This window comes from Dokdonia sinensis (assembly GCF_003688895.1).
In the GTDB taxonomy this organism is placed as follows: Bacteria; Bacteroidota; Bacteroidia; order Flavobacteriales; family Flavobacteriaceae; genus Dokdonia; species Dokdonia sinensis.
Genome location: NZ_REFV01000014.1, coordinates 1 through 57,671, shown reverse-complemented (window position 1 = coordinate 57,671; position 57,671 = coordinate 1). Strand labels below are relative to the sequence as shown.

At 39.6% G+C, this 57,671-nt stretch carries 42 protein-coding genes (1 of these 42 running past the window's edge); 25 read left to right on the top strand and 17 right to left on the bottom strand.

The window, feature by feature from the left end; translation table 11 throughout:
- The 3 genes in view from EAX61_RS13245 to EAX61_RS13235 are tightly spaced (at most 9 nt apart) and all read left to right on the top strand, a layout consistent with a single transcriptional unit that may run on beyond the window.
- Positions 1-1,918, top strand: the 3' portion of a protein-coding gene (locus EAX61_RS13245) for a carboxy terminal-processing peptidase (protein WP_121918217.1). Its footprint begins 251 nt before the window's first position; the window shows 1,918 of its 2,169 coding nt (coding positions 252-2,169); the start codon falls outside the window, past its left edge; it ends in the stop codon at positions 1,916-1,918.
- Between the two features lie 3 nt (positions 1,919-1,921).
- Positions 1,922-3,022 (top strand): ABC transporter permease, encoded by a 1,101-nt coding sequence (locus tag EAX61_RS13240; protein WP_121918183.1) that lies wholly within the window; start codon positions 1,922-1,924, stop codon positions 3,020-3,022.
- 9 nt (positions 3,023-3,031) lie between these two features.
- Complete coding sequence (locus tag EAX61_RS13235) at positions 3,032-3,841, top strand: DNA/RNA non-specific endonuclease (RefSeq protein ID WP_121918182.1); 810 nt, start codon at positions 3,032-3,034, stop codon at positions 3,839-3,841.
- 122 nt (positions 3,842-3,963) lie between these two features.
- Here the strand turns inward: EAX61_RS13235 and EAX61_RS13230 are convergent, their stop codons facing one another.
- On the bottom strand, positions 3,964-5,220 hold the full coding sequence (locus EAX61_RS13230) for an ABC transporter permease (protein WP_121918181.1): 1,257 nt from the start codon (positions 5,218-5,220) through the stop codon (positions 3,964-3,966).
- Positions 5,221-5,379: 159 nt separating this feature from the next.
- On the opposite strand from EAX61_RS13230, the gene purH reads away from it, so the two are divergent.
- From purH to EAX61_RS13140, 18 genes are all read left to right on the top strand, one after another.
- Complete coding sequence (purH, locus tag EAX61_RS13225) at positions 5,380-6,912, top strand: bifunctional phosphoribosylaminoimidazolecarboxamide formyltransferase/IMP cyclohydrolase (protein ID WP_121918180.1); 1,533 nt, start codon at positions 5,380-5,382, stop codon at positions 6,910-6,912.
- Positions 6,913-7,062: 150 nt separating this feature from the next.
- On the top strand, positions 7,063-8,091 hold the full coding sequence (locus tag EAX61_RS13220) for a rod shape-determining protein (protein WP_121918179.1): 1,029 nt from the start codon (positions 7,063-7,065) through the stop codon (positions 8,089-8,091).
- A 21-nt stretch (positions 8,092-8,112) separates the two neighbouring features.
- Positions 8,113-8,961, top strand: coding sequence for a rod shape-determining protein MreC (gene mreC / locus EAX61_RS13215; protein ID WP_121918178.1), 849 nt, complete (start codon positions 8,113-8,115; stop codon positions 8,959-8,961).
- Entirely contained in the window at positions 8,951-9,457 is a 507-nt protein-coding gene (locus tag EAX61_RS13210; RefSeq protein ID WP_121918177.1) for a rod shape-determining protein MreD, read from the top strand. The genes mreC and EAX61_RS13210 overlap by 11 nt, the downstream gene beginning before the upstream one ends.
- Positions 9,454-11,382 (top strand): penicillin-binding protein 2, encoded by a 1,929-nt coding sequence (mrdA, locus tag EAX61_RS13205; RefSeq protein WP_121918176.1) that lies wholly within the window; start codon positions 9,454-9,456, stop codon positions 11,380-11,382. The genes EAX61_RS13210 and mrdA overlap by 4 nt, the downstream gene beginning before the upstream one ends.
- The gene (rodA, locus tag EAX61_RS13200) at positions 11,382-12,641 is read left to right on the top strand and encodes a rod shape-determining protein RodA (protein WP_121918175.1); all 1,260 of its coding nucleotides are present in this window, start codon (positions 11,382-11,384) and stop codon (positions 12,639-12,641) included. The genes mrdA and rodA overlap by 1 nt, the downstream gene beginning before the upstream one ends.
- 300 nt (positions 12,642-12,941) lie before the next feature.
- A complete protein-coding gene (locus EAX61_RS13195) occupies positions 12,942-14,417 on the top strand; it encodes an MFS transporter (RefSeq protein ID WP_121918174.1) in 1,476 nt (491 codons plus the stop codon).
- Positions 14,418-14,814: 397 nt separating this feature from the next.
- Positions 14,815-16,050 (top strand): MFS transporter, encoded by a 1,236-nt coding sequence (locus EAX61_RS13190; protein ID WP_121918173.1) that lies wholly within the window; start codon positions 14,815-14,817, stop codon positions 16,048-16,050.
- A complete protein-coding gene (locus tag EAX61_RS13185) occupies positions 16,034-17,914 on the top strand; it encodes an alpha,alpha-trehalase (RefSeq protein WP_121918172.1) in 1,881 nt (626 codons plus the stop codon). Before EAX61_RS13190 ends, EAX61_RS13185 begins: the two co-directional genes overlap by 17 nt.
- Before the next feature lie 14 nt (positions 17,915-17,928).
- Positions 17,929-18,873, top strand: a complete 945-nt coding sequence (locus tag EAX61_RS13180; protein WP_236642046.1) for a carbohydrate kinase family protein — start codon at positions 17,929-17,931, stop codon at positions 18,871-18,873.
- A gap of 72 nt (positions 18,874-18,945) precedes the next feature.
- The gene (locus EAX61_RS13175; RefSeq protein ID WP_121918171.1) at positions 18,946-21,225 is read left to right on the top strand and encodes an NADP-dependent malic enzyme; all 2,280 of its coding nucleotides are present in this window, start codon (positions 18,946-18,948) and stop codon (positions 21,223-21,225) included.
- Between the two features lie 231 nt (positions 21,226-21,456).
- Positions 21,457-22,038, top strand: coding sequence for a Holliday junction branch migration protein RuvA (gene ruvA / locus EAX61_RS13170; RefSeq protein ID WP_121918170.1), 582 nt, complete (start codon positions 21,457-21,459; stop codon positions 22,036-22,038).
- Positions 22,039-22,096: 58 nt separating this feature from the next.
- Complete coding sequence (gene sov, locus EAX61_RS13165) at positions 22,097-29,557, top strand: T9SS outer membrane translocon Sov/SprA (RefSeq protein ID WP_236642048.1); 7,461 nt, start codon at positions 22,097-22,099, stop codon at positions 29,555-29,557.
- 68 nt (positions 29,558-29,625) lie between these two features.
- Entirely contained in the window at positions 29,626-30,006 is a 381-nt protein-coding gene (gcvH, locus tag EAX61_RS13160) for a glycine cleavage system protein GcvH (protein ID WP_121918169.1), read from the top strand.
- Positions 29,984-30,406 (top strand): VanZ family protein, encoded by a 423-nt coding sequence (locus EAX61_RS13155; protein WP_161555236.1) that lies wholly within the window; start codon positions 29,984-29,986, stop codon positions 30,404-30,406. The genes gcvH and EAX61_RS13155 overlap by 23 nt, the downstream gene beginning before the upstream one ends.
- Before the next feature lie 54 nt (positions 30,407-30,460).
- Positions 30,461-31,189: an energy transducer TonB gene (locus tag EAX61_RS13150; RefSeq protein ID WP_121918167.1), complete on the top strand. Its 729-nt coding sequence runs from the start codon at positions 30,461-30,463 to the stop codon at positions 31,187-31,189.
- Positions 31,190-31,302: 113 nt separating this feature from the next.
- The gene (locus EAX61_RS13145) at positions 31,303-32,094 is read left to right on the top strand and encodes an energy transducer TonB (protein ID WP_236642045.1); all 792 of its coding nucleotides are present in this window, start codon (positions 31,303-31,305) and stop codon (positions 32,092-32,094) included.
- 146 nt (positions 32,095-32,240) lie between these two features.
- Entirely contained in the window at positions 32,241-34,397 is a 2,157-nt protein-coding gene (locus EAX61_RS13140) for a gliding motility protein RemB (RefSeq protein WP_347337927.1), read from the top strand.
- On the opposite strand, the gene EAX61_RS13135 is transcribed toward EAX61_RS13140, so the two are convergent.
- From EAX61_RS13135 to lysS, 3 genes are all read right to left on the bottom strand, one after another.
- Positions 34,394-34,777 carry a thiol-disulfide oxidoreductase DCC family protein gene (locus EAX61_RS13135; RefSeq protein WP_121918166.1) on the bottom strand — a complete coding sequence of 128 codons (384 nt, stop codon included), beginning with the start codon at positions 34,775-34,777 and terminating at the stop codon, positions 34,394-34,396. The genes EAX61_RS13140 and EAX61_RS13135 overlap by 4 nt on opposite strands.
- Positions 34,778-35,060: 283 nt before the next feature.
- Positions 35,061-37,307 (bottom strand): CRTAC1 family protein, encoded by a 2,247-nt coding sequence (locus EAX61_RS13130; protein ID WP_161555235.1) that lies wholly within the window; start codon positions 37,305-37,307, stop codon positions 35,061-35,063.
- Between the two features lie 160 nt (positions 37,308-37,467).
- Complete coding sequence (lysS, locus tag EAX61_RS13125) at positions 37,468-39,162, bottom strand: lysine--tRNA ligase (RefSeq protein ID WP_121918164.1); 1,695 nt, start codon at positions 39,160-39,162, stop codon at positions 37,468-37,470.
- 140 nt (positions 39,163-39,302) lie between these two features.
- Here lysS and EAX61_RS13120 point away from each other — a divergent pair, with 140 nt between their 5' ends.
- The 3 genes from EAX61_RS13120 (at position 39,303) to lipB (ending at position 41,132) form a co-directional block, all read left to right on the top strand.
- Positions 39,303-39,461 carry a YqaE/Pmp3 family membrane protein gene (locus EAX61_RS13120; protein ID WP_121918163.1) on the top strand — a complete coding sequence of 53 codons (159 nt, stop codon included), beginning with the start codon at positions 39,303-39,305 and terminating at the stop codon, positions 39,459-39,461.
- Positions 39,462-39,474: 13 nt separating this feature from the next.
- Positions 39,475-40,317 (top strand): hypothetical protein, encoded by an 843-nt coding sequence (locus tag EAX61_RS13115; protein WP_121918162.1) that lies wholly within the window; start codon positions 39,475-39,477, stop codon positions 40,315-40,317.
- Positions 40,318-40,418: 101 nt separating this feature from the next.
- A complete protein-coding gene (gene lipB, locus EAX61_RS13110; protein ID WP_121918161.1) occupies positions 40,419-41,132 on the top strand; it encodes a lipoyl(octanoyl) transferase LipB in 714 nt (237 codons plus the stop codon).
- Positions 41,133-41,203: 71 nt separating this feature from the next.
- On the opposite strand, the gene EAX61_RS13105 is transcribed toward lipB, so the two are convergent.
- The 13 genes from EAX61_RS13105 to rnhB all read right to left on the bottom strand — a co-directional run bounded on the left by EAX61_RS13105 (position 41,204) and on the right by rnhB (position 55,500).
- Complete coding sequence (locus EAX61_RS13105; protein WP_121918160.1) at positions 41,204-41,896, bottom strand: TapB family protein; 693 nt, start codon at positions 41,894-41,896, stop codon at positions 41,204-41,206.
- 129 nt (positions 41,897-42,025) lie between these two features.
- The gene (locus EAX61_RS13100; RefSeq protein WP_121918159.1) at positions 42,026-42,607 is read right to left on the bottom strand and encodes a hypothetical protein; all 582 of its coding nucleotides are present in this window, start codon (positions 42,605-42,607) and stop codon (positions 42,026-42,028) included.
- A gap of 42 nt (positions 42,608-42,649) precedes the next feature.
- Complete coding sequence (locus tag EAX61_RS13095; protein WP_121918158.1) at positions 42,650-43,159, bottom strand: hypothetical protein; 510 nt, start codon at positions 43,157-43,159, stop codon at positions 42,650-42,652.
- A gap of 173 nt (positions 43,160-43,332) precedes the next feature.
- On the bottom strand, positions 43,333-43,932 hold the full coding sequence (locus EAX61_RS13090; protein WP_161555234.1) for an outer membrane beta-barrel protein: 600 nt from the start codon (positions 43,930-43,932) through the stop codon (positions 43,333-43,335).
- Positions 43,933-44,109: 177 nt separating this feature from the next.
- The gene (locus EAX61_RS13085; protein WP_121918156.1) at positions 44,110-44,775 is read right to left on the bottom strand and encodes a TapB family protein; all 666 of its coding nucleotides are present in this window, start codon (positions 44,773-44,775) and stop codon (positions 44,110-44,112) included.
- A 10-nt stretch (positions 44,776-44,785) separates the two neighbouring features.
- Positions 44,786-45,850: a hypothetical protein gene (locus EAX61_RS13080; RefSeq protein ID WP_121918155.1), complete on the bottom strand. Its 1,065-nt coding sequence runs from the start codon at positions 45,848-45,850 to the stop codon at positions 44,786-44,788.
- A gap of 139 nt (positions 45,851-45,989) precedes the next feature.
- Entirely contained in the window at positions 45,990-47,279 is a 1,290-nt protein-coding gene (locus tag EAX61_RS13075; RefSeq protein ID WP_121918154.1) for an OmpA family protein, read from the bottom strand.
- A 180-nt stretch (positions 47,280-47,459) separates the two neighbouring features.
- Positions 47,460-47,855, bottom strand: coding sequence for a hypothetical protein (locus EAX61_RS13070; protein WP_121918153.1), 396 nt, complete (start codon positions 47,853-47,855; stop codon positions 47,460-47,462).
- A gap of 21 nt (positions 47,856-47,876) precedes the next feature.
- A complete protein-coding gene (locus tag EAX61_RS13065; RefSeq protein ID WP_121918152.1) occupies positions 47,877-48,908 on the bottom strand; it encodes a Kelch repeat-containing protein in 1,032 nt (343 codons plus the stop codon).
- A gap of 2 nt (positions 48,909-48,910) precedes the next feature.
- Positions 48,911-49,063, bottom strand: coding sequence for a hypothetical protein (locus EAX61_RS16575; RefSeq protein ID WP_201739460.1), 153 nt, complete (start codon positions 49,061-49,063; stop codon positions 48,911-48,913).
- A 349-nt stretch (positions 49,064-49,412) separates the two neighbouring features.
- Positions 49,413-52,217 carry a hybrid sensor histidine kinase/response regulator transcription factor gene (locus tag EAX61_RS13060; RefSeq protein WP_121918151.1) on the bottom strand — a complete coding sequence of 935 codons (2,805 nt, stop codon included), beginning with the start codon at positions 52,215-52,217 and terminating at the stop codon, positions 49,413-49,415.
- A gap of 96 nt (positions 52,218-52,313) precedes the next feature.
- Positions 52,314-54,770, bottom strand: coding sequence for a hypothetical protein (locus EAX61_RS13055; protein ID WP_121918150.1), 2,457 nt, complete (start codon positions 54,768-54,770; stop codon positions 52,314-52,316).
- A gap of 97 nt (positions 54,771-54,867) precedes the next feature.
- Complete coding sequence (gene rnhB / locus EAX61_RS13050; protein WP_121918149.1) at positions 54,868-55,500, bottom strand: ribonuclease HII; 633 nt, start codon at positions 55,498-55,500, stop codon at positions 54,868-54,870.
- A 67-nt stretch (positions 55,501-55,567) separates the two neighbouring features.
- Here rnhB and EAX61_RS13045 point away from each other — a divergent pair, with 67 nt between their 5' ends.
- On the top strand, positions 55,568-57,535 hold the full coding sequence (locus EAX61_RS13045; protein WP_121918148.1) for a putative porin: 1,968 nt from the start codon (positions 55,568-55,570) through the stop codon (positions 57,533-57,535).
- Positions 57,536-57,671 lie beyond the last annotated feature (136 nt).

The window sequence follows — 57,671 nt, the reverse complement described above, 5'->3', positions numbered from 1 at the left end:
TGCGGCTTACCGCACAGAGTTAGATGATATGATTAGGGAAAAGGATCTTACTTTTTTTAATCTAACTTTTGAGCGTTACTCAGAACGCCTCAAAGAGGCAGAGGCTATTAAAGATGAAGTCTTAAAAAAGCCATTTGATTTTACCGTCGAGGAGTCTATGAATACAGACTACGAAAAAATGGAGTTTGTAAAAAATAAAAGAGAGCTTAAAGATCGTTGGAGAAAGCAATTAAAATTAAATGCCCTAGGAAGCTATTTTGACCGGAAAGATTCTCAAGAGAATCCTCCTAAGCCAAGTGAGGATGACGACGAAACAGATAGTGAAGATTCAGAACCCTTAGAAGTCCTATCGGATAATGAGATTGAAGAGAAGGTGCGCATAGAAATTCAGGAAACCATGGCAGATTTTTTTGAATTCTCTTATGAGCAAGAGCGAGAAGACTACTTTGCTACATTTTTAAATGCGGTCGTAGAGGAATATGATCCGCATACCTATTATTTTGCACCGGTAGATAAGGAGCGTTTTGACCAACAAATGAGTGGTCAATTTCAGGGAATAGGTGCCCGTCTCCAAAAGAAGAGCAGCGAAGTTAGAGTTACAGAAATTATTTCTGGAGGTCCAGCTTGGAGACAAGAAGAACTACAAGAAGGGGATATCATTTTAAAGGTAAAGCAAGAAGGTGAAAAGGAAGCAACTAGTATTGTAGGTATGCGCCTTGAGGATGCCATAAAATTAATTAAGGGACCAAAAGGAACAAAGGTAACCCTTAATGTAAAAAAGAAAATTGATGGTAGTACTAAGAATATTATCATAGAGCGAGACATTGTGGAGCTCGAAGAAGTATATGCGCGGTCAGCCTTTGTAGATAAGGAAGACAGGCGTTATGGAATTATAAATTTACCTAAGTTCTACTTTGATATGGAGAACTATAAAGAACGTAATGCTGCTACAGACGTGCGTGACGAGATAGAGCGCCTTAAAGAAAAAGGTGTAGAAGGCCTAGTGATAGATTTACGAGGTAATGGTGGAGGATCACTTAAAACTGTAGTCGATATTGCGGGTCTGTTTATAAAAGAAGGTCCCATAGTTCAAGTAAAGTCAAGTGATGATGAACCAGAAATTTTAGAAGATAAAGATCCAGGTGTTGTTTGGGACGGACCGCTTGTTATTCTTGTTAATGAAATTTCTGCTTCAGCAAGTGAGATTCTTGCTGCTGCGATGCAAGATTACAAACGTGCGATTATTATAGGAAGTAAACAAACCTATGGTAAAGGTACCGTGCAGAATGTGGTAGACCTTAACAGATGGTTGCGTAAAAACGATTACGGTGATATGGGAGCACTTAAAGTAACTACCCAGAAGTTTTATCGTGTTAATGGTGGTTCTACACAATTAGAAGGGGTAAAGAGTGATGTTGTTGTTCCAGATCGCTTCAGCTACATTGACATAGGAGAAAAAGATCAGAAAAATCCGCTTCCTTGGGATGCAATACGCCCGGCAGATTATAAAGTGTGGGATGGTTTTACAAACTTTGACGAGACCATAGGAGAGAGTAAAGAACGTATGTCTAAAAACGAGCAACTTAAACTTATAGACGATTATGCAAAATGGATTAGTGAACGTCGTAATGATAATGACTGGTCACTTTCTTATGAAAACTATAAAGCTCGGGTTAAGGATAATGAGGAGAAAACAAAGCGTTTTGACGCACTAGATGATTACGATAGTAAATTGTCTTACAAGTCTCTTCCTTATGAAGAAACATTGTTTGATTCAGATACAATTCTAAAGGAAAAGCGCGAGCGCTGGCATAAGAGTCTTGCAAAAGATGTGTATGTAGAAGAGGCAATTAATGTTCTCAATGACTTAAAGCTCAATAATATTAGAAGAAGTAAAGTGGCATCCATAAAAGATTAATTTATGGCGCAAACGCCCAATTCATTAACTCAACTAGCGCTCCAAAAGTTTAAAAAGAATTTTTGGGGCGTTTTGAGTTTGAGCTTTATTGTAATTTGTGGGTTAGTGGCACTATTTGCCTATGCAATTGCCCCTGATGATAGTCAGAATGCTAATCAGATGCATCTATCTATCCATTCTCAACCACCAGGCTTTCAAGTGCAGATGCTTACCATTCCCGCACCTGATGTTGTAGATCAGTCAGCCTTTTCGGCACTATTTTTTGGGAAGAAAAACGGGGATACAGAAATTCCCATCGCCAGCTATAGGTTTGATGATATTTTCTTAGAGTATGTTCCGTACACTGGAGCAGACGCTTTAGGAATGCCTAAACGTCTGGAGTTAGATGGTGTGGATGATTATAACGCTTTCGCGAAAGCGTATTTAAAAACAAAAAAGTTCCATCTAGGAACAGATAAATATGGTCGTGACCTATTGAGCAGAATGCTTGTAGGAGCTCGAATATCCTTCGTTATAGGATTTGTGGCCGTTTTTATATCACTACTTATAGGAGTTTTGTTAGGTGCATTTGCAGGTTATTTTGGCGGTAAGGTAGATGCTGCGATTATGTGGCTTATTAATGTCACTTGGTCTATTCCTACTTTATTACTGGTCATTGCGATTACGCTTGCTTTAGGGAAAGGCTTTTGGCAAGTATTTATAGCCGTAGGACTTACAATGTGGGTGGAGGTCGCTCGCGTGGTAAGAGGGCAGGTGCTGGGGGTAAAACAGATGCAATATGTAACTGCTGCAAGGGCTTTAGGTTACACAGATTTTAGAATTATAAGAAGACATATTTTGCCTAATGTAATGGCACCGCTCATTGTAATCTCAGCCGCAAACTTTGCTGGTGCAATCCTAATTGAGAGTGGGCTAAGCTTTCTCGGGATTGGGGCACAACCGCCTATGCCCAGCTGGGGTGCAATGATTAAGGATCACTACAGTTATATTATTTTAGGTAAGCCGTATCTCGCCGTGATTCCAGGGCTGGCGATTATGTTGCTGGTAATGGCATTTATGCTTGTAGGGAATGCGCTTAGGGATGCGCTGGATGTAAAAGCTTAAATTTACAATATGCAAAGAAAATACCTCTACCCACTTCTCGTGATCTTACTCACGCTAGGTTATCTCTTCTTCGAGAAATATGCTAATGAAAAACTAGATCAGCCCATTGTTGAGGCTGGAATGGAAGTAAAAGAGCATACAAATGACTATTTCTTACCTACTTCAACTACAGGTCAAATAGTGCATCATAATTACTACTCATTAAGTTACAGCGAACCCGACGAGCAAGCAGAATGGGTGGCCTATGAACTCAAGAAAAGCCAACTCAAAAACAGCGATTTTGAACGCCCATATTTTGAAGTAGACCCTGCTGTAAAAACTAAAAGTGCGCACTGGCGCAATTATAAAAAGTCTGGATACGACCGTGGTCATTTATGTCCCGCTGGTGATCGTGAGTTTAGCAAGCAGGCTTATGAAGAAACATTTCTTACCAGCAATATTACTCCGCAACGTCACGATTTTAATGCTGGTGTCTGGAATAGGCTCGAGCAAAAAGTGCGTTACTGGGCATCACAGTATGATGGAGTTTTTGTTGTAACTGGCGGGATCCTTAAAGATAAAATAGGGACGATAGGAGATGAGAAAGTCACAGTTCCAGAGTCCTTCTACAAGATAGTATACGACCGTTCTGGAGACAATATAAAAATGTTGGCATTCTTAATGAATCACGTAGAGTCTAAGAAACCACTTTACAGCTTTGTTACTTCTGTAGATCAAATAGAAAAACTTACGGGTATTGATTTCTTTCCGCAGTTAGAGGACGGTCTTGAAGATAAACTTGAGGCTTCTATGGATTATAAGGAGTGGAGTTTTAGATAAGGCTATGAACTTGAAATTAATTCAGGGTGAAACCTGAAACAAGTCTGGTTTCAATTTTGCGAAAGCAAAAACATACTTTTTCAAATTCGGCTAACGGCTAACGGCTAACCTCTAACTTCGTATTACATTCCCGTACGAATCGCCTCCACAGGATCTAGTCTTGAAGCTCCAATTGCTGGTATAATACCTGCAATGATTCCTATAATGAAGGTTACTGAAAGTCCTAGCATTATATTGAAGAAAGACAGTACAAATTCAAAATCATCCATTGCATTGGTCAACACTAAGGTTATTAGCCATACTAGAACGAGCCCAATGATACCTCCAAAAACGGATAGTAAAATAGACTCAAATAAGAATTGAAAGAGAATAAACCTACGTTTTGCGCCTAGTGCTTTTTGAATTCCAATTAAGTTAGTACGTTCTTTAACAGAGACAAACATAATATTTGCAATCCCGAAGCCTCCCACTAAGAGCGAGAAACCGCCTATTCCCCAACCTATTAGTTTGAGAACGCCTATTACTTCTCCTATGGCTGCTGCAAACCCTTTTAGCTGATTGATAAAAAAGGTACTCACTTCATCTGGTTTAAGACCTCGTTTCTGACGTAGTTTTTGTTCGGCTTGGGCTAGGAAACCATCATAATCTGCATCTTCTTCGGGAAGCATTGTTATAATGGGGAAAACTGACCTATTGTTGCCTCCATAAATACGCATTACAATAGTCGCCGGAATAATCGCTATCTCATCCTTGCTAGGCCCGAATACTCCAGCACCTTCTTTTTTCATGACACCTATAACGGTAAACTTGCGACTGTAAAGGCGTATTTTTTTTCCTACTGCGCTTCCATTTTGTCCAAAAAGTTTATTTCGGATTTCATCACCTATTACAACAACAGGATTTCCATTTACAGACTCTTGCTCACTAAAAAATCGACCTTCTTGAAATTCTATAGATTCAATGTCATAGTAACCTTCTGTCGTAGAACCTATTTGTACATTCTCTAGTGTCTCGTCATTGTACTTAATAGTTTGTGGAGCAACATTTAATCCATAAGAGATAGCTTTTAAATCAGGTAGGGAACGTTGTAAATATTGATATTCTTCGTATGTCACCACAGGAAATTGCTCTCTTTTCCATCTGGGAACTTCAGTGGGGCCAAAGGAGACGTGCGTAAGTAACATCGTGCTCTGATCTAATGAAGAAAGACTTCCTCGTATCTCTTTGTCCAACGAATCTACCGCTGCTAACACACCTATGATAGAAAAAATACCAACCGTCACTCCTAGCAAGGAAAGAAAGGTGCGTAGGATGTTGTTTTTCATCGCATTTACTGCAAATCTAAAGCTCTCTTGTAATGCGCTCAGTCCTTTGAACATAGGTTGGTTTTATGAAAATTTAAAGATAAGACGCTTGCATCTGTTTAATGTTACAAATCCAGTATAATTTGTCTTCTGTACGCCATATATTATAGTGTTAAATTCCTATTTTTGCGAGAATTCAAAGAAAGGCTTTGAAAACCTTTATAAATCGCAACAATGAGCAACATTAAAAAAGCAGGATCCGCTTTAATTTCAGTATTTCATAAAGATGGTCTCGCACCATTAGTTCAGAAGTTTAACGAACTCGGAATTACAATTTATTCTACCGGCGGGACTGAGAAATTTATTAAAGATCTAGGTATTCCTGTTGTTCCTGTGGAGGATGTGACCTCATATCCATCTATTCTGGGCGGTCGTGTAAAAACATTGCACCCTAAGGTTTTTGGAGGAATTCTAAACCGTCAGGATCACGACGGAGATATTAAGGAAATGGCCGAATATGAAATCCCGCAACTGGATATTGTCATTGTGGATTTGTATCCGTTTGAAAAAACGGTCGCCTCTGGAGCATCTGAGCAAGACATCATCGAGAAAATAGATATTGGTGGTATTTCTTTGATCAGGGCGGCAGCCAAAAATTTTAAAGATACCTTATGCGTATCCTCTATGGATGATTATGCTGAGGTGCTAGATATAATTACTAAAGGAAACGGAAGCACAACGCTTGAAGATCGCAAGCGTTTTGCGGCCAAATCATTTGCCGTTTCTTCTCATTACGACAGCGCAATTTTTAATTATTTTAACGCAGACCACTCGATTGCTGCTTTAAAGATTAGCGAGAATAAAGGAAAAGTATTGCGCTACGGAGAAAATCCACACCAGAAAGGATTTTTCTTTGGAGATTTTGACGCGATTTTTGATAAACTACACGGTAAAGAGCTTTCATATAATAACTTACTGGATGTGGATGCTGCTGTAAACTTAATGAGTGAGTTTAAAGGCGAGTCACCCACGTTTGCCGTATTAAAGCATAACAATGCTTGTGGTCTTGCACAACGCGATACAATGCACCAGGCTTATGTAGATGCGCTGGCGGGAGATCCTGTATCGGCTTTTGGCGGGGTTTTAATCGCAAATGGAGAGATAGACCAAGAGACCGCAACAGAAATTCATAAACTATTTTGTGAAGTGGTGATTGCTCCGTCCTACACCAAAGAAGCATTGGAAACCTTAAAAGGAAAGAAAAACCGAGTAATTCTTGCTCAAAAAGATTTTGAATTTCCAGCCACAAACGTTCGTACCTGCCTTAACGGAGTCCTTGTGCAAGACCGTAATGCAAAGACAGATACAATTGCAGATTTAACACACGCGACTCACAATAAACCATCAGACCGTGAGTTAGAAGATCTAATGTTTGCTTCAAAAATTTGTAAGCATACGAAGTCTAATACCATTGTTCTTGTAAAGAACAAGCAGTTATGTGCTAGTGGTACTGGACAAACCTCACGTGTGGATGCGCTCAGGCAAGCAATAGACAAAGCACAATCGTTCAAGTTTGACCTAGAAGGGTCTGTAATGGCTAGTGATGCCTTTTTTCCTTTTCCAGATTGTGTTGAGATTGCAGATAATGCAGGAATCACAGCAGTAATCCAGCCAGGAGGATCCATTAAGGACCAACTGACTATAGATTATTGTAATGATAATGAGGTAGCGATGGTAATGACAGGGACGCGTCATTTTAAGCATTAAGAGTTTTAGATTAGAAGTATTTTGGATTTTAGTACGCTTTCGCGAAAGCGTAAAAACATACCTTCAATAAAGCCTTAACTAACAAAATATTAGTAGTACATTTAAGAGATATATTACTTCCGAAAATAATTTTAATACCCCTAGTAGATTATGGGATTTTTTGACTTCCTAACCGAAGAGATTGCAATAGACTTAGGAACAGCAAACACGCTGATTATCCACAATGGAAAAGTAGTTGTGGATAGCCCATCCATCGTGGCGCGTGACCGCGTGACTGGTAAGATTACCCACGTAGGAAAGGAGGCGGCCCTAATGCAAGGGAAAACCCACGAGAACATAAAGACCATACGCCCGCTCAAGGATGGTGTAATTGCAGATTTCCAGGCAAGTGAACAAATGATCTCTATGTTTATTAAAGAGATTCCAGCACTTAAAAAACGTTTGTTTCAACCCGCATTGCGTATGGTAATTTGTATTCCTTCGGGAATTACGGAGGTAGAAATGCGTGCGGTAAAAGAAAGTGCGGAGAAGGTAAATGGTAAAGAAGTGTACCTGATACACGAGCCTATGGCTGCCGCCATCGGAATCGGTGTAGATATTATGCAGCCTAAGGGAAATATGATAGTAGACATAGGTGGAGGGACAACTGAAATCGCGGTAATTGCACTTGGAGGAATAGTCTGTGATAAATCTGTCAAAATTGCAGGAGATGTATTTACAAATGATATTATCTACTACATGCGCACACAGCATAACCTATACGTAGGGGAGCGTAGTGCCGAAAAAATTAAAATCCAAATCGGTGCCGCAACAGAAGACCTTGAAGTCCCACCAGAAGAAATGAGCGTCCAGGGACGTGATCTTCTTACCGGAAAGCCTAAGCAGGTTCAGATATCCTATCGTGAGATTGCAAAAGCGCTGGACAAATCAATCCTTCGTATTGAAGATGCAGTTATGGAAACACTTTCTCAAACCCCACCAGAACTCGCTGCCGATATTTATAATACAGGAATCTACCTTGCAGGCGGAGGATCTATGTTGAGAGGCTTGGATAAGCGTCTCTCCCAAAAAACAGATCTTCCTGTATATATAGCAGAAGATCCCCTTAGAGCTGTAGTACGCGGTACAGGAATCACACTTAAAAATCTTGCTAAATATAAGAGCGTTCTTATAAAATAACACTCCTAACTCTAAGCAGTAATGCAGCAGATTATCAATTTCCTGATTCGTTACAAGAATGCTCTGCTGTTTTTGTTCTTATTATTGATTTCGCTCGTTTTTACAGTACAATCTCATTCTTACCATCGTAGTAAGTTTATAAATTCAGCTAATTTTCTGTCTGGAGGAGTGTACGAATCTGTGGGTGGTGTTCAAGATTATTTTAAGCTCAAAACATATAATGAGCAGTTGTTAGAAGAAAATGCCCGCTTACGCGAAAGAATACAACGAGCAAAAACAACAGTTCCATCAAGTGAAGATTCTTTGTCTATGCTTTCTAATATTTACAAAGACAGTATATCGCAATTTGAATTTATCCCCGCAAAAGTCATTAATAACTCGTACGCAAAAGTAGATAACTTTTTAACCATCAAAGGAGGTCGTAGAGAAGGTATTCAAAAAGATATGGGCGTGATTACCAGTAAGGGAATTGTGGGTGTGATAGATAAGGTTTCAGGTAAATACAGCACTGTGCTTTCTGTGCTCAATACAAATTTTACAACAAATGCTCAGCTTCAAGACACAGACCATTATGGACAACTACAATGGGATGGAAGAAATCCTAATCTAGCACAACTTATCGATATGCAGCAGCAAGCACCAGTAGCGGTAGGGGATACTATCGAGACTAGCGGTAGATCTGCAATATTTCCTAAAGGTATACCTATAGGAACGGTACAAGATTTTAAATTAGATCAGAGTAAGAATTTCTTTTTGATTACTGTAAAGTTAATTAACGATATGACTAATCTTGGTCACGTATATGTTATAGAAAATAACGATCTAGAAGAAATCAAAGCCATAGAAGCAGCAAGTATCAATGAGCAATAATATAGTTCTGAATATTCTCCGCTTTCTAGGACTTATTATTGTCCAGCTCTATGTATTCAATAATATGAATATTTTTGGATACATAAATCCTTTGCCTTATGTGCTGTTTGTAATCGTATTCCCGTTTTCGGCAAATAGATCTTTGTATTTATTTTTGGCGTTCTTAACGGGGCTTACACTCGATATGTTTGGCAATAGTGGAGGCATACACGCAGCGGCTTGTTTGTTTGTAGCTTTTTCTAGACCAGTAGTTACTCGTTTTGTTTATGGTGTGAGCTATGAATATAATGCTGTAAAATTATCTAAAGGTACATTTTATGAAAGGGTCTTATTTATTCTGATCCTTGTTGTTATACATCATTTGGTATTCTTCAGTCTTGAGGTTTTTAACATTGCGAGTATACTTTATATCTTAAAAAAGGCGTTGATTACTAGTGTAGGTACTGCATTGTTTTGCGTCCTTTTCAGTATTCTATTTAGTGGTCGTTCAGAATGAGAAAATTATTACTTCTTTCTATTGTATTGTTTACAGGTGTAGTCTTCGTGGGGAGATTATTTTACTTGCAAGTATATGATACGTCTGCTGCTGTACAGTCTGAGAATAATGCGATAAAGGTGGTGTATGATTATCCGCAGCGTGGTCATATTTATGACCGTAACAATAAGCTTATTGTTTCTAATCAGCCATCTTATGACCTTATGGCAATTCCTCGAGAAATAAAGCCCTTTGATACGCTGGAATTTTGTAAACTATTAAATATTGACAAGGAGAAGCTCGTAAAAGAGCTTAATCGAGCTCGCGTGTACTCACCAAGGTTACCATCTGTAATTGTTCCTACGATGTCCAAGAAGGAATATGCATATCTAGGAGAGCAAATGCGTAAATATGAGGGATTCTATATCCAGAAACGTTCATTAAGAGACTATCAGATAGATTTTGGCGCAAACTTCTTAGGCTATATCCAAGAAGTAAACCAGAGCATTATAGATGCTAACCCTTATTACCAATCTGGTGACTTAATAGGTCGCCAGGGCGTGGAGCAACAATATGAAGATATTCTTAGAGGGGTTAAAGGTGTTAAGCGTTTTCAAAAAGATAGATTTAACCGTATCATAGGTTCATATAAAAATGGAATTCTTGATACAATGCCTGTAGCAGGTAATGACCTCCAACTCACTATAGATGCAGAACTGCAAAAGTATGGAGAAGAATTAATGACAAATAAGCGTGGTGGTATCATTGCTTTAGATCCCAGTACCGGAGAAATTTTAGCACTTGTTTCTGCGCCTAACTATGATCCCGCATTACTTGTAGGTAGAGAACGGTCAAAGAATTTTACAAAGATGTACTACGACTCTATTTCCGAGCCCTTAGTAGACCGAGTACTTTTAGGTCAATATCCTCCTGGATCTCCTTTTAAAGCACTAACTGCGCTCATAGGACTGCAAGAGAATGTTATCGATACCTCAGAACGTATATCATGTCACGGTGGTTATAACTATGGAGGTTCTAAACCACTAGGATGTCACCACCACGCTTCGCCACTTGCGATGGAGGGTGGAATCGCAAATTCTTGTAACGCTTATTTTGCAACGGTGTACAGAAGGTCTATAGAGAAATTTAAAACGCCACAGGAAGGAATAGACAATTGGAAAGCACATTTAAAGAGTTTTGGTCTAGGAGATTTTTTGGGATATGACCTTCCTATTGGAAGACCAGGTTTTATTCCCAATTCAGAATTTTACAATAGGAGCTATCAATATCCTAAATATCGCTGGTACGCTACTGCCACAATTTCTAATGCCATTGGACAAGGTGAAGTGTCTATGACGCCTATCCAAATGGCAAACTTCACAGCAGCCATAGCAAACAGAGGTCACTACTATAAACCTCACATCATAAAAAAAATTAAAGGAGTAGATACCATCCCCACAGCATATCAACAAAAACAACAAACCACTATTGATCCCAAATATTTTGAACCGGTAGTAGAAGGTATGCACGGCGTTTATAATTACGGAACAGCATCCACACTAAAAATCCCAGGAATAGAAATTTGTGGAAAAACAGGTACTGCAGAAAACTATACGCGTATCGACGGGAAGCGCGTACAACTTACAGATCACTCCACCTTTGTTGCCTTTGCTCCAAAAGATAATCCCAAAATAGCTATTGCCGTTTTTGTAGAGAACGGTTATTGGGGTTCACGTTTTGGGGGCAGAATAGCATCTGTAATGATAGAAAAATATCTTAAAGGAAATGTTACTCGAAAGGATTTGGAGCAATGGGTAATGACGCATAGTCTTGAAGATGAATATGCAAAGCCGCAAAGCGGTAAACCTTTTTCGATAAATGATGGTAAAAAGGTAGTGGCTAAATTTCTTTTAGAAAAAGAAGAGGATAAAGTACATAAAAAATAATGATAGGTAGTTCCCGTAATGTTAGAAGTTTTGATTGGGTTATTATACTATTATACCTTTTGCTCGTGGGCAGCGGGTGGATTAACATATACTCTGCATCTTACGATACGGACGCACTTGCTTTCTTTAGTACGGACAACTTATTTATAAAGCAACTCCTGTTTATTATATTCGGAATAGGACTTATCATCTTTGTTCTTTTTCTGGATGCAAAGTTCTTTGAGCGTTTTTCAAGTATTATTTATATAGTATCGCTTCTTTCTCTACTCGGTCTTTTTGTTTTTGGAAATACTATTTCTGGAGCTACGAGTTGGTATAAATTTGGATCATTAGGTTTGCAGCCTAGTGAGTTTGCTAAGGCCGCCACTGCCCTCGCTCTAGCTAAGTATCTGAGTGATATTCAGACCAATATAAAATCTATCAAGGATCAAATAAAGGCTTTTGTGATAATTGCACTTCCTGCACTCATTATCATACCACAACCTGATCCTGGTAGTGCGCTTGTTTATGCGGCATTCTTCTTTCCGTTGTATAGGGAAGGACTCGCTGCAGCCTATCTCATTCTAGGATTTTCTGTTGTACTCTTATTTGTGCTTACGCTGTTATTTGGGCCTATTTATGTAGGAGCTGGAGCTTTAGTAATAGGTATATTTTTATTTGTCAAAAATAGAAAACGAAGGCCTTCTAAGAGATTGTATCTAGGGATTGTCGCAGCCTGTGCTCTATTTGCTTTTTCGGTAAATTATATTTTTGAAAACGTATTTGAGCAACGTCACCGTGACCGCTTTAATATAGTATTAGGTAAAGAGGTAGATGCAAAAAGTATAGGATACAATACTGCCCAAAGCGAAATTGCCATAGGAAACGGAGGTTGGCTAGGGCGAGGATTTTTACAAGGGACTCAGACTAAAGGGAAGTTTGTTCCTGAACAGCATACCGATTACATCTTCAGTACTGTGGGAGAAGAGTGGGGATTCTTAGGAAGCACATTTGTTGTCCTTCTTTTTATTGGACTTATCTTGAGAATTATTCAATTATCTGAAAAACAAAAAAATGACTTCAGCCGGATCTATGGCTACGGCGTTGCAGGAATTTTATTTGTACATTTTGTAGTAAATGTTGGGATGGTACTCGGTCTATTGCCCACCGTAGGAATCCCACTACCATTTTTTAGTTACGGAGGTTCTGGGCTTTGGGGCTTTACCATATTGCTGTTTATTTTTGTAAAGCTTGATGGGAACAGAATAAATGAGTGGTAAATTTTTTTTCGCTTTCGCGAAAGCGAACTCAGAAATCTTTTTTAAATATAGGAATAGCCACAAGAAAGCTACTAACCATTCCTTAAAACCGATTTTTTACGAAATCGTTTGCGTAATTTTAAAAGCTTCCTCTCCCTAACATTTTCCTAAAATATAGATGGCATTATTGTATATTCACAACACACAATCCTGTATTTTGATATATTTCAATAAGAAAATGCAGGTCTTTTTGTGAATAAGATAATGGTAAGTGCTTGACAATGTTTGTAAAGTGTAATTGTTTTTCTAAAGCTTGAGAAAATGAGTAGCATAAGAGAATTTATAAAAAAACCAAACCTCTCCTTCTGGCAAATCTGGAATATGAACGTGGGATTCTTTGGGATTCAGTTCAGTTTTGGATTACAGCAGACGGCAATAAACCCAATATTCTCATTTCTAGGCGCAGATCACGCAGAGTTACCCCTGCTCAATCTGGCAGGTCCTGTTACAGGACTTTTGATACAACCTATCATAGGAGCTATAAGTGATAAAACGTGGTTGCCCAAATGGGGTGGAAGGCGTAAGCCATTTTTCCTCATAGGAGCTATATTAGGAAGTTTGTGTCTCTTTGCATTTCCCTTCAGTCCTAGTTTATGGTTTGCAGTAGGACTACTTTGGATCCTTGATGCGGCAAACAATACAGCAATGGAGCCTTATAGAGCTTTTGTAGGGGACAAGTTAAATGATGATCAGCTGACTTTTGGGTATCAGATGCAAGCACTCTTTGTGGGTGCGGGGATTACAATTGCAAACTTCTCGTTATTTCTCTTTCAAGATTGGTTTGGAGTTCCGGCAGAAGAAGGAGCTGCATTATGTTCTACTGCTACTGAGACCATTTCTGCTATTCCTAAGTGGGTGTATTATTCTTTTTTCCTAGGCGCGATAGCTTCCGTAGGAACAATTGCTTGGTCAGTATGGAAAACACCAGAAATACCGCCTAGCGACGAAGAACTAGCACAATTGCAAAAAGAGCACAGAGAAAGTTCCTTTATCCAAAGAATAAAAGAGCCTTTTGCTGAAATTACAGGTGCCATAGGTAGTATGCCGCGTATGATGTGGAAACTTGCAGCTGTTTATTTCTTCCAATGGTATGCATTATTTGTGTATTGGCAATTTGTAACCCCTATGCTCAGAGCGACTATGTTCGGTATTTCAAATGACGACAATACAAGATTTGAAGGGATAATGGAGGCCTGCCGTTCTGGAGGTATAGTAGGAACAGGTGATACTGCTTTTGCTCAAAACATACAATTAGTTTCTGAGCAAGCGCTCGCTCAAACCGGTCTTATGAATGGAACCTACAACTTTGTCACGATGATTGTTGCCTTAATGCTTGTGCCGTTTGCAAAAAAGTATGGATCTCGTAATGTATATGTTGCGTCCTTAGTGTTTTCAGGAATAGCAATGCTTAGTATGCCATATATTCAAAATGAATATGCATTGCTTATCCCGATGGTACTCTTTGGGATAGGTTGGGCTGCAATGATGGGAATCCCCTATGCAATGGTTTCTAAAGTAATTCCTGAGGAGAAACGAGGTGTATACATGGGAATAGTAAATATGATGATCGTAATCCCAATGTTAATACAAACAGTAACCTTTGGACCAATTATTAAAAATTTATTGGGCAATGATGCCGTAAATGCTATTTTATTTGGTGGAGTATTCTTCATCATTGCAGCTTTACTAGCGCTACGTCTTAAGAGAAGTGTGTCGGCAGCAGTACAGATGAAGTAATTTGTTTGACTGTATTTTGAAAAGGGAATAAATGGGAGTTTTCTTTTTTTTTGTAAGAAAAATCAGAGTCTCTCGATAAAATTATTTGTTCAAAGGGTCTATTGTGTAGGAAAATATGTTGGCAGAAATTTAAATTGTAGCAATAACAATGACTAATTTTAGAACTAGTTTTGTAATTAGATTTAGTGATGACCACCAGCTAATCATTTATAAAGGTATTGCTTGTACGACCGGAAATGTTAATTGCAACACTTTAGTCCAAGATTTACAGAACTTTGAATGTAGTGACTCTTCCTTAAACAGTCGCAACACTCGCCGAGTTCTGATAAGTGGTTAATACCCAACGAAAGAGCACCGACATACGTTGGTGCTTTTTTAATTTTAAAACGTTTTAAAAATGAAACATTTAGGTGTAAAACTCTCCCTTTATCTCAATTATTTTGTTTTTGCCATTCTTTTGAATAGTGTGGGAACTGTTATTCTTCAAGTACAGCGCAACTATGACATAACAAAAGATGTCGCAAGTATATTAGAGGGATTTAAAGATATTCCCATAGCAATCGTATCATTTTTTCTTGCTTCTCAACTCCCTAAATTCGGATTGAAGAGGTCAATGCAATTGGGTTTACTTTTAGTTGGTACGATGTGTTTGGTTATGCCTTTTACAAATGATTTCTGGTACTTCAAGTTGTTATTTCTTACCGTTGGAGTTTCCTTTGCTTTGATAAAGGTCACAGTTTTTGCGACCATCGGACTGATTACTGATGATACTCAAGAACATTCTAGTTTTATGTCCTCTTTAGAGGGTGTATTTATGATAGGAGTACTTCTGGGAAATGTGGTATTTAGTCTCTTTATTGACGATGCAGATCCTAAGTCTACATTTTGGTTAAGCTTTTATTATGTTTTGTCTGCATTATCATTAATTGCTTTTTTGATTTTGACCTTTACAAGTTTGGATGAAAGCCCTTCTAAAATTGAGTCTCGTTCTCCGAGACAGGATTTTATTGCAATGCTTAAATTGATAGCACTACCTCTTGTGATTGTCTTTATTGTAAGTGTCTTTTTGTTTGTTCTCATAGAGCAGAGTTTCCAAACTTGGACACCTACGTTCTATAAGGATTTAATTGCTGCACCTGCTCGTATGAGCGTTCAAGCGGGAGCGGTTCTTGCAGGCGCATTTGCTATAGGTCGATTTGCTGCAGGGGCGGCTTTGAAATATGTCCATTGGTTTACGCTTGTGGTTATTTGTATACTCGGTTCGGCTTCTTTGGTTTTAATTTCGTTGCCCTTGGCTCAAGGGGTTAATTTAGGAGAAAACGTAACGTGGCTCAATGCCCCAATAGTAGCATATATATTTCCGCTTATGGGAGTTTTTCTTGCGCCCATTTATCCGACTATTAACTCAGTTGTCCTAAGCTCTTTGCCTAAGCACTCACACAGCAGTATGTCCGGTCTCATTGTTGTTTTCTCGGCTCTAGGTGGTACACTAGGCTCAGTTATCACGGGCAACGTCTTTGAGTTTTTTGACGGTTCGACCGCATTTTACGCATCACTTGTGCCTATGACTCTATTATTAGGTGCAGTAATATTATTTAATAGATTAAAAAAGAAAAATGCAGTTCAAGGGTAACATAGAAACCACACTCCAGCAACTACTGGCGCAGGAGGATACAGATGGAGACAAGAAAATCACGATAGACGATACGGGTCCCAAAGCTTTTGAGATTACGGTTTATGATAACGCTTTAACCAAAGCAGAAAAACACATCATAAAAGGCACCCACCATTTATCCAATTTCTTACAGGAACTCGCGCTGGAAAAAGCACTGGGTAAAACAGAAGCAGTCATTCCCCTGTCAAAAATAGAGGAAAGCCCTACTAATCGGATATCTCGGATGATTAAGGATTATTTTTGGGACGACCTCACCCGCACCATAGATAAAAAAGGAATAGAAAAAATACTGACGGATTCAAAGGCGCAGGATACCGTACAACGACTTTACGTACCCGCTACAGATGAGCAGGGAATTTCTTATTACAAGAGTCTCACAACCACATTTCCCAATCTCGAAGTCGTGGTGCTTCCCGAAAATATCACCCCAGAATACGTAAAATCCATAAACGACAAGCCCGGAATCCTCGCGCTTGCCCTTGAAAATGAGAGTGGAGTGCCCTTTGTCGTACCCGGCGGGAGGTTTAACGAGATGTACGGCTGGGACAGCTACTTTGAAGGTGTGGGACTGTTACTGGACGGTCGCGTGGACCTCGCCAAAGCAATGATAGATAATTTTTGTTATCAAATTCAACATTACGGTAAAATCCTAAATGCAAACCGAAGCTATTACCTCACGCGCACCCAGCCACCGTTCTTGACTTCATTTATAAGAGAAGTCTATAGTACGCACCCAGAGATAGGTAAAGTATGGCTCTCCCAAGTTTTGGCCATTGCGATAAAAGAATACGAGACAGTCTGGATGGAGCGGGGAGTTCGGCTTACGCAAAATGGACTCAATCGGTATTATGCCCAAGGCATCGGTATCCCTCCAGAGACAGAGGAAGGTCATTTTGATGAGGTGTTGGCCGCTTTCGCGAAAGCGTACTCAAAAAAACAAAACATTCACCAACCCTTCACAATACGGACCTTTGCCGAAGCTTATCAAAACGGAACCATCTCCGTTCCCGAACTGGACGCCTATTTTACCCACGACCGAAGTTTACGTGAGAGTGGTCACGACACCTCGTGGCGACTGGATGATGTATGTGCAGACCTTAATGTAGTAGATTTGAACAGCCTGCTCTATAAATATGAAGTGGATTTTGCGTATCTCGTGGACACCTATTTTAACGGGGCATTTCAGGGGAGGTCAAGCGATTTTTTTATGAGCAAGGCTTCTGAGCGCAAAAAAAGGATGAATACGCTGATGTGGAATGAGGAGCAGGGACAATACTTTGACTATAATTTTAAGAAGCAGGAGCAGACTCATTTTGAAAGTGCTTCCAATTATTTCCCGCTCTGGGCTGGACTGTGCACTCAAGATCAGGCCTCGGCAATGAAAGATACTTTGATGGCACAGCTCAAAGAAAAAGGGGGCATCGCAGGAACGTCCAGAAAAATGAATGACGAGTTTGCGTACAAAGGACCCCAACGACAATGGGATTATCCTAACGGCTGGGCACCGCATCAAATGATGGTCTGGCGCGGTTTGCTACAATTTGGATTTGAAAAAGAAACACAGGAACTCGTCTATCGCTGGCTCTGGATGATTACCAGAAATGCTGTAGATTATAACGGAGTCATCCCAGAGAAATACGATGTGGTAGCCACCACCCACAAGGTGTTTGCAGAGTATGGAAACGTAGGAACCGAGTTTGACTACATTACCACCAGCGGTTTTGGCTGGATGAACGCTAGTTATCAGTACGGGCTTACGTTGCTATCTCCAGACTTGAGAAAGAAGCTGGAGGCGCTGTTATCTCCCGATGAATTGTTTTAAAAAATAAAAAGAAAGTGAGCAAAGAAAGACAAATAGACATCCTTTGTATAGGAGAAACCTTAATAGACTTTATAGGTCACGAGGTAGACGCGCGCATCGATCAAACGCGGGATTACCACCGATATTTGGGTGGAAGCCCTACTAACGTTGCGATGAATATGGCACGATTGGGAATGAATGTGAGATTAGCAAGTACTGTGGGAAAAGATGGTTTTGGTGATTATGTAAAGGAAAAACTTAAAGAAAACAACGTCGATATATCACTAGTCCGTTTTGACCAGAGGCCTACAAGTATCATTATGGTTTCTAAAACAACGGGTACCCCAGACTTTATTCCTTATCGAGAGGCAGACGTTCATATTGTGCCGTCTCAAATCCCAAAAGAAATTTTAGAGCGTACAAAACTATTTCATACGACTGCTTTTGCAATGAGCAAGAATCCAGCACGCGCAACGATACTGGCAAAAGCTAAGGAAGCCTCAAAAGCAGGATGTACCCTAAGTATTGACCTTAATTATTCCCCCCGTATTTGGCCTGACCGAGATCAGGCGCTTCAGTCTTTTAAAGAATATTGCTCTTACAATCCCCTTGTAAAAGTAAGTGAGGATGATATGGAGCGCTTGTTTGGCAAGAGGAAGAGCCATCAGGAAATTTTTGACTTTTTCCATAATGAGATGAATGTGGATATAGTCTGTTTAACGTTAGGGAAGGATGGGGTTACGCTTTCGCGAAAGCGTGAAGAAAACATTTCGCTACCCGCCGCAAGAGTTGATAAAATCTTAGACGCAACGGGAGCAGGAGATGCCTTCTGGAGCGGATTCTTATTTGCATATTCTAAAGATTTTGAGCTGGAACGATGTCTGAAAATTGCATTATCCCTAGCGGCAATAAAGCTTCAAAACGTGGGCAGATTGCCTCAAAATGTAGATCTACTCACTCAATTATTGGATATTAATTAAACTTTAAAAGATGGTAAGGCATCTTGAAAACCGTATTTTTGTCCACTCGTTTTTTACAATCCAATAACCACTATGAACAGAAATAGTAAACGCAGAGAAGCACTTGTTTATCACGCAAAACCAAGACCAGGAAAGATTGAAGTTGTCCCTACTAAAAAGTATAGTAGCCAGCGTGATCTTGCCCTGGCCTATTCTCCGGGTGTTGCAGAGCCTTGCTTAGAAATTGCTAAAGACGTAAATAACGTTTATAAATATACTGCAAAAGGTAATCTAGTTGCCGTGATCTCTAACGGAACGGCAGTTTTGGGGCTAGGAGACATTGGGCCAGATGCTTCAAAACCCGTAATGGAAGGAAAGGGACTTCTATTTAAAATTTTTGCTGGTATTGATGTTTTTGATATCGAGGTAGATACAAAAAACGTAGATGAATTTGTAAAAACAGTAAAGAATATCGCCCCTACCTTTGGCGGTATAAATCTAGAAGACATAGCTGCCCCTGAAGCTTTTGAAATCGAAAGGAGATTAAAAGAAGAGCTGGATATTCCAGTTATGCATGATGACCAACATGGTACAGCAATCATAAGTGCTGCCGCATTGCTCAATGCATTAGAACTCGCAGAAAAACAAATAGAGCATGTACGTATTGTATGCTCCGGTGCGGGAAGTGCGGCAATCTCTTGTATGCGTTTGTACAATAGACTCGGTGTAGATTTGAATAATGTGGTAATGTTCGACAGTGAAGGGCTTTTAGGAGCACATCGCAACGACCTTTCTCCAGAACAACAAGAGTTTAGAACGGCAAAGGAATATCCAAATTTAGCCGCTGCCATGAAGGGTGCAGACGTGTTTTTAGGACTATCTGTAGGGAATATAGTGACGGGGGAGATGATAAAATCTATGGCAAATGACCCTATTGTATTTGCCATGGCAAACCCTACACCAGAGATCGATTATAACGTCGCTATTGCATCGAGGCCTGATATTATCATGGCAACAGGACGTTCTGACCACCCTAATCAGGTAAATAATGTTTTAGGATTTCCATTTATCTTTCGTGGTGCGCTAGACGTAAGATCGACTGCGATAAATGAGGAGATGAAAATGGCTGCTGTCCAAGCGCTTGCAGGACTAGCTAAAGAGCCGGTACCGGAGCAGGTAAATATTGCTTACGGTGAGACACGCTTTACCTTTGGTAGGGATTATATCATCCCAAAACCATTTGACCCTAGATTGATAACGACGATTCCACCAGCTGTTGCAAAAGCTGCTATGGATAGTGGTGTCGCGCTTCAGCCCATATTAAATTGGCAACAATATGAAGATGAACTCCTAGACAGATTAGGGGACGATAATAAGATAGTAAGACTCCTCCTAGATCGTGCAAAGTCTAATCCTAAGCGCATTGTTTTTGCAGAGTCAGACCAGCTTGATGTTTTAAAAGCAGCACAGATCGTATATGAAGAGGGTGTCGCAATTCCAGTATTATTAGGAAATCGTGAGGTAATTTTAGAGCTTAAAGAGTCTATAGAGTTTGATGCAGATGTGGAGATTATTGATCCCAAATCGGAAGAGCAAAAAAACCACGTAAACCGCTATGCAGAAATTTACTGGAAAATGCGCAAGCGCAAAGGGATAACACTTTTTGAAGCTCAAAAAACAATGCGCCAGCGTGATTACTTTGCTGCAATGATGGTAAGTGAAGGTGATGCAGATGGTATGCTTTCTGGTCACAGCAGGAGTTATCCGTCAGTCGTAAAGCCAGTTTTAGAAGTAATAGGACGCGCAAAAGGGGTGCAAAAAGTAGCTGCTTGTAACCTGATGATAACCTCTCGAGGTCCTCTCTTTCTAGCAGATACATCTATTAATATAGATCCAACGGCAAAGGAGCTTGCAAAAATTGCGCAAATGACTGCAGCTGCAGTGAAAATGTTTGGGATGGAGCCTGTTGTGGCAATGACGAGTTATGCAAACTTTGGTTCTTCTACAAATGAGAAGGCAACAAAGGTAGGAGAAGCGGTAGCTTATCTTCATCGTTATTACCCAGACCTTATTGTAGATGGAGAAGTTCAGGCAGATTTTGCCCTAAATAGAGATATGCTACAGAGCAAATTTCCGTTTTCAAAACTTGCTGGAAAGAAAGTAAATACACTTGTATTCTCAAATATAGATAGCGCAAATATCACATATAAAATGATAAAGGAGCTGGAAAAGGCAGACAACATTGGGCCTATTATGTTGGGTATGCGCAAGCCTGTTCACGTTTTGCAGCTAGGTGCGAGTGTAGATGAGATGGTAAGTATGGCAGCGATTGCAGTAATAGATGCTCAGAAAAAGGAAAAGCACGGCATGTAAACTTTAACATCCGTTACTTACTTAGAAAATAGATAGAAGACGCTTTTGGATTAAGGCGTCTTTTTCTTTTAAGAATTGTTTTAACAGGGGTTTCGCTTTCGCGAAAGCGAAAAAATCAACACTTAAATCGCATAAAATAATGCATTGTAATGATGGCTGGAAATGCCCTTATTTTCCTTATCGTATGCAGATAATTTTCTTACATTTACCGCCTTAACTTTTTCTTAGCAAATGATTACCCACATAAGCGGAAGACTTATTGAAAAAAACCCTACGAGCGTCGTTATAGATTGCAGCGGTGTAGGGTATCTTATTCATATTTCCTTGCATACATTTTCTCTTTTACCAGCTGATGAGGCACTCACGCTTTACACGCACTTACAGGTAAAGGAGGACAGCCATACGCTTTTTGGTTTTGTAGAAAAAATGGAGCGTGAGATTTTTCGTTTACTGATTTCAGTTTCAGGCATAGGTGCTAGTACGGCAAGAACGATGCTCTCTAGTCTTCATCCAGAACAAATCAAGCAAGCCATTGCGACAAATGATGTGGCGACTATACAAAGTATTAAGGGAATAGGCGCAAAAACTGCGCAAAGAGTCATTCTAGATTTGAAAGATAAGATTTTAAAAGTATTTGATGTAGATGTCAATTCTGCTGTTGCGAGCAATACCAGCAAGGAAGAAGCGTTATCTGCTTTAGAGACTTTAGGCTTTGCCCGCAAGCAGGCCGAAAATGTATGTAGCGACATACTGAAAAATGAACCTAATGCCACGGTGGAAACGCTGATTAAACAGGCATTGAAAAAACTGTAATAACATTTTGGGGACAAATTATTACTCGACTTTACGTAGGATTTTAAATTGTGCAGGTATACTTCTTTTTTTAAGCAGTACTGCCGCAATAGCACAAGATGAAGAAAACAATACAGCACAAGACAGTACTAAAACTGGATTTTCGATGGGGCGACTGGAGCTCCCTGATCCCAGCAGTATACAATCTGTTTATACTTATGACCCCTTGCTAGATCGTTATATCTACACGCAAAAGCTGGGAAGTTTCAATATAGATTATCCGCTTATTCTTACTCCCGCTGAGTTTGAACGTCGTGTACGTGAGGAACAAATGAAGAAGTATTTTAAAGATAAAATTGCTGCTTTAGATGGAAGAACAGACGAAGGACAGGATGGGCAGAAAAATTTACTTCCTAATTTTTATGTAAAAAGCGAGTTGTTTCAATCCATTTTTGGAGGAGATAAGATCGAGTTGATCCCACAGGGATCTGTTGAGATGGATCTTGGATTATTGTATACGAAACAAGATAACCCATCTTTTTCTCCTAGAAATAGGGAAAGAATTTCATTCGATTTTGACCAAAGAATTAGTCTAAGTTTACTTGGGAAGGTAGGAGAGCGTTTACAGATAACGGCAAACTATGATACGGAGTCGACTTTTGATTTCCAAAATCAAATAAAATTAGAATACACGCCTACAGAAGATGATATCATTCAGAAAATTGAGGTGGGTAATATTAGTATGCCTCTCAATAGTGCCCTCATTCAAGGTTCGCAGAGTCTCTTTGGTGTTAAGACAGAACTTCAGTTCGGTAAGACAAGAGTTACTGCAGCTTTTTCAGAAAGCAGGTCACAACCCAGAACGGTAACTGCAGAAGGTGGTGCTACAGTTCAGGATTTCGAAGTATTTGCCCTAGATTATGACGAAGACCGCCACTTCTTCTTGTCGCATTACTTTAGAGATACTTATGATCGTACACTTGCAAATTATCCGTTTGAAAACTCAAACGTACAGGTTACAAGGGTTGAGGTTTGGGTAACTAATCGTCAGAATTTAACTGACAATGCGCGTAATATTGTGGCGATTCAGGACATAGGAGAATCTAATCCTTCAAACATTGGTCTAGATGTAATTCCATCAGGATTTATTAATGTAAATGATCCTAATGCCTTTCCTGATAATGCAAATAATGATTTTAACCCCTTCGGTATTGATAATGGGTCTATACAGTCAGTTCTCACAAATGACATAAGGGATATCGCCAGTTTAGAACAAGGGTTTGGTTCAGTACAGGTTAATGATGGTGTTGATTATGCACTCTTGGAAAACGCAAGGAAACTACAGCCTAATCAATATGATTTAAATCCACGTTTAGGTTATATCTCGCTCAATCAGAGATTAAATAATGATGAAATTCTCGGAGTTGCCTTCCAGTATACCGTTAATGGAAAAGTTTTTCAAGTAGGAGAATTTGCAAATGATGGTATCGAAGCAACCACAGGAGCTCGTGCAGATGTAAATAATAATGGAGTGCCAGATGAGGTAGATGTTGAATTTGTGGGAGGTGCGGATGTAGATAATGATAATATTACGGACAGCGCAGATGCTAGTATAAATGGAGTTGTTCAAGGACAGGATAGAGACGGCAACGGAATTCTAGATACGGTGATTCCGGCAGGACAAATAGGAAGTCCTCAGAACTTAGTTGTTAAAATGTTAAAGTCTAACCTTATTAATGTAAATGAGCCTATTTGGGACCTTATGATGAAAAACATATACCCTATTGGTGCATTTAATCTAGAGCAAGAAGGTTTTAGGATGAATATTGTTTACGCAGATCCTGCCCCGCTTAATTACATTCAACAGGTCGGACCAGATGAGTTGCCTGATGATGTTTCTGGCACCTCACTCTTAAGGGTTTTCAACTTAGATAGATTAACCACTTTTGGAGATCCACAAACTGGAGGTGACGGGTTTTTTGATTTTGTTCCAGGAACTACTGTAAAGGTTGAAAATGGAAGTATCATCTTTACTTCGGTAGAACCGTTTGGGGAATACCTTTTTGACAAGCTCAGAACGAGTCCCACCGAAGATTATGATGATAATATGGATGGGATGGATAGCGAGCTTGCTACTTATAATTCCAACCAGCGAGAATATGTTTACAAAACGTTATATACCTCTACAAAAACGATCGCTAGAGACAATGCCGAAAAAAATAAATTTGCCTTAAAGGGTAGATTTAAAACTACGGCAGAGCAAGGAATACCATTAGGGGCATTTAATGTGCCTCAAGGTTCTGTTGTTGTAACAGCCGGAGGAAGACAACTTGTAGAAGGGCTGGATTATACTGTTAATTACCAGTTGGGGAGAGTGATTCTTCTTGATAAGTCTCTTGAAGCTTCAGGAATTCCAATTACAGCGAGAGTTGAAAACAATGCAACCTTTGGGCAGCAGAACAAACGTTTTACAGGAATTAATATCGAGCATACTTTTAACGAGAATTTCATAGTCGGAGGTACTTTCTTGAACTTAAACGAAAGACCGCTTACACAAAAGGCGACGTATAGCTTTGAACCTATAAATAATACTATCGTAGGTCTACAAGCACAATATTCAACCGAGGTTCCATTCTTAACCCGTCTTGCAAATAAGCTTCCTAATATAGATACCGATGCTCCATCAAATTTTTCTGTGAGAGGAGAAATCGCATATTTATTGCCAGGACAGCCTAAGGGAACAGATTTTCAAGGGGAGGCAACGTCTTATGTAGATGACTTTGAAGGATCGCAAACAAGTATCGATGTGAGCGCACCTTTACAATGGTTTTTATCATCTGCGCCCATTGGATTTGGCGGAGAGTTGTCTAACACAGATATCGCTTCTGGTTTTAGAAGATCAAAATTAGCTTGGTATACGATAGACCCAATTTTTTATAATAGCCAGAGACCTGATGATATTTCGGATGCAGATTTATCCAGCTTTGCCACTCGTAGGGTGTTTAGAGATGAGATTTTTCCTCAACAAGATATTGTTGCTGGACAGACACAAGCTTTGTTTACTCTGGATTTAGCCTATTATCCTACGGAGCGTGGTGCATACAACTATAGTACAGATGCTCAAGATGGAATAATTACAACTCCAGGTCAAAATTTTGGTGGGATAATGAGACAGCTTACCTCTACAGATTTTGAGCAGTCTAATGTTGAGTTTATAGAGTTTTGGTTAATGGACCCATTTATATACGATGAGAACTCTGGTAATCAAGGAGGAAAGTTAACATTTAACTTAGGAAGTATCTCTGAAGATATTTTAAAAGATGGGCGAAAGCAATACGAAAATGGTCTTCCCGAGGATGGTGGAATAGAGGATACTTCTCCTACGATATGGGGTAAAGTTCCTACTAACCAAGCTTTAGTTTATACTTTTGATACAGAGGGTCAAGCTAGAACAAATCAAGATGTGGGTTATGATGGGCTTGATGATGCACAGGAGGCAGTAATGTTTCCAGAGTTCTCAAGTTTACCAGATCCCGCGGGAGACAACTTTGATTTTTTCTTAAATGCTTCTGGTGGTATTTTAGAACGTTATAAGCAATATAATGGACAACAAGGAAACAGCCCTGTTGACGTTGGTCAAACTAATAGAGGTTCAACGACTGTACCAGATGTAGAAGATGTAAATAGGGATAATACTATGAACACCGTAGATTCCTATTTTCAGTATGAATTAGAAATAAACAGAAATAATCTAAACATTGAGAACGAGTTTGTAAGTGATGTTCGTGAGTTAACTGTAACCACACAAAATCAGACTCAAATACCTGTGCGCTGGGTTCAGTTCCGTGTTCCTGTTAGTCAGGCTACAGATCTTATAAATAGCCCCAACCTCAGGAATGTACGTTTTATGCGTATGTTTATGAGCGAATTTACAGAGCAGACTACATTACGTTTTGGAACACTGGATCTTGTACGCGGTGATTACCGAAGATACGTTCAGACATTAGACACGGATGTAAACGATAATCCCGAGGATGATGGAACTTTGTTTGAAACTGCAGCTGTGAATATTCAGGCAAATGAAACACGCACCCCGATACCTTATGTCCTTCCCCCTGGTGTACAGCGAGAGCAACTTAATAATAACAATAACAACATACGACAGAACGAGCAATCCCTATCCCTAAGAGTAAATAACCTAGAAGGAGGGGATTCTAGAGGAGTATATAAAAACTTCAACTTAGATATGCGCCAGTATAAAAGACTGGAGATGTTCTTGCATGCAGAGCGTTTTGCCTTAGGTTCTATAGCAGATGATGGTGAGTTAGTTGCATTTATTAGAATAGGTACTGATATAACAGAAAACTTTTATCAGATTGAAGTGCCATTACAATTTACAGATTTTGGAGAGACATCGGATAATCAAATTTGGCCAGAGGTTAATAATCTCGAGTTAGATCTCGATCTACTAGCAACAATAAAGTCTATTGCACGTGGTGGTACAATAAACTTAGTGCAAGAGATACCTGGAAATACAGATAATCCAGATTTAGATCCTAATGGAATTGCCTTCTTTGACAGTAATGGAGCGCTTATTCAGAACTCGGAAAATGTGAGTTATGAAGTTGGTCAACAGCGTATTGGGATCAAAGGACTTCCAAGTTTTGGGGATATCAGAACTATAATGTTAGGTGTTAAAAATGGTAATACTGTTAGAACTCAAGAAATAGGAGGTGAGGTTTGGTTTAATGAATTACGCCTAGTAGATTTAAATAATGAAGGTGGCTGGGCTGCAATCGTCAATATGGATGGTAATATTGCAGATTTTGCAGATGTCTCAGCAACAGGAAGAATGAGTACTACAGGCTTCGGAGGTATTGAACAAGGACCAAGTGAGCGAAGTCTAGAAGACGTCCAACAATATGATGTTGTGACAAACGTAAATCTGGGACAATTACTTCCCAATAAATGGGGAATCCAGTTGCCATTTAATTATGCAATAGGTGAAGAAATTATTACACCTCAGTATGATCCTGAATTTAAAGATATTGAACTTCAAACGCGTCTAGATAATGCAGCTACACAAGAAGAAAGAGACCAGATTGAAGGACAATCCATAGATTATACAAGACGGAAGAGTATTAATTTTATAGGTGTTCGTAAAGATCGCACAGGTGATAAGAAGCCTAAATTTTATGATATTGAAAATATCACGCTCTCGTATTCATACAATCAGACAGATCATAAAGACTTTGAGATTGAGCAATCAAGAGATCAAAATGTCAGGGCGGGTGCAGTATATAACCATAGCTTCCAGCCTAAGCCTGTAGAGCCATTTAAGAAGAATGACTCTCTCTTTACTGGAAAATATTGGAAAGCCCTAAAGGATTTCAATTTTAATTATTTACCCTCAAATATTGCTGTAAGTTCTAATATTACAAGACAATTTAATCAACAGCAATTTAGAGATATTAATGCAGAAGAAGGCTTCTTAGGAATACCTAAGTTGTTCCAACGTAATTACCTTTTTGATTGGGCATACAGTGTAAATTTTCCCGTAACAAAATCATTGAGACTTAATTATGATATGTCACACAACCGTATCGTAAGAAATTACCTTGGAGAAGACGGTACGCCTCTTTTCTTAGGACAAGGTGAAGATGGAGAGCAGGTAGCTCTCGAGGGATTTGGTATTTATGATGGGTTCTTTGATATAGGAGAGCCTAATACACACTTCCAGACGTTACAAGCAAACTACACCCTTCCCTTTGAAAAAATCCCATTCTTAAGTTGGATTACAGCAGAGTATTCGTACACAGCTAATTTTAGATGGCAACGTGGATCGCAACAATTTGAAAACCTCGAAATCCAGAACCCTGATGGGTCTATAGAGCAAGTTCCAGATCTAGGTAATTTTATAGAAAATGGAAACACCCACGCCATTAATGGTACTTTGGATATGGAAAACCTCTACAAGTATGTAGGCCTGGTTAAAAAGAAGAAAAAAAGAGCTACTTCGCAGTCTAAAACAGACAGAAGTAAAGGTGTGCCTTCTGCAGATGATGGAGCAGAAAAAGGAAATGATAAATCCAACGGTTTATCAGGAGTACAAAGTACAAGAGGTGAAGGTTCACAAGAAGAAGGAACAACAAACGGATTAAGTGGAGGCGATAGAGCATTAAATACTGGAATAGGGCTCGCAACTGCATTAAAACGTATACAATTCAATTATCAAGAAGATAACGGTATTTACCTTCCAGGGTATACGCAGAGCATCGGTTTTGGAGGAACTCTTCGCCCTACAGCTGGTTTTGTCTTTGGAAGTCAGCAAGAAGTACGTGAGCTCGCGGCTCGTAATGGGTGGTTAACACTTTTCCAAGACTTTAACCAACAGTATCGTGAAGTTGAGAATAGAAGATTTGATGCGCAGGCTAGAATAGGATTGATTCCAGACTTGGATATTGACCTTAATTTCAATAGAGTTTATCAAGAAAGCTATCAAGAGAATTTCCGTGTCGATCCTGAGACTTTAGAATATGAGTCACTTACTGGAAATGTTTTTGGTAACTTTAATATTTCAACTCTTTTAATAGGAACCGCCTTTAGTCAGAGTACAGGAGAGGTTTCTCAAGCGTTTGATCAGTTTAGAGAAAATAGATTGACAGTTGCAAACAGACTTGCCGAAAATTTTTACGGTAATACAACCTTTGAGCGTGACGCAGATGGTTATCCAGTCGGTTTTGGCAGAACAAATCAAGCGGTACTATTACCGGCATTTGTATCTGCTTATACTGGAAAAGACGCTGGAGATGTAAAACTCGGACCGCTACGTGATATTCCGCTTCCTAACTGGAATGTCAAGTATACCGGATTAATGAAGTTAAAATGGTTTAAAAAGAGATTTAAGCGTTTTTCAGTACAACACGGCTACACTGCTGGTTATACCATAAATCAATTTCAAACCAACTTAGCATTTGACCGTAGTACCGATTTTCAACCAGAAACAGCTCAAACGGATCAAGCGGGTAATTTCCTAAATAGAAATCTATTTAGTAATGTTACACTAACCGAACAATTTACACCGCTAGTGAGATTGGATTTTGAAATGAAAAATTCTGTAAAAATCTTAGCCGAAGTAAAGAGAGATAGAGCATTAGGTTTAAGTTTTGACAATAACCTGATGACAGAGATTAAAGGTGATGAGTATATTCTTGGACTAGGATACCGTGTAAAGGATCTCACATTTGCAACTAATTTTGGAGGAAAACGTACAATACTAAAGAGCGATCTGAACTTTAAAGCAGATTTTTCATTGAGACGCAACGAGACCATTATACGCTATCTTGATATTGATAACAGCCAGACAACTGCTGGGCAAGATATTTATGGATTACGATTTACGGCAGATTATGCTCTAAGTAAAAATCTCACAGCCCTATTCTTTTACGATCATACGTTTTCCACATATAAAATATCGACAGCATTTCCTCAAACGACAATTCGCTCTGGAATTACATTACGATACAACTTTGGGAATTAATAATGTTTAAATTTACGCTTTCGCGAAAGCGTACTCAACCTAATAACTAATCTTAATAATACATTATAATGAGCATACCTGCAGAACTTAAATATACAAAAGACCACGAGTGGGTGCGTCTGGAAGGGGATGTAGCAACCGTAGGAATTACTGCTTTTGCACAAGGAGAACTAGGCGATATTGTCTATGTAGAGGTAGAAACACTAGATGAGACTCTCGAAAAAGATGAAGTTTTTGGGACAGTAGAAGCTGTAAAAACAGTATCTGATTTGTTTCTTCCTTTATCAGGAGAGATTATCGCTTTTAACGAAGCACTAGAAGATGCTCCAGAGACTGTAAATAGTGATCCTTATGGTGATGGCTGGATGGTAAAAGTTAAAATAAGTACTCCAAGCGAGATAGAAGAACTACTTGATGCAGCTGCTTATGGCGAGCTCATTGGGGCGTAATTTTATTTTGTTTCTTGCGCTTCTATATACCGTAGCGCTTACAATGGGTTCGCTTATAAAACCTGTTACCATTGTAGATAGACCGTTTCAATCTATGGATAAGGTAATGCATCTCGTTGCTTACTTTGGTCTTTTTTTGTTATGGTCAGTATGGCAACTTTTTGTGAGACGCGATCTAGTAGGAAAGAAAAAGATGATGTCCTTAAGAAAAATTATGACCATAACCGCCGTCGTAGCTGTTGCTTATGGCATTATAATTGAAGTATGTCAAGGACTGCTAACAGATTATCGAACTCCAGATGGATGGGATATTCTCGCAAACACGACAGGTGTTTTACTGGGTGTACTAGTACTTCACCTATTTATTAACAATATTGAGTCACTCAAATCTAAGTTTTAGTTTTATTTTAGATAAATAATTACCTATTTTTAGGGCTCTCAATTAAACAAAATTATGGAACCGAAGAAAAATCCAAAAGCAGACCTATCTAGGAGAAGCTTGTTGTTCTTTCAACTAGGTCTTATCGTGATGTTATTTGTCGCTTGGCAAGTTATCGAGTATAAGAACTATGATGATTCTGGAATTAACACAACGCAAATCTCACTAGATTTAGACGATGAAGATATCCCAATCGTTGAGTTAAATACACCACCACCTCCACCGCCACCACCACCACCACCACCAGCGCCGGAAATTATTGAGGTAGTTGAGGATGAGGAAGAAATAGAAGAAACCGTAATTGAGTCTACCGAAACCTCCCAAGACGAAGAAATCGTTGAGGTAGAAGAAGTAGAGGTTGCAGAAGAAGAAGAAGAAATTGCAGATGTGCCGTTTGCCGTAATCGAGAATGTGCCTATTTTTCCTGGATGTGAGTCTATGAAGAATAACAATGATCGTAAGGCCTGTATGAGTGAGAAAGTAAGTAAGCTCGTAAATAGAAAGTTTAATACTGAATTAGGTGGAGAGCTTGGGCTTAGCGGGATTAATAAAATCTTTGTTCAGTTTAAGATTGATAAGAGTGGTAATATCACAAATATTCAATCTAGAGCGCCACACCCACGTCTTCAGAAAGAAGCTGAGCGTGTGATCAGATTATTACCTAAAATGACTCCTGGGAAACAGCGAGGAAAGCCAGTAGGAGTGCTTTACTCTTTACCTATTACTTTTAAAGTAGAAGACTAAGTCTTATTTAATATAAAATGGAAAACCCGGTCGCATAGCGATCGGGTTTTCTTGTTTTGGTATGCTTGTTGAAGTGTTATAAAAATTGTTCAACATTTTTAAAACCTTTTCTTATGAAAAAATCAAAAGAAAGTAAGACCGTTCGTCAAAACAGTGCTTACACAACAACACGCAAAACCGATGCAAATTTAAAGAGAAATCCCACGCTACACTTTCAGATTGGGTTAATCTTAACGCTCCTTGTGTGCATTGTCTTTATTGAGATGCGTATGCCTGTAAAGGCACAAGCAGCTCCCACAATTGAGTACAATCTAGAAAATCCTGAGTGGGCAGAAGTTGTAGTGGTCGAAGAGCCAAAACAGGAGATTAAAGAGTTTGTAGAGCAGCCTCCAGCACTACAAGAACCAGAAACATTTATCATAGACGATAATCATACTAAAGATCTAGAAAATGATTTGTTTCCAGATACAGAGCCTACAGATGAGCCAATTAGGCCATCAGAGGTTGAGGTAATAGAAATCACGGAAATCACAACTCCCGTCGATGATGTTCCCTTTGTCGCTGTAGAGTTTGTTCCTGTATATCCTGGATGTGAAGGTCTAAAAACTAATACAGAGCGTAAGGACTGTATGAGTGAGAAAATATCTAAACTCGTTAGTAGGAAATTTAACACCTCTGTAGGTGATGATGCTGGTCTTACCGGTGTAAATAAAGTCTTTGTACAGTTCAAGGTAGACAAAACGGGACGGGTGACAGATGTTAGAACAAGAGCTCCGCATCCTGCCCTAGATAAGGAGGCTAGTAGAGTTATAAATCTCCTTCCGGTAATGCAGCCAGGAAAGCAAAGAGGTGTTCCAGTAAATGTTATTTATTCTTTACCGATATCCTTTAGAGTAGACAATTAGATTGTTTTCTTTAACATAAAACAGGGCCAAAAGAAAGAGCAAGCGTGTCTTTTTCTTTTGGTCTTTTTCATTTCTGGCAGATCGCTATCCTATAAATTTTGCGTTAAAATTGCCTATCTTTCACCCAGAAATGCACTACACCTACTATGATGCGCACATCCCTATTCCTTCTATTTGCTTATTTTATAGCACCTACACTAATGAGTCAGGTCACGTTGAGCGACTATGAAAAGTATCCCGTTTTCCCAGAGTGTAAAACTACCCCAATTGCACAGTTGCCAGAATGTTTTAACCAGACACTTATTTCTTTTGTAGTAAACAATCTGGAAGTGCCAGAAAAGGTGACTGAGGAGCAATACGATGGTCAGATGGTTGTACTTTTTGAAGTGACTAAAAAAGGAGCATTTAAACTACTCCACACCGAGGCAGTATATCAAGAGCTTAAGGATGCTATGCAAACCGTTTTTGATGCTCTTCCTAAAATTGAGCACGCGACCTATAATTCGGAGCCGGCATATATGCAATTTACGATGCCTGTTAAGATACCGTTAGATAGGAATGTAATTGGTACGTATAAAAATGAGGATGAGTCCGCTTTCGCGAAAGCGGAACCCCCAATACTAAAAACCGACACAACATTACCAGCAGCAACTAAACTCAATGCGCTAGACGAAGAATATGATGCTATTAAAAATCAAGAATTTAATAGGCAAAATAAATATGCGAGCCAGTTGAACATTCCTTTCTCGCATCAAGTCTATAGCCGTTTTGATGCGCAATTAAATCGAGTAGGTACAAACAGTCACACGGGAAGTAAGCCATTTTTATACGAAACCGTAAATCCATATTATAACTTCGAAGAAAAGGCAAATGCGCTTTCCAAAAATCGAAAATCGTGGTTGGGTCGAAAATTCTTTGACGAGCATATGCTACGCGTGCAGGGTGACGGCTATTGGTTTACGTTAGACCCCGCTGCAGACCTACAGTTAGGGTATGAAACTGATGAGAATAAAGTAAACGATTACACTTATAATAACACAAGAGCAGTCTTTGTGCAAGGAGGACTCGGGAAAAAACTTAATTTTTTTGCTGCGGTTTATGAAAGTCAAGGACGCTTTGCGCAATACTACAATGACTTCGCAATATCCTTGAGACCTGACGGCGGAAATCCGGCCATCATCCCGGGACGTGGAATCGCAAAAGAGGGGCGAAATGGAGATTTTGACTACCCTGCTGCAGAAGGTTACGTATCATATACACCAAGCTCATTTTTTAATATTCAGCTAGGGCATGGTAAGCAATTTGTGGGAGACGGATACCGATCGCTACTTTTAAGCGATAATTCAAGTTATTTCCCTTTTATAAAGTTAAATACCTCTTTCTGGAAAATAAAATACACAAATACTTGGACGTCGTTAAGAGACGTGAGACCAGAAGTGGTAGAAGATGGTTCCTTTCGTGCAAAGTATATGGCTAACCATTATTTGAGTTACAACGTTTCAAAACGACTTAACATTGGTCTTTTTGAGTCTGTAATTTGGGAGAATGATAATGGTCGTGGGTTTGATTTTAATTATCTAAACCCAGTTATTTTTTATCGTGCGATTGAGTTCTCCACAGGTTCTAGAGGTGGTAATGCCTTAATAGGACTTACTGGAAAATACAAGTTCAGTAATAGTGTTAATGCTTATGGTCAAATCGTCATAGATGAGTTTTCTGGAGCAGATGTTTTTAGCGGTAACCAGAGCTATAAAAACAAACAAGGATTCCAAGTAGGAGTTAAATACTACGACGCCTTTGGTGTTCCAAATTTGACCTTACAAGCAGAGTACAATCAGGTCCGGCCGTACGTATATTCTAATAATGAGATACAACTCAATTACGGACACAATAATCAATCACTAGCACACCAATGGGGCGCAAATTTTAAAGAGGCCATTGCGATTGCGCGTTACGAAAATGAGAGGTGGTACGGAAGCGCAAAAATTATCTTAGGAACCAGAGGTTTTGAAATAGGGGATATAGATGAGACCTACTTTGGCGGAAGCATTTATGGAAACGATGAAAATAGACCAAGTGATGAGGGTATTGAATTCTTTCAAGGAAACAGAGTAGACTCCTTTTATGCAGATTTAGAATTAGGTTACTTGCTTAATCCAGCTACAAATCTAAAAGTGTATGTTAATCCTATCTTTAGAGATTTTAAGGCGGAGACGCAAACAGCTATGACCTTTGATACAAATACAGTTTGGGTGAATTTTGGTTTTAGAACAGATTTGTTCAATTGGTATTATGATTACTAGGGGCGTTGTAAATTTATAGTACAGGTTTTAGACTTTCCAAACCATCTAACTCGATTGCGTGAAGCCGTGCGATAAACGTAGTCCCTAAACATTCTCGGAATAAATGCAAGTAATGCGGCGACTCGTTGCCACCTAGGGATTTTTGAAACAATTCTGAGAAAACCATCGCTATGGGTGTGATATCCATCGGGGTCTATGAGTATAACAGTATCCAATTGCTCGGTAGATTTTCCGATTTTTAAAAGAATTTGTTGTCCTTTAGGAGATTGAAAGGGTATAAACTCAAAATATTGCTTAGGAGCAAACTTAAGCAGCCATCCTACTACACCATTACAAAGATTGCATTCTCCGTCAAAGATGATTTGATTTTTAGTTTTCATACACGCTCAGTCCGCAATTATGTAGGAACCTTACTTGTAGATGCTTAAAACAGAATTTATAATGCTTTTAATTTGTGTAGGATCGAATTAGACAAAATTATTTTATAATTCTGAAAATTTGTGTGGATAAATGATAATAAGTAATTAATTATTGAAATAAATTGTTCTACACTCGCCCTACCTCTTTAAAAATGTTTCTGTATTATGAGCTACTTTTTTAATTGAAGGAATACCTGATCGTTCCTCGATTATTTTTTAGTAAAAAATGACATTGGGAAAAACATTAACTGTGCTTATGTTCACTTTTATTAAAGTCAAGGGGAGCTATCTTCATAACCTCAGTTTGTTCATTTCCTTGTATTACTTTTATATAGCTGTTGATTTCGACATCCTCTAAGATTTGTGAAGCTGTGTCCCCTGGCCATTTTATCTCGATACTGACAATTTTATCATATTTCTCAAGACCTAATTCAATCAATAGAGGATTTGCTCCAAAACTCCCTCCTGAATTAACTGTTCTGTAAAAATCTCGCTCAAGACCCTGTTTGTTGACTGCGGTTACTTTTACTCTAGCTCCTATTGCTGCTTTATTGGAAGTAGTACCTATAAGTTTTAGTTTGAGCCAGTTATTCTCATTTCCTGGGTTAAGGTATAATGTATTCATAAAGTTATCTCCATCGTAGGATCCTCCGAGAACATTATACACATCTTGGTCACCATCACTATCTAGGTCTCCAAAGGCAACACCGTGACCTTTTTGTAAATGACCAAATCCTCCTGCAGATGTTACATCTAAAAATTCCTTACCTGCGCTGTTTAAGAACATCCTATTTGGGATTATTGCTCTAAAATCAGGTGTTCCGGTAGCGGCATATAAATCAGGAAAGCCGTCATTATTAAGATCGCCAAAATTACAACCCATAGTAAATAGCACCTTATCAATATTAGCACTAGTAGTTATATCTTTAAATGTTCCGTCCCTATTGTTTTCATATAGTTTTGGAAGTTCTGCTTTGTGAGGTAGTCCCAGATAATCTTTAGCAACTTCGCCTGCAGCAGATTCAAACTGTCCAAAGTCAAAACCACTTACAAATATATCTTCCCATCCGTCCTGATTAAAATCAAAAAAGAGACAAGGAAAACTGCGTTCGGGTCCGCTAGTCTTGGAAGTTAGAGCCTCGTCTGTAAATTTAAAATCCTTATCGGGACCACCATTTTTAAAAAGCTTGTTTTCTTCATTTATTAAAGAAACATAGAGGTCTGGAAGGCCATCGTTATTATAATCTCCCCATACACAGCCTTTAATAAAATGCTCTAGAGCGATGCCTTTTTCTAGAGCGACATTTGTGAAGGTGCCGTCTCCATTGTTTTGAAACAGTTGACTAGGAGCCTTATTGTTTTGAGTATGTTCATTACCTATAAATAGGTCAATCCATCCATCATTGTTAAAATCTGCCCAACTAGCCGTTTGACTTGGATACTTGGTGTAGAGATCACTCTCCCTTGTCACATCCTTAAAAGTACCATCACCATTATTTCTAAGTAAAGAATTAGGATGATTACCATCCTTACCGAGCCAAGCTCCACGCAGGACCAAAACGTCTATCCATCCGTCATTATCATAATCTGCTTGGACCATATTTAATCCACTCCAAAGTCCATTGAGTCCAGAGGTTTCCGTGCGGTCAGTAAATCCACCTTTTGTGTCATTCTGAAAGTAGCGTAGTTGGTCATTAAGGCCATAGGAGCTCACCATGAGATCTAGATAACCATCATTATTAAAATCATCCATTACAACACTTCCAGAAATATCATTTACGGCTACTCCTAGAGACATTGCAACGTCGTTAAATCTAGGGATGTTTACATCAGATTTGAATATAGATTCACTTATTAAATATTCTTTCTCTACTCCAGAGGGATAACTTCCCAAAGTCATGTGGGTGATATTATACAACCATTTTGTTTGCCATTTTGCATCTTTAAGACTGAGCAGATCTCTAAAAATTTTGAGTGCATTTTCGGCGCCATCTCTTTTAACATGCTGCCCCTCTTTTTCTATAGGAACAATGCACGAGAAGGCATTGTGATTCTGTAAACAGTTTTCAATCTCAGCTTTGCGTAAATATGCCATTCCTAACATCTCTTTTATCGTGTAAGAAGCATCTTCTGGAAGTTTCATCTTTCTGTTCTCTACATAGGCTAGGATAGAACTGAATCTTTCTATAGCTAGGTCATAATTACCAGAATTGAGCCATTCTGTTCCAGATTTGAAAGTGAGGCTTATAAATTGTCCTGGATCTTGGGTTGTTTTGAGGCTGTTATCAATAGCATTAGCCCTCAATTTATTCAAGTGCCATATATTAATATTACTCTCATCGAGTGCGATGGATTTTAATTCGTCCACCATCTTTTTTGTGCTTCCTATTGGTGCTTTGTCATCTACAACAACAACCTTATCCTCCTGCTTACAAGAGAATAAAGTGATGATAACTATAATAGTTAAAAGTTGAGCGTATATCCTATTCATTTTAAGAATCATAAATCCATCTTATTTTAGTGAAGCTCAGTAAATCACATCCAGTCCCAATATTTACAATCATAATTTTGATTTGACTAAACAGCTTTTGTTAAAAGTGAGTGCACTCAGACCGTGATTGCGTTTTCGCGCAAGCGGACTAACCAAGTACTTACTCTGCCTTTGCCACAAACAATCCGTCATCCGTTTTAGAAACCTTTGCAGCTCCTAACTTCGTTAGTCCTTTTATTCCTTTATCCCAGCCCTTATTACTTAATCCAGTAGCTGTTTTAAGTGCGCCAAGTTCTTGTGGGCTTTCCTTTTTAAGGAGGTCATAAATGACTTTTTCGTTTTCGTTAAGGTCTAGCGCTTTCTTTTCAGGTTTCATCTGTGGGAAGAATAGCACTTCTTGTATAGACTGGTTATTGGTAAGGAACATAATAAGACGATCCATCCCGATACCCATTCCAGAAGTAGGAGGCATTCCGTATTCTAGGGAACGCAAGAAATCATAATCTATAGAGGCGGTAGCCTCGTCATCACCACGTTTTGCCAGTTCAAGCTGTGCTTCAAAACGCTCGCGCTGGTCTATCGGGTCGTTAAGTTCTGAATAGGCATTTGCAATCTCTTTACCACATACCATAAGCTCAAAACGTTCTGTAAGTTCTGGATTATCGCGGTGTTCTTTACATAGCGGGGACATTTCTTTAGGATAGTCCGTAATGAACGTAGGCTGGATATAATTTCCCTCACACTTCTCGCCAAAAATCTCATCTATAAGTTTCCCTTTGCCCATAGTCTGGTCAACTTCGATACCCATCTCTTGTGCGGCGGTGCGTATCTCATCTTCGGTTTTTTCTAGGATATCAAAACCTGTAAAATGCTTTATGCTGTCTGCCATCGTAACACGGGCATAAGGTGCTTTAAAATCTACTTCGTACTTCCCAAAAGTCGCCTTAGTTTTGCCATTTACGGCAAGCGCGCAATGCTCGAGCAATTGCTCACAAAACTCCATCATCCAGTTGTAGTCCTTGTAAGCTACATAGATTTCCATCGCTGTGAACTCTGGATTGTGCGTACGATCCATCCCTTCATTTCTAAAGTTTTTTGAGAACTCATAAACTCCTTCAAAACCTCCCACGATGAGTCGTTTGAGGTAAAGTTCATTCGCAATACGCATATATAATGGCATATCCAGCGAGTTGTGGTGAGTCACAAAAGGACGCGCGGCAGCACCTCCAGCGATAGGCTGGAGAATAGGCGTTTCAACCTCAAAATAACCAGCTTCGTTAAAGAAGCTACGCATCGCATTAAAAAGCTTTGTGCGCTTTACAAAAACTTCCTTCACGTGCGGATTGACCACAAGGTCTGCATAACGCTGGCGATAGCGCATCTCTGCATCTACAAAGCCGTCGTGGGTATTTCCCTCGGCATCAGTTTTAGGTAATGGTAGTGGTTTTAAGGATTTGCTCAGGAGGGTGAAGTTTTTTACCATTACGGTCTTTTCGCCCACTTTTGTAGTGAACATTTCACCTTCGATGCCTATAAAATCTCCTATGTCTAGGAGTTTTTTATAAACCTCATTGTATTTAGACTTATCTTCTCCAGGGCAGATTTCGTCGCGATTAAAATATACCTGTATGCGTCCCTCTCCGTCCTGTATTTCGGCAAAGGAGGCATTTCCCTGTATGCGTCGCGACATTAAACGTCCTGCCATTACTACCTTTTCACCTTCGGAGTAGTCTTTTTTCGCTTTCGCGGAAGCGTGAGTAACAGGATATAGCGCTGCTGGATAGGGGTTGATTCCTATTTCGCGCAAGCGGGATAATTTTTGACGGCGTACTTGTTCTTGTTCTGACAGTTGCATACAGTAAGTTTTGAAGCGGCAAAGATAGTGACTGCCTCTCGAGAAATGAAATACTTGTAACAATTCTCATAAGGCGACGACCTATAAAAATAAATCAATCAACTCGTTCTTTACAAGGGCGAATATTAAATCAATCAAAAATGAGTTTCTGGCGTGTGCTTCTTGCCATATTTTTCCCTCCGCTTGCAGTAATCGGGAAAGGATGTGGGTCTATTCTTATTGTTTTCTTACTTTGGCTCTGTGGATGGGTGCCTGGTATTATTGCCGCACTTGTAATACTTAACAATCCAAATAAATAACAAAACATAAATAATGAAGAATTTATTCCTAGGCCTAGCTGTAGTCGTTCTTATGTGTGTGGCGAGTTGTAGTGTAAATGAACGTATTGTCTTTAATGAGCAAATGGGAGGCACATATACCACAGCAATAGATATGTCTTCTATTTTACAAATTGCCAGTGAAGGTCGCCCGGTAGACACTAATAAGGAATTAAAGAAAAAGGATACAACTATTGTCTTTTCAGAAATTCTGGAGTTGTATAAAGATAGTATTGCGGCGCTACCTACAGAAGAGCGGTTAAAAATTGAACGTCTTAAAGATTTTACACTTAACATGAAAATGGATGAGACCACTAGTGAATTTTATATCAACGTAGAAAAACGTTTTTCTGAATTTAGCGATATAGAACGTGTAGCTTACGAAGTTTCTGATGTGTTGAATAAGGCTAAAACTGAATCTAAAAACCCCGATGAAGCTCCAAATCCAGCAGATGATTTGATGTCACTGGATAAGGTGTTGTACGCTTATGATGGAACTACATTTAGTCGTAGAGACCCTGCTAGAGCAAAGGAACAAGTGCAAGAAGGTATGGAAGAGTTAATGGATGAGGAAACGGAAGAGCAAAGTCAAGGAGAAGAACCGTTAGGAATGGAAATGATGATGGATCAAATGATGGGTGAATTTACTTCCCAGCTGGAACAGTCTTATATGACCTTAGAATATGTTTTTCCTCGTAAGGTGGTTTCGGTATCACAAGAGGGAGCTACAGTCTCTGAGGATGGAAAAACAGTTATCTTTAAAGTAGACTGGAAAACCCTTATGGATGATAAGGAAGGTTTGCTCAATGATATTGATATCGTATTAGAAAAGGAGTGATTTTTCTGAACTATATAACAAAACCCTCCTTAATAAGGAGGGTTTTTTCTGGAGTACTACTTAAACCTGCTACTGCAAACTGAATTCCTTATCTTTGTACTGTGAATAAAAACATCATTTTACTAGACCTTGGAAACAAGGATTACAAAGAAACTTGGGACTACCAGGAAAAACTTTTTAAGGAAATTCTAGACACTAAAATCAAGAATAGAAGAGAGGATGCTGGCTTGGAAACTCCTAATTATTTATTGCTTGTAGAACATCCACATGTGTTTACGCTGGGTAAAAGTGGAGACTTGTCTAATTTGCTTGTCAGCGAAAAAGAACTGGCCGAAAAAAATGCAAGCTTTTATAAAATTAATCGTGGTGGTGATATTACTTACCACGGTCCTGGCCAAATTGTAGGCTACCCCATATTAGACCTTGCAAACTTCTTTACAGATATCCATAAGTACCTGAGACTTCTGGAAGAAATGGTTATCCTCACCCTTGCCGAATATGGACTAAAAGCCGAACGATCGCCTGGGGAAACTGGAGTGTGGTTTGACGTAGGAACACCTTTTGCTAGAAAAATTTGTGCCCTGGGCGTTCGTGCCAGTCGCTGGGTGACGATGCACGGATTTGCGTTTAATGTAAATGCGGACTTGGGCTATTTTGACCTTATGATTCCCTGTGGCATTAAAGACAAAGCGGTGACTTCCCTAAATGTAGAGCTAGGAACTGCCAAAGCAGATGAAACGGAAGTGAAAGCTAAGCTTCTTAAACATTTTAAAGCCCTTTTTGAGGCAGAGTTTTTGGAGAACGTAGCATCCTAAAATCACAGGTGCGGAATTAATTCCGCACCTGTGATGATTTATAGCGATTTATATTAATCTTCGATTACCGACTATTTTGAAAAAGCTGTCAATTCACTACTACTCGTCACTTTTCCCTTCTTGTTATAATCTTCCTGTTTAACCATCCCTACTCCAGGGGCAATCCATTGTTTTCCTGAAAAGGAACGAGACATCACCGTTTTTACATTTGTTGTATACGTAAGAACATAACAGTCAAAGGTGCCTGCGGGAGTGGTCACACTTTCTTGAGCAATTACCTTGCGATCAGTCATTGCCACGTTTATGTTCATACCGATGCCTCCCATATTCATATTCATTTTCATATCGGCATCATCTAGTTCTTGACCCACAGTAAGATTGTTAGGAAGGTTGATGTCAGTTCCTGTAAAAGTCACATCCATTTCTCCATATTGCTGTGCCATCATAGCATTCATAAGCGACTTAAAGTCTATGGAAACGGTGTCTCCAAAGCATTTTACGTCGTAACCACCCTCTACGATGACCTCTCCTTTTTTGTCAGAAACTTTTGTTTGAAACGTTGCTATTTCTTCTGAGCCTTCTGACCTTACTTGAGAAACATTATAGTTTGTAACGGCTTCGATTTTTCCTTTCTTGCCGTAACTTGTTATTTCCCAGCTAACGCCTTCAGAAAATGGATAGAAGGTGCTACAGTCTTGAGCGTTTGCACTTATTGTAAACGCTATTGCGATGATTGTGAGATAAAGTATTTTGACAGTTTTCATAATGGTTTGATTTTGAAAATACAAAAATCCAATCTAACTATCAGAATGTCAAGGGGTGTTTGCCCTAAACTGGTAAAGACGGCTATGATGGATAGCCGTCTTAATTCTCTTTAAAGTATTTATTTTCAGTTATTGCATATCTAAATAGGTGGCTACTTCTTCATAACTTGAAATATCCACACCATCTTGCTCTAAAAGCAATCTAATCCCATCTTCTCCCTGCGCACTTCTTCCAGAATCATTTGCGGGGATAATAAAATATCTTGCTTTTGAGATAACCGCGTTTAGCATCCCACTGTCGTTAAAGGCGAATATACTTATGAGATTGGGTTCATAAGTAAATGTGATCACCTCTCCACCTCCAGCACTATAAACATAAGAATAGGTCATAGGGTACCATATATTTTCGCCAAAGAGTTGAAAATAAACCAAAACGAGTGCATTCTCCGTGGTGGCTACATCTAGTAAAGGCTCGTCTATTTGCACCGTATTTGCGTCCTGTCCTAAATAGCTTCCAGCTACCCAACCGGGAAAAGGGTCAATGGTGCGTCCTATAACATTTGCATTTCCGTCCTCACCTGGAACTCCTTGGGTACCATTTATACCGTCCACTCCATCTGCACCATCCATTCCATCTTCTGCACTACAAGAGAGAGCTAAAACTGCAATCATCATAAGTGCTATGTACTTCATTATTTTTATTGTTTTCATAATAGTTTTGATTTTAAGTGTTTCTGTTTGAATTTTATTTATCTAATTAAAGAGCATATTAATGCCTTGTCCGCTCCGCTCTACGCGATTGTTATCAGTATTTGTATCATCATTATCTTCATTTCCATCTATGAATAAATCTGGATCATAACTTAGGACGAGAATATAATCTGGTGGAAATTCACCTTCGGCGGGTGAGGAAGCATTCCAGCGACGGGTGTAGCTTACGGTAATGGTCGCTCCGGCATCTAGGTTTCTAAAATTTTGTTGAGCCACAAGATTTCCGGGGTTTCCAGATGGAGTTCCTAGCGAGCGTTCATATAAAAGCACACTTTGCTGGTTTTCTCCAGACTTAAAATCATCTTTTATATTTGTCACGGTGCCGGTAATCGTAGCATCTGCCACAAAATTGTCACGGTTTGCAATGGAAAAAGTAATTTCAGTTGCCTCAAGGTCAATTTCTGGTGGTGATCCACCGCCATCATCATCTGTGTCGCAGGATATTAAAGTAATTGCAAAAAGCAATGCGGATAAAATTTTAATTGTTTTCATAATATTGAGTTTTAGTATTTTATTTTTTGATCTAGGACTGGGCGCGCTTCGCTTGCCTGACGTAAGGCGTAGCACTAAAAATTGCGGTTCAAGCGCTGTCCTACGTCAGATGGCGCCAGCCATCAAGTTGTACGTCTTTTTCGGTTTCGATTTCCGCTTTCGCGAAAGCGTACTTACAAATAGGCCGTAAACCCAACACCTAAGAAGATGGAGCTCACAATATTCTTTGGAGCATTGTCTGGTGCGTCTTTTGCTTTTTGAGATTCTCGGGAATAGAAAATGGTAGGTTCCAAAGCGATGTGTTCTCCTAGGAAAAGCGCATATCCACCTCCAACTCTCCATCCAAAAATGGAGGACTTGATATCTTCAGGAAGAAATGCGCTGGATGTTGTTGAGCTTCCTATACCTACTGTTCCCTCGGCAAAGAAACCATTGCCAAAATAGTAGCGACCAAAGGGCCCAACAGAGAAGCCATTTTTCTTAACTTCAGTGTCTGCTCCTTCAAAAGTGGTCTTACTACTTTGCACAAATAAATCTAACCCCACCGCTAGATTATCGATAACAAAATATCCCGCTCTGGGAGAAGCGCGAACCTCAAATGTCTTTGAGTCATCCCGAGCCTCACCGTCGAGTTTTGTCTTGCTGGTGGTGCTGTTTATGAACAGCGAGCCGTTAACTAAATAATTTCCTTGTGCCGTAGCGTTAAAATCCTCTTGTGCAAATGCGCTCCATCCTAAACAGATTGCGATTGTTGTAATGAGTAGTGTTTTCATAATTTTTAGTTTTTGTTTTTGATTCATTGTTTTTATTTTTTTTTGACGTAGGACTGGGCGCGCTTCGCTTGCCTGACGTATGACATAGGACTAAAAAAATATGGTTCAAGATTTTGTCCTACGTCAGATGGCGCCAGCCATCAAGTCCTACGTCCTTATTTGATTTCGATTTCAACCTCAATTAATGGCTTGTAAAACACTTTTTGTTATGAGGTTTCCATTGCTTTTTCGGGTTTCCTCCTTTACCATTCCTACGCCTTGAGCAATCCACTGCGTGGTGTGCATAGTTCTGGACATTCCCATTCTGAGGGTGTTTGTGTATGTAATGACATAACAGTCAAAGGTGCCAGCGGGAGTGGTAACACTTTCTTTGCGCGCTACCTTCCTATCTGTCATTGCTACCGTTGAGGTAATGTTCATCATTCCTGCATCTACCTTCATAGTAACAGAAGCATCTGGAAGTGTTTCCCCCACGCTCATCGTATTGGGAAAGAATATATCATCTCCAGTAATGCTGTATTCCATTCCGTCATATTGCTGTATCTGTGCACTCATAATAGATTCTGGATCTAGACGTGTCGTTCCGCCGTCGCATAGTGCCTTGAATGAAGACTCGGTTATCAGCTTTTCTCTTTTGTCCTTGAGTTTCATTGCGATGGTGAGCTCATTGTTATTAGCTTCTGTCACGGTATATTCCACAATGGTAGATAGCCGTTCTCGCTTGTCTAGCTGGTGGATGATGTGAGTTTTTCCTTCTTCAGTAGGATAAAACTGGGAACAGGAGTTCTGGGCGACTACCGGCATCATAGCCGATATCGCAATTGCGATTAAAAATGTTTTCATTGGTTTTAGATTATAAAGTGAGACTTGTTTGTATGATTTGTCTAGGACCGCCCGTTCTCGACCGTGCATTAACCCAGAAATTTGTACCGTCAAACGCGATTCCGTTAACGCTGTAACCTTCTAGCGTGATAGTCTCGACGACTTGAAAAGAGTCGCTCGCATCACATTTATAGATATTTCCATTTGAGCATACATATAGAAAACCGCTTTGATAATCCAATCCCTGCACATCACGGTCCAGTTCGATAGTTTGCTCAATCACCTGTGTTGTCCCGGAGCTGTTATAACTTAGTAGGTAGAGCGTGTCTTCATTCCCGCTAGAAGCCCAAATATGTGTGCTATTTATTGAAGCAAGCCCTTTTATCCAGGCACCCATTTCTAGAGATGTAAATATCTCTGTATTCGTGTCTTCTGTAAAAGCTGTGAATCCACTAAAACCGTTATTAGATTGAAAAATATACTTATCCGGCACGTCAAATTTTTCGACCTCTACGGCAAATGCAGACTCCGTTGTAGTGATAGTTCCATCAAGAGCAAATGTTTCCGTATTTACTAGGCCTATGCTTTCTGCCTCATAGCCGTTGCCCAGTAAGATGTGACTGCCATTAAACGCAATATCTGCATCTTCATCCCAAGGAGCATCTCCTTGAGATAGTACTGTGATTCTTGTTATCCACGAGTCAACATTAGGCGCATCACTTACTCTCGTATAAGTGCTCAGGTTACCGTTACTTTCTCTGAGCTCAAGGGTAGTTTCTGTTACCGAGTAGTTAACTAGATTAGTCCCGAAAAAGCTAAAATCAACAGTTACCTGCTCATCCGTAGCCGTATAATTTCCAGAAGTATTATCCCTGAAACCTAAAGCATCTTCATTAAGAATATTAATCGTATTGTCTTCATTAACTAAAAGATAATCGAGTTCTAGACCTAAGATTGTTCCAGAATTTCGTTGCCAGTCACCTACTATAGATGCGTCCTCCATCATCGGAGTAGTACCACCATCATCATCATTGCCCCCGCAACCCAGTGTGAGTAATACGATGAACATTCCTGTAATTTTAAATAGTGTTTTCATAATTTTTGAGTTTTAAATATTCAATTGTCATTTCTGCAAAGGCGGAATTCTCATCCACCTCAGTTTATTTTTAATTCTTACACATCTTCCATCTTCCATCTTCCATCTTCCATCTTCCATCTTCCATCTTCCATCTTCATCACAGCTTCACAAATTCTACGCGACGGTTTTGGGCTTTTCCAGACTCAGTATCATTTGGGGCTACTGGCTGGCTTTCGCCCATCCCGTCGGTAGTGATGCGGGTGGTGGCTATACCATATTGAAGGGTCATCGACTTTTTTACTGCGTTTGCCCGCTTTCGCGAAAGCGTAACATTTCCATCCTCAGGCCCATCTGCATCAGTGTGACCTATAATCTTGATGTTGACATCAGGATTTTCCTCCAGCACCTTGACCAGATCCCGTATCACGCCAAAAGAGCTGTCCTTTAAAACATCACTTCCAGATTCAAAAAGGATTGCGTTTGTGGATAAACGGCCTTCGGTAATAAGCTTACTACGGTTGTCTTCTCCTGTTTTTGCCATTTTAAAGTTTGCGATATAGAGTTCGTCCATCCCAGCGGCATCGCGTAGACTGCGGGTATGCATTTTAAATACATTTGCCGCCGATGGGACAAGTCTGGGGACATCGACCAATTTATTTTCATTCATCCACACCCGAATACGTGTTTTGTTCACAGCAATTGCGATGTGAGATTTGCCGTTAATGGCCTCTCTATAGTCCTTTCCAATCTTATTGCGTATGATGCGCTTTCCATTTTCTACCTTCTCTACAACACCTTGAGATTCTATGAACTGACAGGGTGAAAGTTCAACCATACACCAGTCTTTAGATTTTTGAAAACCAGTGTTGTCTTCTAGCAGTAACGTGAACATTGCCTGAGAACTCGTCTTCCCATCTAGTCCTTGTGTTAGTAAGTCAAACTCGATGGTGTAATTTTCTGGAAGACGCTGATCTAGCATCGGGAGATATTTAGAATTTCCGCCTAGACGAAGCCATTTTTCTCCGTTAACCAGTGCGATTTCACCACTCCCATTCGTATCCCATCGGGCTGGAAAATCTCCTTGATTTTCGGTGACGAAGGAGTTTTCGAAAATCACAACATTTCCAGGTGTAAAGTCTGATGCACGTGCTACTTCATATGTTGGAGTGTCGGGTTGTGGTGCATTGCCTATAATGGGACTACCGTTATCCTTGTCATTGCTCTTTTTTCTTTTATCTCTTTTCTTCTTTTTACGGTCTTTCTTTCGGTCAAAAATGCTGTCCAGACCGGCATCTGTTTTCTTTTCGGTTTCCTTTTCGACGCGACGTTCCACTGTTCGTTTGGCTGCCTTTTCGGCTGCTTTCCCTAGTTTTTTAAGTAATTGTGCCTGCACTCCCGAAAAGCTGAAGATGAGCAATAGCAACAAGATTAATTTTTGTGTTTTCATAATGAGTTTATTTAATGTGTGTTTTTGGTTTCGGTAGTTTCGATACAATTTTAAACTGCGCTGTCGCTTCGTTTAAAATCACTCAACCACCTTAGATTGTGCTATTTTTTTATCCTACGTCCTACGTCAGATGGTGCCAGCCATCCTGTCTTACGTCTTTTTCAGTTTTCGATTTTAATTTCAGTTTCGGTTGGGATCATCCAGATTTTTTTGCTTCGCTTTTTCTAGCATTTTGGTTACCATAATCTTGAGTGAATCTTGCTTTGCAGGATCTTGACTCAACCTGTGAATGTGGTATTGCGTGAGCATTTCTTCCCGTTGCTCTGGGTCTATTTCTAGCCTAGCGAGCAACGAACGGTAGTCTGTCACCCCAGCAAAATTTAGATCGCTTGCTCCAAACAGGTTCCCAAAGATTCCGGCCTGGGCATCTAGCATATTAAAGTTGCCCGTGGAGTCTATCTGCTTCTGTATTTTCTCATTTGTGGTGGGGGTTTGCGCTTTCGCGCCCGCCTGTCCGGCCGGCAGGAAAGCGGAAATAAAAATCATACCCGCAATCATAATGTGTGTCGTTTTCATATTGATAGTTGTTTTAATGATTTATTCTATGGTAATACTGAGAATCTCGCTGGACGCTTGTGTGGAGTTGTAACCGCCAAAGATCCAGAGCGCCCCTCGGTAATTGAGGACATTGTGAGCGTAAAGCCCATCACTCGTGCCATCTTCATCTTCCTCAAGCTCAACCTGAGTCCAATTTTCCATATCCTCGCTGTAGTAGATATCTCTAAAAATGGTGGTGCCCGCTCGACCTCCTATTAAAAAAGCTTTGTCCTCGTAGGCCGTAAGCGTATGATTGATTCTGGGGTTGAAAATGTCTCCCGCGAGCGTCACTTCTTCCCAAGTAGTTCCGTCCGTAGTTTTCCAGACTTCGTTTACGGGAATAGTACTAGAGGTATGACCTCCTAAAACATAGAGAGTGTCATTGAGAATCACCGTCTTTTGATAATTTGCAGCAGCAAAGCCTGTGGTAGCCTCAAAAACCCAGTCGATTCCGTTATTAGAGGAATACACATTGCTCCCAAAGGTGAGATACCAGCGACCATTAAACGCTGTAACCGTGTGGTGATAAACGTTCCCAAAAATTGCAGAAGCACTTTCAAGCGTCCAGGTCAACCCATCTGTAGAGCTCCAGATGTCGCCATAATCTTCTCCAGCATCTAGATTTATGCCGCCTATCATAATCATCTTGCCGTCTATCACATTAAGCGTATGTCCCGTCCGTGCTGGAAATTGGTTTGTAGAAACAGACAGCCAGTTTGCTCCATTCTCACTACGCCATACTTGGCTCGTTGTTGTAAAATAGGGTGGACCAAAACCCACGTGACCTCCCACAACCCATACACTACCATCATACTCGACCATTGCATTGCTTGCAAACTGACCTATCTGGTCTTCCTCCGTTTGCGTTGTAAATAATAAGGAAAGCGGGTCTTCTTCTCCACCGCCCATATCATCGGTACCACCGTCGTCGTCGCTCATTCCTGGTCCTCGGTCAGAATCATCTGTGTCGCAAGAAATTGTGATAGTGCCAAAGGTGAGTAGGAGTGCAAAAAGAAATTTTGTTGTTTTCATAATCAGTCTTTTTTAAATATGGTTTTAGTAATGAGTTTGTTTTTCTGTATGATTTTGAGCGTATACTCGCCTTTTTCCAAATGATCCACATTGAGATAAATTTCGGCGCTGGGGAGCGCGGGAAGTTTACCTTCATATTTCTTTGGCTTGGTCATTTGGTTCGTATTATTTGGGGGAGAATCAACGCTTGTCCAAATGTATTTCCACCACTTTCAGTTCCTTGTCTTGTATGTAACAAGAGCTGTTTTATATGTAACAAAGGGCTATTTGTTTTCTCGCTTTCGCGAAAGCGTAACCTTCATAACACCTTTTATATCGATAAGAAATAGCCGGTAAAGAAAAGGTTGCGCAGGAGGAAGTAGGGGCACGCAAACGCTATTGCTACATCGATGGGACAAAGCTATCTAACTGATGCTGTGTGCCTTGCAACAGATGTAACAAAGCCTATAATAGATGTAACAAGCTGATTATAAAGGGGTAAACACCCTTAAGAGTTAGGGGTGATTATGACTTTTTTGCGTAGTCAGACGGGGCAATGCCGTACTGTTCCTTAAAGCATTTTGTAAAGTAGGAGTGATTGTTAAACCCGACGGAGTACCCTACTTGAGATACATTAATGTCAGATTTTTTAAGAAGTTGTGCGGCGAGCTTGAGCCTTTGCGACCTTACGAACTCTGTAGCCGAAAGTCCTGTGAGCGCTTTGAGCTTTCTGTGTAATTGCATTCTGGACATTCCAAGCGCCTGTGCAAAATCTTCTGTATTAAAGTCCGACTCAATAAGTTTCTCGTCCATAACTGCTTGTAGGTTCTCGAGAAACTTCTCCTCGATAGAATTTGTAGCAATATCTTTAGGAAGTAAAACAACTTCCTGGCTAAAGCGTTCTTGAAGTCGCTTGCGACTCTCCAGCAGATTATTTGCGGTTGTTTTTAGGATTTCTGTATTAAATGGTTTTGTGATATACGCGTCTGCCCCAGTTTCTAAACCCTTGAGCTGGTTTTCATCTCCAGCTTTTGCGGTGAGCATCAGGACAGGGATGTGGGAAGTAGCCTCGGTAGATTTACAGTTTTTAGTAAATACAAGGCCATCTTCTTCTGGCATCATTAAGTCTGTGATGATGAGGTCTGGAACGGTTTCTTTGGCAATTTCAAAACCTATTTTTCCGTTTTCGGCGGTATGAATGGTGTAGCTGTCTTGAAAGATGGAGCGCACATAATTGCGCAGGTCTTCATTGTCATCTACAATAAGCAGGATAGGGTTTGTGTTTTTTGAGAAAATGTCTTTTTCTTCTGTTTCGGGTATGGTTGAGGTTTCCGTTTTTGCGAAACTTGTGCTGAGCGTAGTCGAAGTAGCAGCATCATACGTGCCGGCATTTTCGTCTTCTATAGGCGTTGCAATCATCCCTTCGTAACACTCTTCCTCCGTAAATGCTTCTCGAGTAACGGGTAATTGCACCTCAAAAACCATCTCATTATTTTCATTTTTTACGGCAATTGTTCCTTTGTGAAGCTCAACCAATTCCTTAGTAAGCGCCAGCCCAATTCCTGATCCAACCGACCCTTCATCTGCTCGTTGAAAACGGTTAAAGAGCGTTGCGAGAACGTCTTTAGATAAGGTCGTTCCAGAATTTTTTACGGTAAGATTCAATATTCCATTTACGAGTATTGCATTAAAGTGTACGGTTGCATTTTCAGGACTGTATTTTATGGCGTTAGAAAGTAAGTTGGTCGTAATTTTCTCCAGCGCGTCTGCGTCAAAACAATACGTGTCTTCTGGAATGTCAACCTGAGTATCGTAATCTTGCCCTTTTTCCTGCGCTAGAAATTCAAAAGAAGAACCTAATGATTTTAAGAACGTAGCGAGTCTTCCTTGTTTTACTTTAAGCTTAAAATGTCCCGACTCCAGCTTAGACAAATCCAGCAATTGGTCTACCAGAGTAACAAGGCGTTGTGAGTTGCGCTGGGCAGTTTGTAAGTTTTGTTTCTCGCGGGCAGGTAAGTCAGGTTTTTGTAACTGTTCCTGGATGGGGCCTGCAATAAGCGATAGAGGCGTTCGGAACTCGTGGGAGATATTGGCAAAGAAATTGGATTTTGTGGCGTCCAATTCACGCAGTATATCATTTGTTTTTTTACGATTTCTATACCCTAGAAAAAGGAATATACCCGCTACGGTAGTTAGTCCAAGCCCACCCAATAAAAGATTACGTTGGTTTTTCTTTTGTTGTTCGGCGAGGGCATTTTCTGTTTTAAGTAGGGTGATTTCTTGTTGTTTTTTATCTGTTTGATATTTTGTTTCTAATTCTAGAGCTTTTTGTTTGTTAGAGGCTTTATTGAGTGAATCACTGAGTTTTAATTCTAAATTTTTGAATCGGAACGCCTCTTCTATAGCACCTAGTTTGTAATGTGCCTCAGCTTGATAATGCAACATTTCGACTTCGTCGTGAGCATTTGGATATCCATAGTTCTCGAACAATTGATTCGCCCTTTCTAATAGCTTAAGCCCTTCTCTGGGTTTATTATTTTTTATGTAAAAATCACCTACAGATTTAAAAATTATGCCTTTATCTGCGCTGTCGTCTAGATACTCAGAGGTAGCTATTCTAAGTTCTTGGTATTTCTCTGCTTCCTTGATATTACCTTTACGTTCTTCCAAAGAAGCGATACTCCAAAAAGTGGTTATTAATTGTGCATAATCTCTGTTTTCGCTGAAATACCGTTCTGCTTTTCTGTAAAATAATAGCGCGGTATCAAGATTTTTTTCTGCATTTTCTATCTCAGACAGAACTCCATAATAACCGCCCATTTTTTGATATCCCCAGTTCAATAACAAACTATCATCAATTTTGGTTGCGTATTTGAGCATTTTATCCAAATGCTGTTTGGACTGTAATAATCCTTCTTTTGTAAAAGTGAATTTGAGAATTTGGGATTGATAGAACTTTGTCTGGACTAAATCTTCATTTACAATATTGCGTTCATCAAAAAGCGAATCCATTTTTAGAAAAAACGACATAGCTACGTCATCCTTTTGGTCTTTATAATTGAGGACCCCCAACTTATAATAGATTTTTCCCAGTAAAGTGTCGTTGTTAATGTTTTTATTAAGCTTCAACGCTTCCCGAAGATAGTCGTCACTTTTATCTCTTTGCGAATCTATAAATATATCGGCGAGTTGAATATAGGCTTCTGCTTTATACTCTTTGGAAGCAGTTGTAGAAATTAACTGATTGAGCGAGTCTACTTTTTTTTGAGTTTGTCCATAAAAAATGGAACTTAGAAATAGTATAAATATGAAAACAACATTTGAACGCATAGGGTGTTAATATAAATGCCAGTTAAATGTAGTAATTATTACAATACCAATGACTTAACGCTGTGCCTATCGTAACAGATGTGTGTTACAATATTGCTAATTCACCTTATAAATTAATATGGAACTCGCATCACCCTGCGTCACAAAGCCAAAACTCTTCCCGCGCTCTAAATAACCTAGACTAGGTTTTGAGATACCGTAAACTGGAAGATTTTCCAGAGGTTCTCCTTTAGAGTTGTAGAGAAACACTTCTTTGGCCTCGACATTTGTAAATCCGACATATTCGGATTTACCCACGGTAGCAAGTACAGGTTTGCTGTAGGTGCCAAAGGGAAGTTCTACCTTTTTACCTTTTATTCTCAAGTCATTCTCTCTCATAGAAACGGTCGTTCTACCATCTATAAGTATCGTGGCGTCAGACCCGATATCAGTTGCATTTTCTGTAATCTTTCCAGATTGTGAGATAGCAATTTTATCTCCATTTACGGTATAAGTCAGGAAATTATTTCCGTCATCAAAGAGAGGCGTATCGCCCAAATTAATTTTCTGTTCCACCTCGATTCTAGATTTTCCGGTGCGGCTCAGGATATTGACGTTTCCACTATTTGTGGCAATCACGATGTAATCTTTGTTTGCAAGGCGGATATGTTTGGGAGGGAAAATAACTTCGCTTTCGGCTTTGGAGAACTTAAATCCAGTTACAGGTTCTGCTTTTTTGTCGTACATCAATACTTCATCATTTTGAACAATCACAAAACGATAATTACGATTATTCTCGTAGTCAAAAATTGCAAGAGGTTGGGTGATCGGGTCTTTAAAACTTAGCGGGAAAGGTTTTATTTCATTTCCATTTCTATCTAAAATATAAAATGTTTTATCCGTCACAAAGGCCAGTTGTAATCTGCCATTGCGATATAAATCTACCTGCTGGACATCTCCTTTAACCTGTCCGTCAAGTTCCTTTTGCCACAACACTTTCCCTACATTGCTGATGAGGTAAAGCGTATTATTAATATCCTGCACGACGATATCCATCCCTTTGGTACGATGATTTTTTACTAACTGCGGTGACATTGTGATATCTGCATTGAGTTTCACATTTGCAATTTGACTCACGGCTCCTGCGGCTGCGGGAGCTTCATTTTGATTAAGTACAAAGTTAAAATGCATAAAATCCCGCTCCTGCACAAGTTGGGTAGCGAGATACGGATAGGCATCCAGCTTTGCACTGCTTAGTTTTTTCCTTCCATCGTCAGAGACCCACGATTTGTAATGTCCATTTCCTAAGATTTCCACGTGCAAATAACTGGCTGCACTACTGAGTCTGCGCGCAGTATTTTGGTAAGTCTCACTTTTGGCAAGGGTCGCGTTATTTTGGTAGTTTGCAATGATAGTTTCGAGTGCGGTCTGGTTTTCGCCAAAAATGAAAAAGTCATCCACGTTACAAAACACAGTAACTTCTGGTAAAGGGAGTAGGGGTTTGTACGCTTTCGCGAAAGCGGCCTTAGCACCCATCTCACGTATCTCAATATCCCGAAAAGTGGTGATCATATCATTGCCCGCCAGCGCTCCTTCTGTTAATGTCACATCTCCCGAAACACCTATAACGACAATACTCTCTGGCAAATGTATCATCCCAACTTCTTGAAATGTGTTAAAGACTTCTTCCTGGTCTATATTGAACTTCACCGCATCCCGCTTCTGAAAAAGCGCCTGATTGTCCTTAAATGTTCCCCAGTCCCGATGCGTAACCGCCGAAACACTCAATGCCGAAAGTGGAGTGATCTCCGCTATACGGTTGGGAACGGGTTGGGTGTTTTTGAGGAGTTCGAGTTTTAGGCCTATCGAGTCTTGGGAAATGGCAACACCGCTTAAAACGATGTCGTTTTCATTCAAGTCAATATCTGCAGAGAGCCAACTGAAAGCATTATCCAGCGGTGCGTTTCTTGCTTCTGGAAAAATATTGCGCCATACCGTTGCTCCGGCCTCTCCACGTAATAGTATACTCGCAATTGCATTACTACTTGTTGCATCATAAGCTCGATGAAACACTTCATCTTGCACAACTTTCTCCTTGCGCTCTCGTATTACATTTTCCAGGAGCAATTGAGAACTACTGAAAATAGCTGCCTCATTTTCAATAAGATAAAACAGAGGATTTTCAACTGATGATGTCTTTTTTATTTTGCCTTTATCGGTCGTGAGGGCAAGACTGTCATTTTTAAAAAGTGAGGCGGTCGCTTCAGTAATGATACTCACTTCATATTCATTTCTTCCTACAGGAGTGTAGCAAAAGAGTGTTTCCCCGTCAATGGTAGTTTCATTTATAAAAGCCTGTTGCTTTGCCACAAATGTGGAAAGCGCAGTGGCATCCATTGCGGTGATGAAATTATTGTTTTTTAACGATGTGGCGAGCGCTTTTGGGTCTTCGGTTTTTATGATGACCGCTGCCTTGCGAGGAATATATCGTGTTAATGATGAGTCTGTTGTCTCTGGGGTCTCGCAACTGGCGAGACACAATAACAGCATTGTAAAAAATAGAAATTGTTTCATAGCGTAGTCAACTTTCCATTTCAAAAATAGAGAGAAGAACGCATTACGCTTCGCTTATTTCATCTAGTTATCTACGAGGTTCTTAACAATGAGTGGTCTATTTAAAGATATCAAAATCAAAAGAATATTGTTCTGGCAACAACCTAAAACTTCTGCGGTGATATTTTGTAATACCATAGTCTCTTATAGCTTGTCTATGCTCTTTTGTGGGATAGCCCTTGTTTTTTTTCCAGTTGTACATCGGGTATTCCTCGTGTATGCGCTCCATAAAATGATCTCGTGCTGTTTTAGCCAGGATGGATGCTGCGGCGATAGGCAGGTATTTTCCATCACCTTTGATGACGGTAGTATGGTCTATGTCAGGAAAGGGTTTAAAGCGATTGCCATCTACGAGGATGTGTTGGGGTTTTTTTTGCTTTCGCGAAAGCGTACCTATCATCCCCTCAATACTGCGATGCATTCCTAATATTGAGGCGTTGAGAATGTTGATTTCATCTATTTCCTCCATCATCACGTGGCAAATACCAAAAGCTATGGCTTCCTGCTCTATAATAGGTTTGAGCAATTCCCGTTTCTTTTCTGAGAGTTGTTTGGAGTCTGTGAGGATATCGTTTAAGAAGTTGTCAGGAAGCATAACAGCGGCCGCAGTAACGGGTCCAGCAAGGCATCCTCGACCAGCTTCGTCTGTCCCGCACTCGATGAGGTCGGTATGATATTTGAGCTTTAACATCCTTTTAAAAGCGGAAAATAAGGTTATCCCGACAAAAAAATTAACTTTGACCGATTAAAATACGTAAATGCGCAATCTTCTTTTACTCCTTACTATATTCTTGCCACTCATTGCCACAGCGCAAATTACTAAGTTTCCCACTCAAACTGGAGGTAATCGAGGCAGCAACCAGACAGGAAAAACGAGCAATAACAAAATTGCTGATTTTGACAGACCTCCTGTTGAGGATTATAAAATTATTTCCATAAAAAATGACACTACTTACGTAGATACTACGCTGTCTATGTATAAGGAATATCGATTTAACTACTTGCGCAAGGATACCTATGAGCTATTGCCCTTTGGGAATACAGGACAAACGTATAATACCTTAGTTTACGATTTTGAAAAAACGGCCACAATGCCTCAAAGTATGGCGCAAGCCAGGCATTTTAACTATATGGAGGTAGGAGATATATCCTATTATCACGTTCCCACGCCACTTACAGATCTTTATTTTAGAAGTGCTTACGAGCAGGGGCAACAGCTTGATGCTTTTTTTACGATGAATACGAGTCCTAGATTTAATTTTTCTATCGCTTATAAAGGAGTACGTAGTTTAGGGAAATATCAGAATGCGCTAACGAGCACGGGTAATTTTAGGTCGGCTTTTAGTTATCATACAAAAAATAATAGATATCACGTGAGAGCACATTGGGTGGCTCAAGACTTGCTTAATCAAGAAAACGGAGGTTTGCAGGATGTCGCTCTAGAGCAATTTACTAGTGGAGATGACCAGTTTGACGATAGGTCTCGATTATTAGTGCAGTTTCAAGATGCCGAGAATATCCTTGACGGTACTCGAGTTTATCTCAATCATTACTATAATATTATTCAGAAAAATGATTCCATCTCTGACTATTCTTTGCGGGTCGGTCATATATTTAATAGTGAAAACAAATTTTATGAATACAGGCAAGGAGCTGCTCAGGATATTTTTGGAGAAGCTTTTGAGTCGGGAAGCTTTTCAGATAGAACAGATCACGAGGAAACGTATAATGAGGTAAATCTAGTTTATTCTGATAAAAATTTAGGGCAGCTTACTTTTCAGAGCAATATTACAAACTACGATTATGGATATAATTCAGTATTGTTGCTGGAGTCCGAAGAAGGTGGAGAAGCACAACGTATTCCGAATAAGCTTATAGGAGATATTGTAGCAGTAGGGGGTAGGTATAAGAATAAAATTGGAGATTTTAATATACAAGGAGATGCGCAAGTAAATATTGCTGGAGATTTCGATGGATATAATGTTACAGGAAGTGCTGGCTACGACATCCCTAAGATAGGTGAGGTGACGGCGACTATTAATAGTAATTCAAGAGCAGCAAATTACAATCATCTGCTTTTTCAAAGCAATTACTTAAATTATAATTGGCATAATGCCCCTGGCTACAATAATGTAAAAACTAATACATTGTCTTTTGATTTGAAATCAGATAGGTGGGTAAATGCATCTGTGTCTGCTACCACAATTGATGATTATGCATATTTTGCACTTTCTACAGCAGACACTTTAGTAAGTTCCTTCCAGAGTAGTAGTCCTGTAAACCATCTTAAGGTCACAGCACAAAGAGATATACGATATGGCAAATTCGGTCTCAATGCAACCGTGACGTTTCAACAGGTAACAGGAGCAGAAAATGTACTTAATGTGCCAGAAATACTTACGCGAGGGTCACTCTACTTTACAGATCGTATCTTTAAGAATGCGCTCTTGTTACAAACAGGTTTTAATGTAAAATACTTTACCGAGTATAATATGAACGCCTACGATCCTATCCTAGCAGAATTCTACGTCCAGAATGATCAAGAGCTTGGTTCGTTCCCGCTGCTTGATTTTTTTATTAATGTAAAAGTGCGTCAAACTCGCATATTCTTAAAAGCCGAACATTTTAATAGTAGCTTTACTGGCAATGACTTTTTTAGTGCCCCTGGGTATCCCTATCGTGACTTTAATGTGCGATTTGGCCTTGTTTGGAATTTCTTTCTGTAATAGTTACTGCGCTTTCACGTAAGCCCTTTTAGGTTTTGTGAAGTTTATGTTTTTGTATCTTTCTGTGGTAGAGTCTTTTATGTTGTTGTTTATTTGGTTTTAAAAATTTCACATATTTTCTTTAGTTTTTGTCTTG

Coding starts and splice junctions, on each gene's coding strand:
- EAX61_RS13240 (WP_121918183.1), top strand. CDS start 1,922: ATGGCGCAAACGCCCAATTCATTAACTCAACTAGCGCTCCAAAAGTTT.
- EAX61_RS13235 (WP_121918182.1), top strand. CDS start 3,032: ATGCAAAGAAAATACCTCTACCCACTTCTCGTGATCTTACTCACGCTA.
- EAX61_RS13230 (WP_121918181.1), bottom strand. CDS start 5,220: ATGTTCAAAGGACTGAGCGCATTACAAGAGAGCTTTAGATTTGCAGTA.
- purH (WP_121918180.1), top strand. CDS start 5,380: ATGAGCAACATTAAAAAAGCAGGATCCGCTTTAATTTCAGTATTTCAT.
- EAX61_RS13220 (WP_121918179.1), top strand. CDS start 7,063: ATGGGATTTTTTGACTTCCTAACCGAAGAGATTGCAATAGACTTAGGA.
- mreC (WP_121918178.1), top strand. CDS start 8,113: ATGCAGCAGATTATCAATTTCCTGATTCGTTACAAGAATGCTCTGCTG.
- EAX61_RS13210 (WP_121918177.1), top strand. CDS start 8,951: ATGAGCAATAATATAGTTCTGAATATTCTCCGCTTTCTAGGACTTATT.
- mrdA (WP_121918176.1), top strand. CDS start 9,454: ATGAGAAAATTATTACTTCTTTCTATTGTATTGTTTACAGGTGTAGTC.
- rodA (WP_121918175.1), top strand. CDS start 11,382: ATGATAGGTAGTTCCCGTAATGTTAGAAGTTTTGATTGGGTTATTATA.
- EAX61_RS13195 (WP_121918174.1), top strand. CDS start 12,942: ATGAGTAGCATAAGAGAATTTATAAAAAAACCAAACCTCTCCTTCTGG.
- EAX61_RS13190 (WP_121918173.1), top strand. CDS start 14,815: ATGAAACATTTAGGTGTAAAACTCTCCCTTTATCTCAATTATTTTGTT.
- EAX61_RS13185 (WP_121918172.1), top strand. CDS start 16,034: ATGCAGTTCAAGGGTAACATAGAAACCACACTCCAGCAACTACTGGCG.
- EAX61_RS13175 (WP_121918171.1), top strand. CDS start 18,946: ATGAACAGAAATAGTAAACGCAGAGAAGCACTTGTTTATCACGCAAAA.
- ruvA (WP_121918170.1), top strand. CDS start 21,457: ATGATTACCCACATAAGCGGAAGACTTATTGAAAAAAACCCTACGAGC.
- gcvH (WP_121918169.1), top strand. CDS start 29,626: ATGAGCATACCTGCAGAACTTAAATATACAAAAGACCACGAGTGGGTG.
- EAX61_RS13155 (WP_161555236.1), top strand. CDS start 29,984: ATGGCGAGCTCATTGGGGCGTAATTTTATTTTGTTTCTTGCGCTTCTA.
- EAX61_RS13150 (WP_121918167.1), top strand. CDS start 30,461: ATGGAACCGAAGAAAAATCCAAAAGCAGACCTATCTAGGAGAAGCTTG.
- EAX61_RS13145 (WP_236642045.1), top strand. CDS start 31,303: ATGAAAAAATCAAAAGAAAGTAAGACCGTTCGTCAAAACAGTGCTTAC.
- EAX61_RS13140 (WP_347337927.1), top strand. CDS start 32,241: ATGATGCGCACATCCCTATTCCTTCTATTTGCTTATTTTATAGCACCT.
- EAX61_RS13135 (WP_121918166.1), bottom strand. CDS start 34,777: ATGAAAACTAAAAATCAAATCATCTTTGACGGAGAATGCAATCTTTGT.
- EAX61_RS13130 (WP_161555235.1), bottom strand. CDS start 37,307: ATGAATAGGATATACGCTCAACTTTTAACTATTATAGTTATCATCACT.
- lysS (WP_121918164.1), bottom strand. CDS start 39,162: ATGCAACTGTCAGAACAAGAACAAGTACGCCGTCAAAAATTATCCCGC.
- EAX61_RS13120 (WP_121918163.1), top strand. CDS start 39,303: ATGAGTTTCTGGCGTGTGCTTCTTGCCATATTTTTCCCTCCGCTTGCA.
- EAX61_RS13115 (WP_121918162.1), top strand. CDS start 39,475: ATGAAGAATTTATTCCTAGGCCTAGCTGTAGTCGTTCTTATGTGTGTG.
- EAX61_RS13105 (WP_121918160.1), bottom strand. CDS start 41,896: ATGAAAACTGTCAAAATACTTTATCTCACAATCATCGCAATAGCGTTT.
- EAX61_RS13100 (WP_121918159.1), bottom strand. CDS start 42,607: ATGAAAACAATAAAAATAATGAAGTACATAGCACTTATGATGATTGCA.
- EAX61_RS13095 (WP_121918158.1), bottom strand. CDS start 43,159: ATGAAAACAATTAAAATTTTATCCGCATTGCTTTTTGCAATTACTTTA.
- EAX61_RS13090 (WP_161555234.1), bottom strand. CDS start 43,932: ATGAAAACACTACTCATTACAACAATCGCAATCTGTTTAGGATGGAGC.
- EAX61_RS13085 (WP_121918156.1), bottom strand. CDS start 44,775: ATGAAAACATTTTTAATCGCAATTGCGATATCGGCTATGATGCCGGTA.
- EAX61_RS13080 (WP_121918155.1), bottom strand. CDS start 45,850: ATGAAAACACTATTTAAAATTACAGGAATGTTCATCGTATTACTCACA.
- EAX61_RS13075 (WP_121918154.1), bottom strand. CDS start 47,279: ATGAAAACACAAAAATTAATCTTGTTGCTATTGCTCATCTTCAGCTTT.
- EAX61_RS13070 (WP_121918153.1), bottom strand. CDS start 47,855: ATGAAAACGACACACATTATGATTGCGGGTATGATTTTTATTTCCGCT.
- EAX61_RS13065 (WP_121918152.1), bottom strand. CDS start 48,908: ATGAAAACAACAAAATTTCTTTTTGCACTCCTACTCACCTTTGGCACT.
- EAX61_RS16575 (WP_201739460.1), bottom strand. CDS start 49,063: ATGACCAAGCCAAAGAAATATGAAGGTAAACTTCCCGCGCTCCCCAGC.
- EAX61_RS13060 (WP_121918151.1), bottom strand. CDS start 52,217: ATGCGTTCAAATGTTGTTTTCATATTTATACTATTTCTAAGTTCCATT.
- EAX61_RS13055 (WP_121918150.1), bottom strand. CDS start 54,770: ATGAAACAATTTCTATTTTTTACAATGCTGTTATTGTGTCTCGCCAGT.
- rnhB (WP_121918149.1), bottom strand. CDS start 55,500: ATGTTAAAGCTCAAATATCATACCGACCTCATCGAGTGCGGGACAGAC.
- EAX61_RS13045 (WP_121918148.1), top strand. CDS start 55,568: ATGCGCAATCTTCTTTTACTCCTTACTATATTCTTGCCACTCATTGCC.